General features: G+C 65.7%; 52 protein-coding genes, 1 tRNA gene and 1 pseudogene (1 of these 54 running past the window's edge). 43 read left to right on the top strand and 11 right to left on the bottom strand.

Features of this window, described 5'->3' with window-relative positions; genetic code table 11:
- Nucleotides 1–275, top strand: partial view of an XrtA/PEP-CTERM system TPR-repeat protein PrsT gene (prsT, locus tag LNV23_RS08180; RefSeq protein ID WP_263562525.1) — the 3' end only. Its footprint begins 2578 nt before the window's first position; 275 of the gene's 2853 nt are visible here — the last part of the coding sequence; the start codon falls outside the window, past its left edge; it ends in the stop codon at nt 273–275.
- Between the two features lie 6 nt (nt 276–281).
- On the opposite strand, the gene LNV23_RS08185 is transcribed toward prsT, so the two are convergent.
- Entirely contained in the window at nt 282–1526 is a 1245-nt protein-coding gene (locus LNV23_RS08185; protein ID WP_263562526.1) for an esterase/lipase family protein, read from the bottom strand.
- A 75-nt stretch (nt 1527–1601) separates the two neighbouring features.
- Entirely contained in the window at nt 1602–2627 is a 1026-nt protein-coding gene (locus LNV23_RS08190; protein ID WP_263562527.1) for a DUF3667 domain-containing protein, read from the bottom strand.
- A gap of 243 nt (nt 2628–2870) precedes the next feature.
- Here LNV23_RS08190 and LNV23_RS08195 point away from each other — a divergent pair, with 243 nt between their 5' ends.
- The 5 genes from LNV23_RS08195 (at nt 2871) to LNV23_RS08215 (ending at nt 8812) form a co-directional block, all read left to right on the top strand.
- On the top strand, nt 2871–4967 hold the full coding sequence (locus LNV23_RS08195) for a 3-hydroxyacyl-CoA dehydrogenase NAD-binding domain-containing protein (RefSeq protein ID WP_263562528.1): 2097 nt from the start codon (nt 2871–2873) through the stop codon (nt 4965–4967).
- 65 nt (nt 4968–5032) lie between these two features.
- Nucleotides 5033–6208 (top strand): acetyl-CoA C-acyltransferase, encoded by a 1176-nt coding sequence (locus tag LNV23_RS08200; protein ID WP_263562529.1) that lies wholly within the window; start codon nt 5033–5035, stop codon nt 6206–6208.
- Nucleotides 6208–8019 (top strand): acyl-CoA dehydrogenase, encoded by a 1812-nt coding sequence (locus tag LNV23_RS08205; RefSeq protein ID WP_263562530.1) that lies wholly within the window; start codon nt 6208–6210, stop codon nt 8017–8019. The genes LNV23_RS08200 and LNV23_RS08205 overlap by 1 nt, the downstream gene beginning before the upstream one ends.
- A 20-nt stretch (nt 8020–8039) precedes the next feature.
- Nucleotides 8040–8279 (top strand): hypothetical protein, encoded by a 240-nt coding sequence (locus LNV23_RS08210; RefSeq protein WP_263562531.1) that lies wholly within the window; start codon nt 8040–8042, stop codon nt 8277–8279.
- A gap of 83 nt (nt 8280–8362) precedes the next feature.
- Nucleotides 8363–8812 carry a PaaI family thioesterase gene (locus LNV23_RS08215; protein WP_263562532.1) on the top strand — a complete coding sequence of 150 codons (450 nt, stop codon included), beginning with the start codon at nt 8363–8365 and terminating at the stop codon, nt 8810–8812.
- Here LNV23_RS08215 and LNV23_RS08220 read toward each other — a convergent pair whose 3' ends face one another.
- Both LNV23_RS08220 and LNV23_RS23965 read right to left on the bottom strand, forming a co-directional pair.
- Nucleotides 8813–9706: a transporter substrate-binding domain-containing protein gene (locus LNV23_RS08220; protein ID WP_263562533.1), complete on the bottom strand. Its 894-nt coding sequence runs from the start codon at nt 9704–9706 to the stop codon at nt 8813–8815. It lies immediately after the preceding gene.
- Nucleotides 9703–11256: a methyl-accepting chemotaxis protein gene (locus LNV23_RS23965; RefSeq protein ID WP_318023214.1), complete on the bottom strand. Its 1554-nt coding sequence runs from the start codon at nt 11254–11256 to the stop codon at nt 9703–9705. Before LNV23_RS23965 ends, LNV23_RS08220 begins: the two co-directional genes overlap by 4 nt.
- A gap of 255 nt (nt 11257–11511) precedes the next feature.
- Here LNV23_RS23965 and LNV23_RS08235 point away from each other — a divergent pair, with 255 nt between their 5' ends.
- The 5 genes from LNV23_RS08235 (at nt 11512) to LNV23_RS08255 (ending at nt 17857) form a co-directional block, all read left to right on the top strand.
- Entirely contained in the window at nt 11512–12528 is a 1017-nt protein-coding gene (locus LNV23_RS08235; protein WP_263562534.1) for an NADP-dependent oxidoreductase, read from the top strand.
- Nucleotides 12528–13013: a GNAT family N-acetyltransferase gene (locus tag LNV23_RS08240; protein ID WP_263562535.1), complete on the top strand. Its 486-nt coding sequence runs from the start codon at nt 12528–12530 to the stop codon at nt 13011–13013. The genes LNV23_RS08235 and LNV23_RS08240 overlap by 1 nt, the downstream gene beginning before the upstream one ends.
- Nucleotides 13014–13079: 66 nt before the next feature.
- Entirely contained in the window at nt 13080–14378 is a 1299-nt protein-coding gene (locus LNV23_RS08245) for a BaiN/RdsA family NAD(P)/FAD-dependent oxidoreductase (RefSeq protein ID WP_263562536.1), read from the top strand.
- A 141-nt stretch (nt 14379–14519) separates the two neighbouring features.
- Complete coding sequence (locus LNV23_RS08250) at nt 14520–17171, top strand: phosphocholine-specific phospholipase C (RefSeq protein ID WP_263562537.1); 2652 nt, start codon at nt 14520–14522, stop codon at nt 17169–17171.
- Between the two features lie 23 nt (nt 17172–17194).
- Nucleotides 17195–17857, top strand: coding sequence for a cohesin domain-containing protein (locus LNV23_RS08255; protein WP_263562538.1), 663 nt, complete (start codon nt 17195–17197; stop codon nt 17855–17857).
- Here LNV23_RS08255 and LNV23_RS08260 read toward each other — a convergent pair.
- Nucleotides 17845–18654 (bottom strand): MipA/OmpV family protein, encoded by an 810-nt coding sequence (locus tag LNV23_RS08260; protein WP_263562539.1) that lies wholly within the window; start codon nt 18652–18654, stop codon nt 17845–17847. The genes LNV23_RS08255 and LNV23_RS08260 overlap by 13 nt on opposite strands.
- A 219-nt stretch (nt 18655–18873) precedes the next feature.
- Here LNV23_RS08260 and LNV23_RS08265 point away from each other — a divergent pair, with 219 nt between their 5' ends.
- The 13 genes and pseudogenes from LNV23_RS08265 to LNV23_RS08325 all read left to right on the top strand — a co-directional run bounded on the left by LNV23_RS08265 (nt 18874) and on the right by LNV23_RS08325 (nt 33557).
- Nucleotides 18874–21231 (top strand): Tex family protein, encoded by a 2358-nt coding sequence (locus tag LNV23_RS08265; protein WP_263562540.1) that lies wholly within the window; start codon nt 18874–18876, stop codon nt 21229–21231.
- A 182-nt stretch (nt 21232–21413) separates the two neighbouring features.
- Nucleotides 21414–23606, top strand: coding sequence for a TonB-dependent receptor plug domain-containing protein (locus tag LNV23_RS08270; protein WP_263562541.1), 2193 nt, complete (start codon nt 21414–21416; stop codon nt 23604–23606).
- A 19-nt stretch (nt 23607–23625) separates the two neighbouring features.
- On the top strand, nt 23626–24717 hold the full coding sequence (locus tag LNV23_RS08275) for a patatin-like phospholipase family protein (protein WP_263562542.1): 1092 nt from the start codon (nt 23626–23628) through the stop codon (nt 24715–24717).
- A gap of 108 nt (nt 24718–24825) precedes the next feature.
- A complete protein-coding gene (locus LNV23_RS08280) occupies nt 24826–25131 on the top strand; it encodes a glycine zipper 2TM domain-containing protein (RefSeq protein WP_263562543.1) in 306 nt (101 codons plus the stop codon).
- A 234-nt stretch (nt 25132–25365) separates the two neighbouring features.
- Complete coding sequence (thrS, locus tag LNV23_RS08285) at nt 25366–27285, top strand: threonine--tRNA ligase (RefSeq protein WP_263562544.1); 1920 nt, start codon at nt 25366–25368, stop codon at nt 27283–27285.
- Nucleotides 27286–27356: 71 nt separating this feature from the next.
- Nucleotides 27357–27902: a translation initiation factor IF-3 gene (infC, locus tag LNV23_RS08290; protein WP_263518783.1), complete on the top strand. Its 546-nt coding sequence runs from the start codon at nt 27357–27359 to the stop codon at nt 27900–27902.
- 244 nt (nt 27903–28146) lie between these two features.
- Nucleotides 28147–28350, top strand: a complete 204-nt coding sequence (gene rpmI / locus LNV23_RS08295) for a 50S ribosomal protein L35 (RefSeq protein WP_263518291.1) — start codon at nt 28147–28149, stop codon at nt 28348–28350.
- 23 nt (nt 28351–28373) lie between these two features.
- Nucleotides 28374–28730, top strand: coding sequence for a 50S ribosomal protein L20 (gene rplT / locus LNV23_RS08300; RefSeq protein WP_102766472.1), 357 nt, complete (start codon nt 28374–28376; stop codon nt 28728–28730).
- A 158-nt stretch (nt 28731–28888) separates the two neighbouring features.
- Entirely contained in the window at nt 28889–29926 is a 1038-nt protein-coding gene (locus LNV23_RS08305) for a phenylalanine--tRNA ligase subunit alpha (RefSeq protein ID WP_263562545.1), read from the top strand.
- 60 nt (nt 29927–29986) lie between these two features.
- The gene (gene pheT / locus LNV23_RS08310) at nt 29987–32413 is read left to right on the top strand and encodes a phenylalanine--tRNA ligase subunit beta (protein WP_263562546.1); all 2427 of its coding nucleotides are present in this window, start codon (nt 29987–29989) and stop codon (nt 32411–32413) included.
- A gap of 34 nt (nt 32414–32447) precedes the next feature.
- Nucleotides 32448–32846, top strand: a complete 399-nt coding sequence (locus LNV23_RS08315) for an integration host factor subunit alpha (protein ID WP_102766625.1) — start codon at nt 32448–32450, stop codon at nt 32844–32846.
- 34 nt (nt 32847–32880) lie between these two features.
- Nucleotides 32881–33261 (top strand): annotated as a pseudogene (locus LNV23_RS08320) (MerR family transcriptional regulator); the annotation flags it as partial.
- Between the two features lie 219 nt (nt 33262–33480).
- Nucleotides 33481–33557, top strand: a tRNA-Pro gene (locus LNV23_RS08325).
- Nucleotides 33558–33735: 178 nt separating this feature from the next.
- Here LNV23_RS08325 and LNV23_RS24080 read toward each other — a convergent pair.
- The gene (locus tag LNV23_RS24080; RefSeq protein WP_411910555.1) at nt 33736–33981 is read right to left on the bottom strand and encodes a helix-turn-helix transcriptional regulator; all 246 of its coding nucleotides are present in this window, start codon (nt 33979–33981) and stop codon (nt 33736–33738) included.
- Here LNV23_RS24080 and LNV23_RS08330 point away from each other — a divergent pair.
- From LNV23_RS08330 to LNV23_RS08405, 16 genes are all read left to right on the top strand, one after another.
- Nucleotides 33869–34318 (top strand): beta-barrel domain-containing protein, encoded by a 450-nt coding sequence (locus LNV23_RS08330; RefSeq protein ID WP_263562547.1) that lies wholly within the window; start codon nt 33869–33871, stop codon nt 34316–34318. The two genes, LNV23_RS24080 and LNV23_RS08330, sit on opposite strands and share 113 nt — an antisense overlap.
- Before the next feature lie 2 nt (nt 34319–34320).
- Nucleotides 34321–35535 carry a glycosyltransferase family 4 protein gene (locus LNV23_RS08335; protein ID WP_263562548.1) on the top strand — a complete coding sequence of 405 codons (1215 nt, stop codon included), beginning with the start codon at nt 34321–34323 and terminating at the stop codon, nt 35533–35535.
- Nucleotides 35536–35735: 200 nt separating this feature from the next.
- A complete protein-coding gene (locus LNV23_RS08340) occupies nt 35736–36626 on the top strand; it encodes a hypothetical protein (RefSeq protein ID WP_263562549.1) in 891 nt (296 codons plus the stop codon).
- Between the two features lie 2 nt (nt 36627–36628).
- A complete protein-coding gene (locus LNV23_RS08345; RefSeq protein ID WP_263562550.1) occupies nt 36629–37078 on the top strand; it encodes a hypothetical protein in 450 nt (149 codons plus the stop codon).
- A 120-nt stretch (nt 37079–37198) separates the two neighbouring features.
- Nucleotides 37199–37744 carry a sigma-70 family RNA polymerase sigma factor gene (locus LNV23_RS08350; RefSeq protein WP_263562551.1) on the top strand — a complete coding sequence of 182 codons (546 nt, stop codon included), beginning with the start codon at nt 37199–37201 and terminating at the stop codon, nt 37742–37744.
- Nucleotides 37745–37761: 17 nt separating this feature from the next.
- Nucleotides 37762–38364 (top strand): zf-HC2 domain-containing protein, encoded by a 603-nt coding sequence (locus LNV23_RS08355; protein WP_263562552.1) that lies wholly within the window; start codon nt 37762–37764, stop codon nt 38362–38364.
- Nucleotides 38361–39614 (top strand): S8 family peptidase, encoded by a 1254-nt coding sequence (locus LNV23_RS08360; protein WP_263562553.1) that lies wholly within the window; start codon nt 38361–38363, stop codon nt 39612–39614. The genes LNV23_RS08355 and LNV23_RS08360 overlap by 4 nt, the downstream gene beginning before the upstream one ends.
- On the top strand, nt 39614–40324 hold the full coding sequence (locus tag LNV23_RS08365; RefSeq protein WP_263562554.1) for a TorF family putative porin: 711 nt from the start codon (nt 39614–39616) through the stop codon (nt 40322–40324). The genes LNV23_RS08360 and LNV23_RS08365 overlap by 1 nt, the downstream gene beginning before the upstream one ends.
- A gap of 123 nt (nt 40325–40447) precedes the next feature.
- Nucleotides 40448–40879, top strand: a complete 432-nt coding sequence (locus LNV23_RS08370; RefSeq protein WP_263562555.1) for a c-type cytochrome domain-containing protein — start codon at nt 40448–40450, stop codon at nt 40877–40879.
- On the top strand, nt 40876–41958 hold the full coding sequence (locus LNV23_RS08375; protein WP_263562556.1) for a hypothetical protein: 1083 nt from the start codon (nt 40876–40878) through the stop codon (nt 41956–41958). Before LNV23_RS08370 ends, LNV23_RS08375 begins: the two co-directional genes overlap by 4 nt.
- A gap of 25 nt (nt 41959–41983) precedes the next feature.
- On the top strand, nt 41984–42949 hold the full coding sequence (locus LNV23_RS08380) for a radical SAM protein (RefSeq protein ID WP_263562557.1): 966 nt from the start codon (nt 41984–41986) through the stop codon (nt 42947–42949).
- Complete coding sequence (locus LNV23_RS08385) at nt 42946–43611, top strand: class I SAM-dependent methyltransferase (protein ID WP_263562558.1); 666 nt, start codon at nt 42946–42948, stop codon at nt 43609–43611. The genes LNV23_RS08380 and LNV23_RS08385 overlap by 4 nt, the downstream gene beginning before the upstream one ends.
- Entirely contained in the window at nt 43608–44717 is a 1110-nt protein-coding gene (locus LNV23_RS08390; RefSeq protein WP_263562559.1) for an amidohydrolase family protein, read from the top strand. Before LNV23_RS08385 ends, LNV23_RS08390 begins: the two co-directional genes overlap by 4 nt.
- Nucleotides 44714–46192, top strand: a complete 1479-nt coding sequence (locus LNV23_RS08395) for a B12-binding domain-containing radical SAM protein (protein ID WP_263562560.1) — start codon at nt 44714–44716, stop codon at nt 46190–46192. The genes LNV23_RS08390 and LNV23_RS08395 overlap by 4 nt, the downstream gene beginning before the upstream one ends.
- Nucleotides 46192–47289, top strand: a complete 1098-nt coding sequence (locus LNV23_RS08400; protein ID WP_263562561.1) for a glycosyltransferase family 4 protein — start codon at nt 46192–46194, stop codon at nt 47287–47289. Before LNV23_RS08395 ends, LNV23_RS08400 begins: the two co-directional genes overlap by 1 nt.
- Complete coding sequence (locus LNV23_RS08405) at nt 47286–48692, top strand: oligosaccharide flippase family protein (protein ID WP_263562562.1); 1407 nt, start codon at nt 47286–47288, stop codon at nt 48690–48692. The genes LNV23_RS08400 and LNV23_RS08405 overlap by 4 nt, the downstream gene beginning before the upstream one ends.
- Here the strand turns inward: LNV23_RS08405 and LNV23_RS08410 are convergent.
- Nucleotides 48656–49468, bottom strand: a complete 813-nt coding sequence (locus LNV23_RS08410) for a class I SAM-dependent methyltransferase (RefSeq protein WP_263562563.1) — start codon at nt 49466–49468, stop codon at nt 48656–48658. The genes LNV23_RS08405 and LNV23_RS08410 overlap by 37 nt on opposite strands.
- Nucleotides 49469–49482: 14 nt before the next feature.
- Between LNV23_RS08410 and LNV23_RS08415 the strand changes: the two genes are divergently transcribed.
- Nucleotides 49483–50583, top strand: a complete 1101-nt coding sequence (locus LNV23_RS08415) for a glycosyltransferase family 4 protein (protein ID WP_263562564.1) — start codon at nt 49483–49485, stop codon at nt 50581–50583.
- Here LNV23_RS08415 and LNV23_RS08420 read toward each other — a convergent pair.
- A complete protein-coding gene (locus LNV23_RS08420; RefSeq protein ID WP_263562565.1) occupies nt 50559–51827 on the bottom strand; it encodes a nucleotidyltransferase family protein in 1269 nt (422 codons plus the stop codon). The two genes, LNV23_RS08415 and LNV23_RS08420, sit on opposite strands and share 25 nt — an antisense overlap.
- 13 nt (nt 51828–51840) lie before the next feature.
- Here LNV23_RS08420 and LNV23_RS08425 point away from each other — a divergent pair, with 13 nt between their 5' ends.
- A complete protein-coding gene (locus LNV23_RS08425) occupies nt 51841–52848 on the top strand; it encodes a phosphoenolpyruvate carboxykinase (ATP) (RefSeq protein ID WP_263562566.1) in 1008 nt (335 codons plus the stop codon).
- Here the strand turns inward: LNV23_RS08425 and LNV23_RS08430 are convergent.
- On the bottom strand, nt 52838–54292 hold the full coding sequence (locus LNV23_RS08430) for a B12-binding domain-containing radical SAM protein (RefSeq protein WP_263562567.1): 1455 nt from the start codon (nt 54290–54292) through the stop codon (nt 52838–52840). The genes LNV23_RS08425 and LNV23_RS08430 overlap by 11 nt on opposite strands.
- Nucleotides 54293–54640: 348 nt before the next feature.
- Between LNV23_RS08430 and LNV23_RS08435 the strand changes: the two genes are divergently transcribed.
- A complete protein-coding gene (locus LNV23_RS08435; protein WP_263562568.1) occupies nt 54641–55138 on the top strand; it encodes an SRPBCC family protein in 498 nt (165 codons plus the stop codon).
- A gap of 33 nt (nt 55139–55171) precedes the next feature.
- Here LNV23_RS08435 and LNV23_RS08440 read toward each other — a convergent pair whose 3' ends face one another.
- Together LNV23_RS08440 and LNV23_RS08445 are read right to left on the bottom strand one after the other, a co-directional pair.
- Nucleotides 55172–56104, bottom strand: coding sequence for a cupin domain-containing protein (locus LNV23_RS08440; RefSeq protein WP_263562569.1), 933 nt, complete (start codon nt 56102–56104; stop codon nt 55172–55174).
- Between the two features lie 18 nt (nt 56105–56122).
- Complete coding sequence (locus LNV23_RS08445) at nt 56123–56821, bottom strand: sigma-70 family RNA polymerase sigma factor (protein ID WP_263562570.1); 699 nt, start codon at nt 56819–56821, stop codon at nt 56123–56125.
- Between the last annotated feature and the right edge of the window lie 178 nt (nt 56822–56999).

A 56999-nucleotide genomic window follows, 5' to 3' on the forward strand; every position in this document is an offset into this window, starting at 1 on the left:
AGAAAGCGGTGCAGATCGCGCCCAAGCAGCCGGCCTTCCTGGACACCTTGTCCTCGGTGCTGGAGGCCGACAACAAGCTGCCGCGCGCGATCGAGGTGCAGGTGCAGGCTTTGGAGCTGCAGCCGCAGAACCACGATCTGCGCATGCGCCTGGCCAAGCTCTACCTCAAGGCCGGCGACAAGCGCCTGGCCGCGGTCGAGTTGAACCGCCTGGCCACCAGCGGCAAGCAGTACGGCAACCAGGCCGAAGTGCAGCAGCTGCTGCGCGGCCTCTGACGCGCTTTACTTCGCTTTCGCGGGCGAAGGCGCCAGCCAGGCCAGCAGCTGCTGGCTGACTGCCGGGTTGCTGAGCAGCTGCAGATGACCGCAGCGGTATTGGATGTTGCGGGCCTCGGGCGCAAAGTCCAAGCGCAAGGCCGGATCTTCGTGCTCGCCGAGAGCGCTGCGCAGCGGCACCAAGCCGTCGCCCAGCAGCCGGTCGGCCATGGGGCTGCGCTTGGCAGCCGTGGTGCCCGCCACCGTGTAGCAGGCGATGCCGGCCGGCAGGGGCAGGGGTTGATGCGGCAGATGGCCGGCGGCAAAGCGGTCGCGGCCCTGCCAGTCGGCGTCTTGGACCAGGCCGTGGCGCAGGTCGGTGATGCCGGCGCTGCGCAGCTGGCCCAGGCGGGCCAGTGGCGCACTGTGCCGGTTGCTGCCCAGCAGCAGGTCCACCCAATGCCCGGCCCGCTCCAGCGGCGCGCCCTGGTGCGGGGAGCCCAGAAAAACCAAGCTGTACAAGCGCTTGAGCCAGCCCAGACGTGCCACTTGCGCCAGCTGCACCGCGCTGCGTGCGACCAGACCACCCATGCTGTGGCCGACGATGGTGATGCGTTTCACCGGCACCGGCCAGGCGTCCACCGTTTGCTGCAGCAGTTGCGCCAGGTCCCGGCCGTTCTGCGAGATGTGGCGGCCTGAGTTGTAGCGCAGGTAAAGCCGGCTGGCGCCCAGGGCGCGGGCCAGGATCTCTCCGTGGTCATGGGCTTGGCCGGTTTCAGTGTCTTCGCTTCTCCATTGCAGATCGTTCATGCACAGGCCGTGGATCAGCAGCAAGAGGTGGCCCGTGGCTTGCTGGCTGCTGGCCTCGGGCTGCTGCACGCTCATGGTCAAAGCCAGCGGGTTGCCACTGTCGGCCAGATGGTCGCCCATCACGCCGTTGAGCACAGCCAGCAGCGCCAGGCGCTGGGGCGAGGGTTCGGATAGGGCCTTGGATTCATCCGCTGGCCAGGCTGCCAGCAACTGGTCGACACCCTGACCCAGCAAGCGGGTGCTGCCGCGGATGCTGCGGTAGACCAGGCCGGTCAGGCCAGCGCTGCGGGTCTTTTCCTCTTCGCGCCGGCCTTGCATCCCCAGCCGTGACCAGACGGCCTGGTGCATGCCCTCGACGATGTCGGTCACGCCCAGCGTGCCCTGGGTGGCCAGTTGGGCCAGGCCGCGCAGCTCGCTGGCGCTCAAGAGATGGGTGGCCTTGCGGCGGGGGCGTGTGGACATGGCTGGGCGGGCGGATGACAAGAGATCACGCCGCGCCCGCGCATTGTGAGCGGCCCGCAGAGGCCGTGCCTAGGCTCAGCTCACCAGAGTGGCCAGGAAAAGCAGGGCCACGGTCAAGGTCGTCACGAAGAGGTTGAGCAGGGCCAGCAGCGCGGCACGCAGCAGGGTGCTCCACCAGCGGGTGCGGTAAACCCGCTGGATGGCGACCAAGGGGTAGACCATGGTGGCGAGCCAAGCGCTGCCTTGTAGGCCGCTGAGCGGCACCAGCATCAGCATCAGCATGGCAAACCAGAAGGCGTGCAAATGCAGGGCGAAGACCAGGTGCTCGGTGTAGCGCAGACGCTTGTCCATGAAGATCAGCTTCAGCCACAAGGCGAAGGCGGGCAGCAGCGCAAACATCGTGGCGCCCAGATTGTTCAGGCTGCGCAGGATGACACCGAGGATTTCCTGCTTCAGGTGCTCTCGACCATGGGCCAGGCGTTTTTCCAGGCGCTTGCACATGGATTCGGGCAAGCGCTCGCAGAAGAATTTCTTGTTCTTGATGCCAAAGCGCATGCCAGCCAGGCCGCCGACCTGGAAGTTCTGCTCTTCGTCGGGTTCCAGTTCCACCACCGAGGGGCGTGCTTTGGCGGTCGGCGCAGGCGGCCGTGCAGACCCAGACGCTGGCGCCGAAGCAGCGGCTGCCGTCTCCGCGGCTTCGCGTGCGTCGCTTTCGGCCTGGGCCTCCAATTGCGGCGCGGTCACGAGGCGCAGGACCAGCAGGGCCAACACGCTGATGGTCAGGTACAGGCGCAGCGGCAGCACATAGCGGCGGCGCCGGCCGGCGAAGTACTCCAGCGTCAGCTGTCCGGGCAGCAGGAAGAGGCGCCAGAGCGTGCGCCAGAGCGCGCCTTCCATGGAGATGTAGGCGCCTCCCAGTTGCTGACCGAACTCACCCAGCGTCGGCGCGCGCAGGCGCGATTCCTGCCCGCATTCCCCACAGTAGTTCGGCCGCGGCTCGGCAAAGCGGCTGCCGCAGTTGGGGCAGAGCGCCGGATCGCTGGGGATGTCGGGGTGCAGTGCTGCGGCAAGAAACCGAGGAGTACGCAGTGAAAGACGCATAAGTTTGGATTCTGGAAGGCCGCGCATATTAGGCGCAAGCCAGACGACTCGGGCTAACCCTGATCCGGATGCGACAACCCGCCCGGGTGCATCTGCCTAGAATCGAACGATCGTTCTTTTTTGGGGTGAACAGGTGAACAGGTGAATCGCTAATCGTGAATCGTGAAACACAGACCCTGTCCACGAATCGCCGCCTCTTCACCTGTTCACCCCCAAGCCACCCACCATTCACCACGCACGCCCATGTCCACCCTCTACGAAGTCCGCGGCAGCACCGCTGTCATCACCCTGAACAATCCGCCGGTCAACGGCCTGGGCCTGGCGACACGCCAGGCCATCGTCGCTGCCATCGAGCGGGCCGAGGCGGACCCGGCCGTCACGGCCGTGGTGATGACGGGCGCCGGCGCGGCCTTCTCGGGCGGGGCCGACATCAAGGAGTTCGGCAGCCCCAAGGCCATGAGCGAGCCCAATCTGCCCAGCGTGGTGGCCTTGGTCGAAGCCTGCAGCAAGCCGGTGGTGGCGGCCGTGCACAGCGTTTGCATGGGCGGTGGTCTGGAGCTGGCCCTGAGCTGCCACTACCGCGTGGTGGCCGCCGGCACCAAGGTCGCCTTGCCCGAGGTGAAACTGGGCCTGCTGCCCGGCGCCGGCGGCACGCAGCGCCTGCCGCGTGCCCTCGGTGTCGAGGCGGCGCTGAACCTGATCGTCAGCGGCGAGATCGTGGCGGCCGAACTGCTGGCCCAGGTGCCCGGGCAAAAGCTGTTCGACCGGGTGGTGGCCGGCGAGGTCTTGGAGGCGGCCCTGGCCTTTGCCGGCGAGATCGCCGCGCAGCGCCCGCTGCCGCGCGTGCGCGATCTGCCGGCCACACATGCCAACCCTGAGGCCTTCTTCCAGTTCGCTCGAAACATGGTGGCCGCGCAGAGCCGCAACTTCCCGGCGCCGCTGCGCTGCCTGGAGGCGGTGGCTGCGGCCGTGAACCTGCCTTTCGAGCAAGGCCTGCGCGCCGAGCGCGAGGGCTTTGCGGCCCTGATGATCACGCCCGAGTCCAAGGCGCTGCGCCATGCTTTTGTGGCCGAGCGGGCGGCGTCCAAGATCGCCGATCTGCCGCCCGGCACGCCGCTGCGCGAGATCCGCCAGGTGGCGGTGATCGGCGCCGGCACCATGGGCAGCGGCATCGCCATGAATTTCCTCAACGCCGGCCTGCCCGTCGTGCTGCTGGAAAGCCAGGCCGAGGCGCTGGAGCGCGGCCTGGCCCGCATCCGCGGTGCTTACGAGGCGCAGCTGAGCAATGGCAAGCTCAAGCAGGACAAGCTGGACGCGCGCCTGGCCCTGCTGCGCGGCAGCCTCAGCTATGCCGACATCGCCGAGGCCGACCTGGTGATCGAGGCGGTGTTCGAGGATCTGGCCGTCAAGCGCCAGGTCTTCGAGCAGATCGACGCCGCGGCCAAGCCCGGTGCCATCCTGGCCTCCAACACCTCGACCCTGGACATCAACACGATTGCCGGATTCACCCGCCGCCCGCAGGATGTGCTGGGCCTGCATTTCTTCAGCCCGGCCCAGGTGATGAAGCTGCTGGAGGTGGTGCGCGGCGCGGCCACCGGCCACGATGTGCTGGCCACCGCCATGGCCCTGGCCAAGAAGATCCGCAAGACGGCGGCGGTGGCCGGTGTCTGCGACGGCTTCATCGGCAACCGCATGATCGAGCAGTACGCGCGCCAAGCCGGCTTTCTGCTGGACGAGGGCTGCTCGCCCGAGCAGGTGGACCGCGCGGCCGAGGCCTTTGGCTTCGCCATGGGCCCCTTCCGCATGAACGATCTGGCCGGCAACGACATCAGCTGGGCCATCCGCAAGCGCCGCGCGATCGAGCGGCCCGAGCAGCGCTATTCGCAAAGCGCCGACCGCCTGTGCGAGCGCGGCCGCTTCGGCCAGAAGACCCAAGCCGGCTGGTACGACTATCGGCCCGGCCGGCGCGAGGCCCTGCCTTCGCCCGAGGTGGCAGCCTTGCTGGCCGAGCACCGCGCCGCCCTGGGCCTGCAGCCGCGCCAGATCCGCGATGAAGAGATCGTCGAGCGCCTGGTGCTGGCCCTGGTCAACGAGGGCGCCCGCCTGCTGGAGGAGGGCATCGCCCAACGCGCTTCGGACATCGACATGGTCTACCTCAGCGGCTATGGCTTCCCGCTCTGGCGCGGCGGCCCCATGTGCTATGCCGACAGCCTGGGCCTCTTCAATGTGCTGCAGACCATGAAGCGCCTGGCACGCAACCCGCAGGACGATGCGGCCTTCTGGGAACCCGCGCCCCTGCTGCAGCGCCTGGTGGCCGAGGGCAAGAGCTTCAACAGCTGACAACCCCTCCAGCCTTGACCACTGCCTAGCCCTCCACACCTCAAGAATTTCGGAGCTGAATCGCCATGAGCCACGCCCTGATTGTGTCCACCGCCCGCACCCCTCTGGCCAAGAGCTGGAAGGGCGCTTTCAACATGACTCACGGTGCCACCCTGGGTGGCCATGTGGTGCAGGCCGCCGTGGCCCGCGCCGGCCTCGCGCCCGAGCGGGTCGAGGATGTGCTGATGGGTTGCGCCTTTCCCGAGGGCACGACCGGCGGCAATATCGCCCGCCAGATCGCCTTGCGCGCCGGCCTGCCGGTCAGCGTCAGCGGCATGACGGTCAACCGCTTTTGCTCCAGCGGCCTGCAAAGCATTGCCCTGGCGGCCCAGCGCATCATGGCCGGCGAGGGCGAGGTGTTTGTCGCCGGCGGGGTCGAGAGCATCTCCTGCGTGCAAAACGAGATGAACCGCCACATGGCGCAGGAGCCCTGGCTGCAACAGCACAAGCCCGAGCTCTACTGGAGCATGTTGCAGACGGCCGAAACCGTGGCTCAGCGCTATGGCATCAGCCGCGAGCGCATGGACCAGTACGGCGCGCAAAGCCAGCAGCGCGCCTGCGCCGCCGAGGCGGCCGAGCGCTTTGCCGAGGAAATCGCCCCCATCACCGTGCAGATGGGCGTGGCCGACAAGCTGCGCGGCCTGAGCACGCGTGAAGTGACGGTCAGCCATGACGAAGGCCTGCGCGAAGGCACGACGTTTGAGGGCATCAAGGACCTGCGCAGCGCGCTGCCTGGCGGCTTGGTTTCGGCCGGCAATGCCAGCCAGTTCTCGGACGGCGCGGGCGCCTGCGTGCTGGTCAGCGAGGCCCTGGCCGCGCGCGAAGGCCTGCAGCCCCTGGGCCGCTTCCTCGGCTTTGCGGTGGCCGGCTGTGAGCCCGACGAAATGGGCATCGGCCCGGTCTTCGCCGTGCCCAAGGTCTTGCAGCGCCTGGGCCTGACGGTGGACGACATCGACCTCTGGGAGCTGAACGAGGCCTTTGCCGTGCAGGTGCTGTACTGCGCCGATCGGCTGGGCATTCCGCAGGAGCGGCTCAATGTCAACGGCGGCGCGATTGCCCTGGGCCATCCCTACGGTGTCTCAGGCCAGCGCATGACGGGCCACGCTCTGCTGGAAGGCCGGCGCCGTGGCGCCAAGCGCATCTGCGTGACCATGTGCATCGGCGGCGGCATGGGTGCGGCCGGCGTCTTCGAGGTGCTGTGATGGCTTTGCGCGCCACCCTGGACTTTCTGCTGCGCGACTGGCTGCAGGTCCAGTCGCTGAGCGAGCGGCCGCGCTTTGCCGAGCATTCGCTGGAGGGCTATGCCGCCGTGCTGGACAGCTGCGAGCGCATCGCCGCCGAGCAGTTCGCGCCGGCCAACCGCGCCTGCGATGCCGAGGAGCCGCGCTTCGACGGCGAGCGCGTGATCCTGCCGGCCTCCACCAAGCAGGCGCTGGACGCCTACATCGCCTCCGGCATGCTGGCCGCCTCGCAGGACGAGGCCCAGGGCGGCCTGCAGCTGCCCTGCGTGATCGAGACCGCTGCCCATGCTTTTTTCCAGAAGGCCAGCGTGGGCATCAGCGGCTATGCCTTGCTGACCGTGGGCAATGCCAACCTGCTGCTGGCCCATGGCAGCGAGCGCCAGCGCGCCGTGTTCGCCCAGCCGCAGCTTCAGGGCCGCTGGTTCGGCACCATGTGCTTGAGCGAGCCGCAGGCGGGCTCCTCCCTGTCCGACATTCAGACCCGGGCTGTGCCCGATGGCGAGGGCTTTGAACTGGACCCTCTGGGCCCGCGCTACCGCCTGCGCGGCCACAAGATGTGGATCTCGGCCGGCGAGCATGAGCTGAGCGAGAATATTGTCCACCTGGTGCTGGCCAAGATCCCCGATGCGCAAGGCCGTCTGGTGCCGGGCGCGCGCGGCATCTCGCTCTTCATCGTGCCCAAGCATGGCGTCGATGCCGAAGGCCGCCTGAACGGCCAGCGTAACGCGGTGGCCCTGGCCGGCCTCAACCACAAGCTGGGTTTCCGCGGCACCAGCAACTGCCTGCTGAATTTTGGCGAAGGCGGGGCAGGGGCCATCGGCTATCTGGTCGGCCAGCCCGGCGAGGGCCTGCGCTGCATGTTCCACATGATGAACGAGGCGCGCATCGGCGTGGGCCTGGCCGCCACCATGCTGGGCTATGCCGGTTTTGAAGCCAGCCTGGCCTATGCCCGCCAGCGGCCGCAGGGTCGCAGCCTGGGAATGGGCGTCAAGGACGCGGCCCAGCCGCAGCAGCTGATCATCGAGCATGCCGACGTCAAGCGCATGCTGCTGGCGCAGAAGAGCTATGTCGAGGGCGCGCTGGCGCTGGAGCTGTTCTGCGCGCGCCTGGTCGATGAGCAAAAGACCGGGGCGCCGGAAGCGGCGGCCGAGGCGGCGCAGCTGCTGGAGGTCTTGATCCCCATCGCCAAGAGCTGGCCCAGCGAATGGTGTTTGGAGGCCAACAGCCTGGCCATCCAGGTGCTGGGCGGTGCTGGCTATACGCGCGATTTTCCGGTCGAGCAGTACTGGCGTGACAACCGCCTGAACATGATCCACGAGGGCACGCACGGCATCCACGGCCTGGACCTGCTGGGCCGCAAGGTGGTGCTGAACGGCGGCCAGGCCTTGCGCGTGCTGGCCGCGCGCATCAACCGCACGGTCGAGGCGGCCCTGCAGCGGCCGGCCCTGGCGGCCCAGGGCAATCAGCTGGCGGCCGCACTGGCTCAGCTGGGCCGGGCCAGCAAGGCCGCCTGGGCCACGGGCGAGCCCGAGGTCGCTCTGGCCAATGCCACACCGTATTTGCAGGCTTTTGGCCACGGGGTGCTGGCCTGGTTGTGGCTGGATGTCACACTGGCGCTGGACGATGCAGCGGTGAACTCGGACTTCGCGCAAGGCAAGCGCGCCGCCACCGCGTATTTCTATCGTTATGAGCTGCCCAAGATCGGCGCCTGGCTGGCCGTGGTTGAGAGCCGCGAGCCGCTGTGCCGCGAGATGCAGGATGGGTGGTTCTGAGCCGGGGAGGGCTCGCCCAGATGGAGGAGCAAGAAGACCATTCGGAGCGCCCGCCGCCGCGCTGGCTGGGCCATGTCGAGGCGCTGATCTGGGTCTTGATCTACGGCGGCCTGCTGGCCGTCATCCTGGGGGTGTTTTTGATGAAGCAGGGCCTGAGCGATGCCGAGCTGCTGGGCTGGATCCTGGCGATCAAAGGCGGTGTGGCCGTGCTGATCGGGGTGGTGATGATTTGGCTGCGGTCGAGGTGGGGTAAGTGGTGAGGGGGTGAACGGGTGAACGGGTGAGAATGCCGGGGTGAATTCACCGGTTCACCTGTTCACCCGTTCACTCATCTTCCACAGCCATGCCTCTTCAATTCCCCGTCCACATCCCTTTCGTCGAACAGCTGGGCCTGGAACTGCACAGCATGGGAGACGGCCAGGCCGAGCTGCGGGTGGATCTCTCCGAGGGGCACCTGAACAGCTGGGAGGTGGCCCATGGCGGCGTGCTCATGACCATGCTGGACGTGGCCATGGCCCATGCGGCGCGCAGCATCCACATGAAGGCCGAGGGCATGGGCCCGGGCGTGGTGACGGTGGAGATGAAGACCTCCTTCATGCGCCCTGGCGAAGGCGAGCTGCGTGCCCTGGGCAAGCTGCTGCACCGCTCCACCACCATGGCTTTCTGCGAAGGCTCCATCCTCGGCGAGGATGGCCAGCTGGTGGCTCACGCCACCGCCACGTTCAAGTACTTGCGCGCTTTGCCCACCCAGGGGCGAGCTTTGAAAGCCTTGCAGCGCCGCAGTAGCGAGTGATCAGGACTTGCGCCACAGCTGCGTGTCCACGGGCGGCAGGCCCTGAGGCAGGGGCTGCTCGATCTCGATGACGGTGCGTGAATCCAGTCGGGCCCGGCGGGCGATGGTCTGGAAATGCTGGAGGAAGAGCTGGTCGAAGCTGCCGTCGGCCTGGATGCGTTCCAGCCCTTTTTCAAAGCGCTGACGCAGCGCCAGCTTGTCAGCGCGGAACATGTAGTAGACCGGGAAGGGGTAGTGCAGGGCGATGCGCGGCTCGACCATCAATTGCTTGATCTCGGGGTTGGCCTCCAGTTCCGCCCAGGCCTCATGCAAGCCGCGGTGAAAGTAGTGGAAGCGCCCGCTTTGCAACATGGGCAGCAAGGCGCTGCCTTGCGCCACCCCGACCACCGGCAGGCCGTTGCGCTCGAACATGCCGAAGTCAGCCCATTGCCGCCCGAAACCTCCGGTCAACTGGCGCAGATCAGCCAAGCTGTTCACCTGCTCGAACAGGGCGCGGTCTTTCTTGTGAATCAGCAGCAGCCGGTAGCCCAGCATGCCTTTGTGCAAGTCGATCTTGATGCTGCTGAATTCTCGTAGCAGTTCCTCGCTGGGCGGCAGGTAGGCCAGATCGACCTGGCCCTGGCGCAAAAGACCCAAGCAGCGCTCTTGCGTGGGATCGGGGCCGTCAGCGTAGGCGCGCAGCTGCGAGCGTTCACCGGGTCGCTCGGTGCGCTCGAGGATCAGACGTGTCAAGGCCATGCGGTAGGCATAGCGTTGGGGGTCGGCCTGGCAGATGCGCAGCTCGGCCGCCTGGGCGGGGCGGGGCAGCAGCAGAAGGCCGACCCAGCACAGCAGGCCGGCCAGGGCTGTGACGCCACGCAGCCACGGCCCTGCGCGAAAGTTCAGGGCTCTCAACGAAGTTTGAACACCGCCACGGCCTGGACCAGCTGCGAGGCCTGCACGCGCAAGCTCTCGGCGGCCGCCGCGCTCTGCTCGACCAGGGCGGCGTTCTGCTGGGTCACCTTGTCCATCTGTGTGACCGCCTCGCCGACCTGGGCGATGCCCGAGCTTTGCTCGCTGCTGGCGGCACTGATCTCGCCGACGATGTCGCTGACGCGTTTGATGGCGCCGACGATCTCGGTCATGGTGGTGCCGGCGCGGTCCACCAGCATCGTGCCCTGCTCGACGCGCTCGACGCTGGCGCTGATCAGTGACTTGATCTCCTTGGCCGCATCGGCGCTGCGCTGGGCGAGGTTGCGCACCTCGCTGGCCACCACGGCAAAGCCGCGGCCTTGCTCTCCGGCCCGGGCGGCTTCCACGGCTGCATTCAGAGCCAGGATATTGGTCTGGAAGGCAATGCCGTCGATGACGCTGATGATGTCGGAGATCTTCTTCGAGCTGTCGTTGATGCCGCGCATGGTCTCGACCACCTCGCCCACCACATCACCGCCACGCGTGGCGATCTGCGAAGCGCCGAGCGCCAGCTGATTGGCCTGCTTGGCGTTGTCGGCGTTGTTGCGCACGGTCGAGCCCAGTTCGTCCATGGTGGCGGCGGTCTCTTCCAGGGCGCTGGCTTGCTCCTCGGTGCGTTGGCTGAGGTCGGCATTGCCCTGGGCAATCTCGCCCGCGCCAGTGGCCACGCTCTCGGAGTTGTCGCGCACATTCGCGACGATCTCCAGCAAGCGACTGCGCATGGCCTCCAGTGCTTGCAGCAGCTGTGAGGTTTCGTCGCGGCCCTCGTTGCGCAGGTCCACGGTCATATCGCCTTCGCTCATGCGCTGAGCGCCATCCATGGCCCGAGCCAGGGGCGCGGTGACATGGCGGCTGATGCCCAAGCCGAGGCCGATGCCGGCCATCACGCCCAGCACGATCAGTGCGATCGTGGTGTTGCGGCTGCTGGCGTAAAGCTCGTCATTGGCTTTGGACAAGGCCTTGGCTTCATCTTCCTTGAGCCGGGTCAGGCCGGTCAGAGTCTGGTCGACCAGCACGCCCTGAGGCGTCATGTCGGACTTGATGAACTTGATCGCATCGGTGGAGCCCGACAGCTCGGTCACGCCAATGCGCTTGATCATTTCCTGGGCCACCTGCTGGTCCTTGGCCCAATGGCTGCGCAGGGAGGCCAGCTCGGCCTTGCCCTTGTCTGTGACATAGAGCTTGCCGGCTTGATCGAGCAAATCGTTGCATTGCTTGCGCGATTCGTTCATCAGGCCGAGGGCACGCTCGCGTTCGGCCGCGTCGGTGGCCAGGATGGCGTCGCGCACGGCCACCACGGCCTGCAGGCGCCGCACATTGGCTTCCTTGGTCAGCGACAGACCGAGCAGCTCTTGCTCATAGAGCTTGGTGTCGGCATCGTTGATGCGCTTCATATTCATGATCGCGACCGTGCCAATGACGGCGCCGATCAGGGCGACCGCGGTGAATGCGCCCACCAATTTGGTGGAAATCTTGTAGTCAGACAGCTGCATAGAGTCTCCAACGTGAATGTGTCGAAATTCGGCCCTCTGGGTGGCCTGCTTCACTCCCACGGGTCTGTCTCTTGCCCCGTGGCCAGTGCAGGCGTGGCGGGGCCGGGTCCGAGCAAACGGTGACCTACCGGGTATCGGCTGCAGCACGACCGGCTTGAGGAGAGTTTGTGTCCGGCCCTTTTTGTCGCCTGTTTTGCACCGGGTGACCGCGGCCCATGGTGGAATCCGGAGCCAGTCAGTACAAGGAGTCCTTTCATGAGTTTCAACCGTCAAATCGTTTTGGCTTCGCGCCCCCAGGGTGAGGCGAGCTTGGACAACTTCCGCCTGGTCGAGCAGGCCCTGCCTGAGCTGGCCGAAGGCCAGGTGCTGGTGCGCAACCATTTCCTGAGCTTGGACCCCTATATGCGCGGCCGCATGAACGACAGCAAGAGCTACGCCGCACCTCAAGCCCTGGATGCCGTCATGTTGGGTGGCACCGCCGGCGAGGTGATCGCCTCGCGCAACCCCGCCTTCCAGGTCGGTGATTCGGTGGTGGGCATGGGTGGCTGGCAAGAGCATTTCGTGGTCGATGCCAACCAGCGCGGCGTGCTCAACAAGGTGGACACCCGCCACATTCCGCTGTCGGCCTATCTGGGCGCGGTCGGCATGCCCGGCGTGACCGCCTGGTACGGCCTGACCCAGATCATCCGTCCCAAGGCCGGCGAGACCGTGGTGGTCAGTGCGGCCAGCGGCGCCGTCGGTTCGGTGGTGGGCCAATTGGCCAAGGCGCGCGGTGCGCGGGCGGTTGGCCTGGCCGGCGGGGCGGAGAAATGCCGTTACGTGGTCGAGGAGTTGGGCTTCGATGCCTGCATCGACTACAAGCAGCACCCCGATTTGGCCTCGCTCTCGCAAGCGCTCAAGGCCGCCTGCCCGGACGGCATCGACGGCCACTTTGAGAACGTCGGCGGGCTCATCCTCGACGCCGTGCTGCTGCGCGCCAATGCCTTCAGCCGCGTCGCCATGTGCGGCATGATTTCTGGCTACAACGGCGAGCCCATCCCTCTGCAGTACCCGCAGCTCATCCTGACCAACCGCATGAAGGTCGAGGGTTTCATCGTCAGCGAGCACATGGAGCTCTGGCCTGAGGCGCTCAAGGAACTGGGTGGCCTGGTCGCCAGCGGCCGGCTCAAGTTCCGCGAGTCGGTGGCACAAGGCCTGGATGCGGCGCCCGAGGCCTTCCTCGGCCTGCTCAAGGGCCGCAATTTCGGCAAGCAGCTGGTGAAGCTGGTCTGATGGCGGCCGACTCCACCTTGCGCTGGCGCTGCCTGCCTTTCGAGGGCTTGAGCGTGCACGACTTGTATGCCGCCCTGGCCTTGCGCGCCCAGGTTTTTGTACTGGAGCAGGACTGCGTCTACCTGGATCTAGACGGCCATGACCCGGCGGTCTTGCACCTGCTGGGCCAGGACGAGGACAGCGGCGAGTTGCTGGCCTACGCCCGCCTGGTGCCGCCCGGCACCAAGGGCTCGGACCAGACTCAGCCCATGATTGGCCGGGTGGTCACCTCGCCGGCCGCACGCGGTCGGGGCGCGGGCCGGGCTCTGATGGAGCAGGCCTTGCACGGCTGTGCTGAGTACTGGCCGGGCCAAGCGGTGGAGATCCAGGCGCAGAGCTATTTGCGCGAGTTCTATGTCAGTCTGGGTTTTGTCGCCACGTCGGAGCCCTATCTGGACGATGACATTGAACATATCGACATGCGGCGGGAAGTCACACCGCCCTGAGGCCTAAAGCCGGTCCTGGCGGCGCGATCTGGCACACTCCCGGCCCAACTCCGAACTCGCCATTTCATGTCTGTATCCCCACTAGCCATCGATTCCCGCCATGCCGTCGTCATCGGCGGTGGACCCGCCGGGCTGATGGCCGCCGAGCGCCTGCGCGCGGCCGGCATGGTGGTCGATGTTTACGACGCCATGGCCTCGGTGGGGCGCAAGTTCCTGCTGGCCGGCAAGGGTGGCCTCAACCTCACCCATTCCGAGGACAGCCTGAGTTTTCGCAGCCGCTTTGCCGAACGCTGCGAGGAAGTCGGCACTTGGCTGGCTCACTTCGACGGCCCGGCCCTGCGCACTTGGGCGGCCGAGCTGGGCGTGGACACCTTCGTCGGGAGTTCCGGTCGGGTGTTCCCGGTGGACATGAAATCCGCGCCCTTGCTGCGCGCCTGGCTGGCCCGTTTGCGCAACAGCGGAGTGCGTTTTCACATGCGCCACCGCTGGCTGGGCTGGGACGAAGAGGGCTGTCTGCGCTTCGCTCACGGGGATGAGCAGCTGACCCTGCCGCACACCGGCGCCGTGGTGCTGGCCCTGGGCGGCGCGTCCTGGCCACAACTGGGCTCCAACGCTGGCTGGGTGCCGCTGCTGACCGCGCATGGGGTGGACATCGCCGGCCTGCGCGCCGCCAACTGCGGCTTCAATCTGGGCCTGGCCCGCGAGGGCCGGCCGCAGCCGGGCTGGTCGCCGCTGTTTGCCGATCGCTTTGCCGGCCAGCCGGTCAAGCCGGTGGCCCTGCATTTCCAGGGTCGCAGCGGCCGCCGCTTTGCCCGCCAGGGCGAGTTCGTCATCACCTCCAGCGGCGTCGAGGGCTCGCTGATTTACGCCGCCTCCAGCCTGCTGCGCGAAGAGATCGCCGAGTTCGGCGAGGCGGTGATGCATTTGGACCTGCTGCCCGATCGCAGCGACAGCTTTGTCATGGACGAAGTGGCCCGCCCGCGCGGCTCGCGTTCCATGTCCACGCACCTGAAAAGCCGCCTCGGTCTGGAAGGGCTGAAGGCCGGCTTGTTGTTCGAAGTCCTGAGCAAGGACGAGTATGCCGACCTAGCCACTCTGGCCCGCACCATCAAGCGCCTGCCGCTGCGCCTGGCCTCTACCCGGCCGATGGCCGAGGCCATCAGCACGGCCGGCGGCGTGCGCCTGGAAGAGCTGGACGAGCAGCTGATGATCAAGCGCCTGCAGGGCCTGTTCTGCGCTGGCGAGATGCTGGACTGGGAAGCGCCCACCGGCGGCTACCTGCTCACAGCCAGCATGGCCAGTGGCTGGGTGGCAGGTGAGGGCGCGGCGCGCCATCTGCAGCGCGGCGCGGGCATCGCGGTCTGACATTCGCACAGGGTTGCATGCGCATGGTCTGAATAGCTCATGCCACGCTGGATCGCCTGACATCGCGGGTTCTCAGAATCGGCGGTTTTCACCCCCGGCCGTGCGCGCTTTTTGGCTTGTGCGGTCGGCCTGGAGACCGCCATGAGCAGAACAATTCAAAACCCCTCCCGCCGCGGCTTTCTGGCCGCCGCTGCCGGTACTGCCGGCCTGGCCAGCACGCCCAGCTTTGCCCAGACCATCGCCCGCGCCCTGGCCACACCGGCCAGCCACGTCAGCGGCGGCCTCGGCGACATCGAGCATGTGGTCTTCCTGATGCAGGAAAACCGCTCCTTCGACCATTACTTCGGCTGCCTGGCCGGCGTGCGCGGCTTCAGCGATCCACGCGCCATCACCTTGCCCTCGGGCAAGCCGGTCTGGTTCCAGCCCAGCGGCAGCAGCCATGTGCTGCCCTACCACTACGACGTCAAGAACACCAACGCCTTGCACGTCGGCCTGGACCACCACTGGAAGGGCACCGAAGCCGCCTGGAAGGACTGGAACGCCTGGGTGCCCAAGAAGACATCCATGTCTCTCGGCTACTTCGACCGCGGCGATCTGCCCTTCTACTACGCCCTAGCCGATGCCTTCACCACCTGTGATGCCTACCACTGCTCGGTCTTCGGCCCCACCGACCCGAACCGTTTCTATGCCCTGAGCGGCCACACGGCCGGCTACGTCACCGGCATCCCCGACAGCCGGCTCTACAACGTCACCAACGGCACCTACAACGCCGACATCGCCAACGACAACCCCGCTGCCCAGGGCATCAGCTGGCAAAGCTATGCCGAGGTGCTGGAGGCGCAAGGCGTCAGCTGGAAGGTCTACCAGGAGTGGGACAACTACGGCGACAACTACCTGCAGTACTTCAAGAACTTCCGCGTCGACGCGGCCGGCCGCAAGCTGACGCCCGAATCGCCGCTGTACCAGAAGTGCCGCGCCATGGCCCCGGGCTCGAACGCCTCGAATGCCGCGCAAACCACCGGCCAGTGGTTGATCGATGACTTTGCCGCCGATGTGCGCGCCGGCCGCCTGCCGGCCGTGTCCTGGATCTGTGCGCCGACCGAGTACTGCGAGCATCCCTCGCCCACGCCCAATGCCGGCGAGAACTTCAGCGCCCGCCTGCTGGCCGCCCTGGTCGACAACCCTGAGGTCTGGGCCAAGACCGTGCTCATCATCACCTACGACGAGAACGATGGCTTCTTCGACCACATGCCCTCAAACGTGCCGCCCATGGACGCCGGCCGCGGCCGCAGCACGGTGGCCAACAGCCTGCAGGGCGAGGTCTACAACGGCAGCGAACCGATCGGCCTGGGCCCGCGCGTGCCGACCCTGGTGATCTCGCCCTGGAGCAAGGGCGGTCGCGTCAACTCCCAGCTCTTCGACCACACCTCGCAGATCCGTTTCCTTGAAGAATGGCTGGTGCAGGGCAAGGGCCTGCAGCGTGCGGCCGTGCAGTGCGCCAATATCTCGCCCTGGCGCCGTGCGGTGTGCGGTGACTTGCTCAGCGTCTTCAACTTCGACGAGCCGAACCAGACCTGGCCGGCCGGCGTGCCGCGCACGGCTGAGTACCCCAAGTACGAGGCCACTGCGCCGGCCTGGCCGCCGGCCACCCAGGTGCTGCCGCGCCAGGAGCAGGTGAGCACCGGCCAGCCGCGTCCGGCCTGCCCCATGCCCTACCGTGCCGAGGTGGATGGCGCCGTGCAGGGCACGGCCCGCCAGTTCGCTTTGAGCTTCGGCAATGGCGGCACGGTGGCTGAGCCCTTCATCGTCTACTCCGCCCTGCGCAGCGACGGCCCCTGGCACTACACCCTGGCCGCCGGCTCGCGCGTCGAGCGCGAGGTCTGGAACTGGAGCGGCGACCGCTACCAGCTCAAGGTCCATGGCCAGAACGGTTTTGTGCGCGAGTTCAGCGGTGCGCTGGGCAGCGCAGCGCGCCAGTTGGAGGTGAGCCTGCGCGAAGAGCCGGCCAGCCGCAGCGTGCGCCTGCAGTTCAGCAACACCAGCAGCCAGGTCTTGCGCCTCCAGTTGGTGGATCTGGCCTATGGCCAAGGCAAGCTGCTGGAGCTGACGCTGCAGCCGCAGCAAAGCCACAGCGAGACGCGCAGCGTGGATGCCAGCCGCGGCTGGTACGACCTGGGCGTGACACTGGAAGGCGAGAGTCTGTACTGGCGCCGCCTGGCCGGCCATGTCGAAGGCGCAGGCCTGGACTACACCGACCCCGTGCTCAACGGCCTGGCCCTGGCCCAGGACTCGCCGCCGGTGCTGGTGCCGACGCCGCCGCCGGTCAACCCGGTGCGCTTCAACGCCTCGGCCAGCGTCTCCCGCATCGGCGACAGCATCAATCTGAGCTGGCAGGGCCTGCCGGCCGGCAACAAGCATTGGCTGGGCTTCTACCGCAAGGGCATGGTGCCCGGTGGTCCGGGCTCGCTGAAGTGGAACTATGTGGCCGCGCCGGCCGGCGGCCAGAGCTTCAGCCTTGCTGGCTTCCCTGAGGGCGAGTACTTCTTCGGCCTGTTCCTGAACGATGGCTACGAAGAAGCGGCCCCGCGCCTGAACCTGCACTTGCTCAAACGCGGCGACATCAACGGCGACGGCCGCATCGACGCCGCCGACCGCGAGGCCCAGCGCGCTGCCATGGGCGCTTGCGTCGGCGACAGCCGCTACCAGCCCCTGGCGAATTTCGACGCGGACAACTGCATCACCCAGGCCGACTACCGCGCCTGGTTCGACATCTTCCGCCAGCAGAAGCCCTGATCACCCAACGCAGGAACATGACCATGACACGCACACCGAGCACCTTCTTGAAATTCGGCGCCCCGAGCCTGGCGACCGCCCTGCTGGGCGCCGCCGGCCTCCTGGCTTCGTCTCTGGCTTCAGCCCAGACTTTCGCTGCCGGCGCGATCACGCCCACCGGCCTGCCGCTGGAGCCGCTTGTTCGGCTGGAATTGCCTGTTGAGGCGCAGCAGGGCCAGACCCTGAACGTGGCGATCCGCCTGGATCAACCCTTCGCCGGCCGTGCCGCCGACGATGTGTTTTTGTTCTACGGTTTCAAGCTTGACTTCGACCCCAGCCAGTTGCGCTTCAAGGGCTTTTCCGCAGCCGAAGGTTGGAGCGATGACAGCGGCTTTCTGCGCCCCGGCGAGATCGGTGCGTCGAACTTCCCGGGTGTCGCGGCAGCCGGTCAATCCTGGCTGAACCTGGGGGCGCTGCAGTTCGAGCTGCTGAGCGCGGGCGAGGCCTGGCTGCAGATCAGCGGCCCTGAGGGCAATCTCAATCTGGGCCTGGGCTATGCCCAAGCGGCGAACAATCTGCCCATCGACTGGCGCGGCAGCTTGCAGGTCAGCGCCGTGCCCGAGCCCGGCGCGCTGGTGATGACGCTGGCGGGCTTGCTGGGCCTGGGGCTGGTGCAGCGCCGCCGCGCGCAGGGTCAGAACAAGTAGCCGAAGGCCAGCAGCCCGTTGACGCTGGTTTTTTGGTGCGTCAGCGGGCTGTTCTTGGCATCGCCCTGCAGGGCGCTGACCGAGAGGCCGGCCGTCACGCTGCTGCGTGGGCTGAGGATGTGGGTCACTGAAGCATTGGCCCGCACATCGCGCAGGCCGGCGCCGACGGAGTAGGGCGCATAGCCGCTGCTCGCCGCCTGGGCCGCGCTGACGCCGAAGTAGGACTGCAGCGCCTCGCGGTTGGCCAGGGTCAGGGCGGCGCCCAGACCGAGGCGCCAACTCGCATCCAGCGGGATCTGGTGGGCCACGCCCAGGTCGATCAGCAGGCCCTTGCGATCCTGGCCGGAGCCATAGCGCAAGGAGCTGGTCAGGGCAAGGCTCTGGCTGGGGCTGTAATTGAAGAAGCCACCGATCTCGGGGCGGAACTCGATGTCGCCCATGCCGCGCAGGGCCGGCGAGCGGTCTTCATCGCGGCCGAAATCGGCCGTCAGGCGCAGGCCGTAGCTGAACTGGGCTTGCTTGGAGAAATTCAGGCCCAGGCCATTGCTGGTGCCGGCGAACCAGCCATTGCTCCATTGGTAGTCGAGGCTGGGCACCAGCATGGCCCGGCTTTTCTTCGAGCCCTGGTAGGCATGGCCGGCCAGCGCGACCAGGCCGATGCGGCCGCCGTCGCGCTCGGGGGCTGCGCCGTAAATGCGGGCGGTGTCAAAGGCCTGGGCCATGGCAGGGGTGGCGCTGAACAGGCCCAGACCAGCGATCAGGCAGGCGCTGGGCAGGTGACGGAGGGTGTGCATCATGGTGGCGGGTGGGCTGAGGTGGACAAGTGCGGCTTGCGCGCAGGCGGCCGCGTGGCGTGAAGCGCCTCGCAATATGGCGCAAATGTGTGACGCTTGCTGGAGCCGGCTGTTTGGGCCTAGGCCGGGCCAGTGAATCCCTGGGCGGTCCGGCCGCGCGGCTACCGCCGGGTCCCTGTGGCACACTCCGCCGCTTCCTGTTTTGACTGCCTCGCCGACGTTTTGGACAAGATCCTGCTTCAAATTGCCGCCGAACTGAGCGTTCGCCCGGCCCAGATCAACGCCGCTGTGGAGCTGCTCGATGGCGGCGCCACCGTGCCCTTCATCGCCCGCTACCGCAAGGAAGTGACCGACGGGCTGGACGACAGCCAGCTGCGTGATATCGAGGCCCGCCTGGCCTATCTGCGCGAGCTGGAAGACCGCCGCGCCGCCGTGCTCAAGAGCATCGAGGAGCAAGGCAAGCTCACGCCCGAGCTGCAGGCTGCCATCTTGGCCGCGCCGACCAAGCAGGAGCTGGAAGACCTCTACCTGCCTTACAAGCAAAAGCGCCGCACCAAGGGCATGATCGCCCGCGAAGCCGGCCTGGAGCCCCTGGCCGACAAGCTGTTTGCCGACCCCGGCCTGGACCCGATGACGGAGGCCGCCACCTTCGTCAACGCCGACGCCGGTTTTGCCGACGCGTTTGCAGTGTTGGACGGCGTGCGCGACCTGCTCTCCGAGCGTTGGGCCGAGGATGCCGTGCTGATCGGCAAGCTGCGCGAGTGGCTGTGGGCCGAGGGCTTGTTCAAGTCCAAGCTGATGGACGGCAAGGACGAGCAGAACCCCGATGTCGCCAAGTTCCGCGACTACTTCGACTACGACGAGCCGATCCGCACCGTTCCCTCGCACCGTGCGCTGGCCGTCTTCCGTGGCCGCACGCAGGAGATCCTGGACGCCAAGCTGGCGCTGGACGAAGAGGTGGTGGCCGGCCAACCGGGTTTGGCAGAGGGGCGTATCGCTCGCCACCTGGGCTGGACCATGGGCACACGCCCGGGCGACGCCCTGATTCGCAAGACCATCTCCTGGACCTGGAAGGTCAAGCTGTCCATGAGCTTGGAGCGTGATCTGTTCTCGCGCCTGCGCGAGGAAGCCGAGGCTGTGGCCATCAAGGTGTTTGCCGAAAACCTGCGCGACCTGCTGCTGGCCGCGCCAGCCGGCAAGCGTGTGGTCATGGGCCTGGACCCGGGCATCCGCACCGGCGTCAAGGTGGCCGTGGTCAGCGACACCGGCCGGGTGCTGGACACCTGCGCCGTGTTCCCGCACGAGCCGCGCAAGGACTGGGAAGGCTCGCTGCACACCCTGGGCCGCCTCTGCGCCACCCACGGCGTCAACCTGATCGCCATCGGCAATGGCACGGCCAGCCGCGAGACCGACAAGCTGGCCGGCGACTTGATCAAACGCATCCAGCAGCTGGCCCCGGGCACGCCCATCGACAAGGTGGTGGTCAGCGAGGCCGGCGCCTCGATCTATTCGGCCTCCGAGTTTGCCTCCAAGGAGCTGCCCGATCTGGACGTGACCCTGCGCGGCGCGGTGTCCATCGCCCGCCGCCTGCAGGACCCGCTGGCCGAGCTGGTCAAGATCGACCCCAAGAGCATCGGCGTCGGCCAGTACCAGCACGATGTCAACCAGAGCGCCATGGCCAAGACTCTGGACGCGGTGGTGGAAGACTGCGTGAACTCGGTCGGCGTGGACCTGAACACCGCCTCGGCCCCGCTGCTCTCGCGCGTGTCCGGCCTGTCCGGCACGGTAGCCGCGTCCATCGTGCGCTGGCGCGATGCCAACGGTGCCTTCAAGAGCCGCAAGCAGCTGCTCGATGTCGCCGGCCTTGGCCCCAAGACCTTCGAGCAATCGGCCGGCTTCCTGCGCATCCGCGATGGCGAGAACCCGCTGGATTTCTCGGGCGTGCATCCCGAAACCTACCCGGTGGTGGAGCGCATCCTCAAGGCCGTCAACAAGCCGGCGGCCGAGGTCATGGGCAAGAGCGATGTCATTCGGGCTCTCAAGCCTGAGGCCTTTGCCGATGAGAAATTCGGCGCGATCACGGTCAAGGACATCCTGACCGAGCTGGAAAAGCCAGGCCGTGACCCGCGCCCGGACTTCAAGGTCGCCCGTTTCAACGAAGGCGTGGACGACATCAAGGACCTGGTGGAGGGCATGGTGCTCGAAGGCACGGTGTCCAACGTCGCCCAGTTCGGCGCCTTCGTGGACCTGGGCGTGCATCAGGATGGCCTGGTGCACGTGAGCCAGTTGTCCAATAAATTCGTCACCGACGCCCGCGAGGTGGTCAAGACCGGCGACATCGTCAAGGTGAGGGTGTTGGAGGTGGACCTGGCGCGCAAGCGCGTGTCGCTGACCATGAAGCTCGACGCGCCGACGCCGCGTGCCGGCAGCAAGCCGGACAACAGCTACCGCCCGGCAGGGCGCAACGAGCGCATGGGCTCGGGCGGCGGCCGAGCCGGGCAGGGCGCTGCACGCGCGCCCGAGCCGTCAGCGGGCGGCGCCATGGCGGCGGCTTTCGCCAAATTCAAGAAGCCGAGCTGAGGCCAGCGGGGCGGATGAGCGGTCGGCCCGGCCGCCGTTGGCGCATCTGGGCCGCAAATCAGCCCCAACAAGTCGCGCTTGGTCGGCTGCAGGCAGACTGCGACACGCGGGCTCGTTAAGCTGCCGCCCTGTTGTCATGCTTGTCCCTGGAGTCCTCTTTGAATTCTCTGTCTCGCACTTCCGTGAATCGGGCCTGTCGCCTGCTGTTGGCGACCAGCGCCTTGTCCTTGAGCGCATCGATGGTGGCGGCGCAGGAAGGTTTGCCTGGCCTGGGTGACAACCGACCGGCGGCCGGCAACAAGCTGGAGCGGGTGGAGCTGACGTCCCGCCCGCAGAGCGACACCGATCTGCGTCGCAAGGCGCCGGTGGCCAAGCAGGTCTACGGCCGCGAGGAAATGGACAAGTTCGGCGACACCAATGTGGCCGACGTGCTCAAGCGCTTGCCTGGCGTCAATATGCAGGGCGGCGCCCCGCGCATGCGTGGCCTGGGCTCGGGCTACACCCTGATCCTGATCAACGGCGACCCGGCGCCCCCGGGCTTCGACATGAGCCAGCTCAGCCCCTCGCAGGTCGAGCGCATCGAAGTGACCAAGGCGCCCACGGCCGACCAGAGCGCGCAGGCTGTGGCTGGCGCCATCAACATCATCCTGAAGGACGCACCGCGCATCTCGCAGCGCGATTTGCGACTGGGCATCGGCTACAGCGCCGTGCACCCCACGCCCTCGGCCACCTTCACCTTGGGCGAGAAGATCGGTTCGGCAGCGGTGTCCGTGCCACTGTCCTTCTTCCAGTGGCGCGGTCAAAACGATGTGCAGAGCAGCCGCCACATGCCTGGCCGCGATGGTCTGGTGTCGGACAGCGTGCAGCAAGGTGAGCAGGCCAACTGGGGCCATGGGTTCAACTCAGCGCCACGCCTGAACTGGAAGATCAGCGACGAGGAAACGCTGACCCTGCAAGCCTTTTTGCAAAAAGGCTTCTGGAACAACCGCAGCAGCTACGAGCTCGTGTCGAGCAGTCCCAATGCGGTGCTCGATGACGACAGCCTGAGCCACGGCACCTGGCAGAACCTGCGCGGCAACGCGGTCTGGTCCAAGCGCTTCAATGACGAGCAGAAGCTGGAACTCAAGGGTGGCGTGCAGCATTCGCGCGGCACTTTCGACAACCAGACCTTTCTGCCAGCCAGCCAACTGCGCCGTGCGGTCGGTGACAACACCGACCGCGGTTTCACCCAGGCGGGCAAGTTCGGCCAGCTGCTGGGCGAGGACCACAGCCTGACTGTGGGCTGGGACCTGGAATGGCGCCGCCGCGAGGAAGACCGCACGGTCAGCGAAGCCGGCAAGCCCCAGCTGCCCGATTTCGACGGCCAGCCTTTTGGCGCCCGCATCACCCGCCAGGCCTTGTTTGTGCAGGACGAATGGGAGCTGTCGCCGCAATGGTCCACCTACCTGGGCCTGCGCAGCGAGCGCATCATCACCGAGAGCCGCGGCCTGGCCGAGCCGGTGCGCAATACCAGCACGGTGCTGACCCCGCTCTGGCACTTGAACTACAAGTTCGACCCCAAGGGCAAGGACTTGATTCGCGCCAGCCTGACTCGCAGCTACAAGGCGCCGGACCTGAATGCCTTGCTGGCCCGCCCCAGTTTGAGCAGCTTGTTCACCGACACCAGCAAGCCCAACACCGAGATCTCGCCAGACCGCGAAGGCAACCCGCTGCTCAAGCCCGAGTTGGCCACCGGCCTGGACGTGGCCTACGAGAAATACTTGACCGGCGGCGGCATGCTCAGCGTCGGCGTGTTCCACCGCAAGGTCAACGACCTGGTCCGCAACGTCACCAGCCTGTCGTCCGTCTCATGGGCCAGCGTGCCGCGTTATGTCTCGCGCCCGACCAATTTCTCCAAGGCCCAGACCACCGGCCTGGAGCTGGAAATCAAGGGTCGCGCCGGTGAGCTGATGCCCGATTGGTTTGACGCCAAGACCGCCCTCAATCTGCGTGCGTCGTTGAGCTACTACAAGTCCAAGGTCGACGCCTTGCCAGGCCCGGACAACCGCCTGGATGGCCAGCAGCCCTGGTCCGGCAACCTGGGTTTCGACTATCGCTTCAGCGATCTGCCCCTGGTCACCGGCGCCAGCCTGGCCTACACCCCGGGCTATGCGACCCAGCAGACCCTGAGTCAGACGGTTGAACAGTCCCGCTCGCGCGCGCTGGACATGTTTGCCCAGTGGACCTTCAGCAAGACCTTGTCCATGCGCGTGTCGGCCAACAATCTGGCGCCGCTCGATGCTGAATCGCAAACCTTGCTCAGCAGCGGCTATGGCAGCGGCAATGTGCGCAAGGGTCGTAGCTTCTTCGGTATCAATCTGGAGATGAAGCTCTGATGCAGGAACTGCGCCGCCGATGAGCACCCCAGCGCTGCAGATCTTCGCCGGCCCGAGGGTCCGCGCTCGCTTGGCCGAGCGTGGCCTGCGGCCTGAGGATGTGCGCGTGGTGCCGGCCGCGGCTGGTGGTCCCAAAGGCTTGATCCTCGGCCCACTGGACCAGTTTCTGTTCGGTGACTGGTTGCTGCGCGGCGAGCAAGAAGTGCACTTGATCGGGGCCTCGATCGGCGCATGGCGCATCGCCACAGCCTGCCTCAGCGCCGACGCGGCCGAGACGCAAGCCGAATTTGCCCGCCTGTCCCATGAATATGTGCACCAGCACTACGACAGCGAGCCGGGCAAGCCGCCCAGCGCCGCCTCGGTGTCGGCCTCTTTCGCGGCCAAGCTCGACGAGGTCTTTGGCGGGCGCGAGGCGGCCGTGCTCAGCCATCCGCGCTGGCGCCTGCACATACTGACCTCACGTGGCCGTGGCTTGCTGCTGAGCCGGGAAGGGCGGCTGCGCACGCCTTTGGGCTATGCCGGCGCCTTCGCGGCCAATGCCCTGGCTCGACCGGTGATGGGACGGTGGCTGGAGCGGGTGCTGTTCTCGGATGCGCGCACGCCGCTGCCCCTGCCTTTGGCGGACTACCCGAGTCAGCAGGTGGCTTTGGATGCGGCCAACTTCCAGCCCAGCCTGCTGGCGAGTTGTTCCATTCCCTTTTGGTTGAAGGCGGTGCAAGACATACCTGGCGCACCGCGCGGCGCCTACTGGGACGGTGGCATCACCGACTACCACTTGCATCTGAACTACGCCGCCATGGCGGGCGAGGGCCTGGTGCTCTACCCACATTTCCAGCGCCAGGTGGTGCCGGGCTGGCTGGACAAGGCCTGGAAGCGCCGCCACGGCGCGACGCCGTTTCTCGACAATGTGGTCCTGCTGGCGCCGCATCCCGACTGGGTGCGCAGCCTGCCGCGCGCCAAGCTGCCCGACCGCTCGGACTTCCAGCACTTTGGCGACGATGCCCCTGGTCGGGCCCGGGTCTGGCTGCAGGCGATTGCCGAAAGCCAGCGCCTGCGCGACGAATTTGCCCAGGCTTGCGCTGCGTCCAGCGTGCAGGCTCTGCCGCTGTGAAGCGGGCCGCACTGAACTCCCGGCACTTGTAAGCATTCGCAAGCGCGGCCAACCGCGGAGCAGGCACCGGCGTTGCAGATGAACTCAATCCATCTGGAGTGATTTCATATGTCGCCTCGCTCTGTCTTCCGTCTGGTGCTGCGTGCTGCGCTCATGCTCGGTCTGGCGTTCAGCCTCAGTGCCTGTATCGTCCTGCCGCCGCGTCATGGCGGCGGATATCACCATCACCATGGCTACGAAGGGCGCGGCTACGGCCCGGCGCGTGGAGTCGGCCTGGTGACTGGGGGTGTGGTCGGGGCTGTGGTCGGCCACGAACTGGCGCGCGGGGAGGATCCTGCCTTGGGCATGGCCGTGGGTGCCGTCGCCGGCGCGGTCATTGGCCACGAGATCGAACGCTCGCAGCGTCGGCGCTGATTCCTTGGCTACAATCGAGATCTCTTCAACGAACAAGGGCGAGAAAGGCACGATGGTTATGACACCGCGAACTACGACCACACCTCCACAGGTTTAGTCGGCCGCGGCTTCCACACGTCCCTACTCAGCTGCCTGCGGGCAGCAACCCAAGAAAAAGCGCGGCTCTGACAGCCGCGCTTTTTTGTTTTTCGGCCTTGCACTTGCAGGGCTTCAGATTCTTTCGGAGCAGCTCAGATGATCTCGATTCAATTGCCGGACGGTTCCAAGCGTGAGTTTCCTCAGGCGGTGACCGTGGCCGAAGTGGCCGCTTCCATTGGTGCGGGTTTGGCCAAGGCCGCCTTGGCGGGGCGTGTGGGGCAGGGCGAGGCCGCACGCATGGTGGACACCAGCCACCTGATCGAGGCCGACACGCAGCTGGCCATCATCACCGACAAGGACGCCGACGGCCTGGAAGTCATCCGTCACTCGACGGCCCACTTGTTGGCCTATGCCGTCAAGGAGCTGTTCCCCGAGGCGCAGGTGACCATCGGCCCGGTGATCGAGAACGGCTTCTACTACGACTTCAGCTACAAGCGCCCCTTCACGCCCGAAGACTTGGCGGCGATCGAGTCGAAGATGGGCGAGTTGGCCAAGAAGGACGAGAAGGTCACCCGTTCCGTCTTGCCGCGCGACGAGGCCGTGGCCTACTTCAAGAGCATCGGCGAAGCCTACAAAGCCGAGATCATCGAGAGCATCCCGGCCGACCAGGATGTGTCGCTCTACGCCGAAGGGGCTTTCACCGATCTGTGCCGTGGTCCGCACGTGCCGTCCACCGGCAAGCTCAAGCATTTCAAGCTGATGAAGGTGGCCGGCGCCTACTGGCGCGGCGACCATCGCAATGAGCAGCTGCAGCGCATCTACGGCACAGCCTGGGCCAGCAAGGACGATCTGCAGAAGTACCTGCTACGCCTGGAAGAAGCCGAGAAGCGCGACCACCGCAAGCTGGGCCGCGAACTGGATCTGTTTCACATCGACGAGCATTCGCCCGGCACCGTGTTCTGGCATCCCAAGGGCTGGACTGTCTGGCAGGAAGTCGAGCAGTACATGCGCCGCGTCTACCGTGACAACGGCTACCAAGAGGTCAAGGGTCCGCAAATTCTGGACAAGGGCCTTTGGGAGAAGTCCGGTCACTGGGACAAGTACCGGGACAATATGTTCATCACCGAGTCGGAGAAGCGGGACTACGCTTTGAAGCCGATGAACTGCCCGGGTCACATCCTGATCTTCAAGCATGGCATCAAGAGCTACCGCGACCTGCCTCTGCGCTTCGGTGAGTTCGGGCAATGCCATCGCAATGAGCCGACGGGCGGCCTGCACGGCATCATGCGCGTGCGCGGTTTCACGCAGGACGATGGTCACATCTTCTGTACCGAAGACCAGATCCTCGACGAGTGCGCCAATTTCACGGCACTGCTGAAGAAGGTCTATGCCGACTTCGGCTTCACCGACATCGTCTACAAGGTGGCCACTCGCCCCGAGGCGCGCATTGGCACGGACGAGTACTGGGATCGCACCGAGCAGGTGCTGATGGAGTCGCTGCGCCGCTCGGGCTGCGAGTTCGAGATCGCCCATGGCGAGGGTGCCTTCTACGCACCCAAGATCGAATACGCGCTCAAGGATGCCCTGGGTCGCCAGTGGCAGTGCGGCACCATCCAGATCGATTCCAATATGCCTTCGCGTCTGGATGCTGAGTTTGTCGATGAGGACAGCCAGCGCAAGACCCCGGTCATGCTGCACCGAGCTATCGTCGGCAGCCTGGAGCGTTTCATCGGCATCCTGATCGAACAGCATGCCGGCGCATTGCCGGTTTGGCTGGCGCCGGTGCAGGTGGTGGTGGCGAATATCACGGATGCGCAGGCCGATTACGTCGCTGAAATCGTGAAATCGCTGCAAAAACAAGGGCTTAGAGTCCAGGCTGATTTGCGGAACGAGAAAATCACGTATAAAATCCGCGAGCATTCTTTGCAAAAGGTTCCGTACATCCTCGTCGTCGGCGACAAGGAAAAGGCAAACGGAGCCGTTGCGGTGCGCGCCCGCGGCAACCAAGACCTCGGTGTGATGCCTCTGGAAGACTTCATTGCGAAGGCCTCCCAAGACATCGCCGACAAGGTCTGATGGCTGTCAGTCAGGCGCGCTTTTGCTTTGTTTGGGCCTCCTGCCTTGAGGCTCGTTGAAGGGTATGCACCATCGCTACATTTGCTGACCGTCGAGCCATTCCTGAGCGTAAGCATCGGCTGAATCGCGAAATCATGGCTCCTGAAGTCCGTCTGAACGGGCCTGAGAACGAGCCGCTCGGAATTGTGAGCATCCACGAAGCCTTGCGCATGGCGGGCGAACTGGATGTGGACGTTGTCGAAATTTCCGCCACCGCGACGCCTCCTGTGTGTCGCCTGATGGACTACGGCAAGTTCAAGTACATCGAGCAAAAGCGCGCTGCCGAGGCGAAGTCCAAGCAGAAGGTCATCGAAATCAAGGAAGTCAAGTTCCGCCCGGGTACGGACGAGGGCGACTACCTGATCAAGATGCGCAATCTGCGCCGATTCATTGCCGAGGATGGTGACAAGGGCAAGGTCACGCTGCGTTATCGCGGTCGTGAAATCACCCATCAGGACATCGGTATGCGCTTGCTGGAACGCATTCGCGACGAGCTGTCCGACGTGGCTGTGGTGGAAAACATGCCCAAGCTGGAAGGCCGGCAGATGATCATGGTGTTGGCGCCGAAGAAGCGCTGATCACCTGGCCCGCCTTGAGCGGGCATGGCGCCTCGCGAGGGGCGCAATTGAAAGCGGGCCGTGGCCCGTTTTCAATTGCAGCAAGGCCGCCCTCGGGTGGTTCGGCGAACATCCTGCAAAGGCAGTTCGCGCAAGTTCAGGCCTGCCGATTTGGTCGTCGGCAGGCTTATTAGTCTCCAGAGGCTGGTCAAAGTATTGCGAGGCCCGCAATCGCCCCTGGGACGTACTTAAAAGGAGCACTCACATGCCCAAAATGAAGACCAAGAGCAGCGCCAAGAAGCGCTTCCGCGTCCGCCCGGGCGGTACCGTCAAGCGCGGTCAGGCGTTCAAGCGCCACATCCTCACGAAGAAGTCCACGAAGAACAAGCGCCACCTGCGTGGCACGACGGCCGTGCACGAAACCAACATGGGCCACATGGCTCAAATGTTGCCCTTCGCTGGCCTCTGATCGACTTCTGAAGGAGAAATACTATGCCTCGCGTTAAACGTGGTGTTACCGCCCGAGCCCGTCACAAGAAGGTCTTGGCTCTGGCCAAGGGTTTCCGTGGTCGTCGTAAGAATGTTTTCCGCATCGCCAAACAGGCGGTGATGAAGGCAGGCCAATACGCCTACCGTGACCGTCGCGCCAAGAAGCGTGTGTTCCGTGCCCTGTGGATTGCTCGTATCAACGCAGCAAGCCGCGGTCTGGGCCTGACATACAGCAAGTTTGTGGCTGGCCTGAAGAAGGCTCAGATCGACATCGACCGCAAGGTCCTGGCTGATCTGGCCGTCAACGATCCTGCTGGTTTTGCCAGCATCTTCGCCAAGGTGAAGGCCGCTCTCGCTTAATTGCCCCTCAGCTGCAAGCTTTGCTTGTGGTGGCGGCAGCCCCGGCCCCTGGGTTTCCAGGATGGCCGGGGTGAGCACCCTCTAGGCCGACACCAGGGTGTCGGCCTTTTTTATTTGTTGCCCGAATTTTTCTGACAGTCCGCCCGACTGGCACCGCGATGAACGAGCTTGATCAACTGCTGCAGACGGCCCAAGGCGAATTCGCCGCCGCCGCCACTCCCGCCGACCTCGAGAACGCCAAGGCGCGTTTTCTGGGCAAGTCCGGTCGTGTGACCGAGTTGCTCAAGAGCCTGGCCGCTTTGCCTGTCGAGGAAAAGAAGGCCCGCGGTGCCGAGATCAATGTGCTGAAGTCCGGCATCGAGGCCGCGCTGACGGCCCGACGTCAGGCCCTGGCCGATGCCGAGCTGGAGTTGCAACTGAAGGCCGAGGCGCTCGATGTGAGCCTGCCCGGCCGTGCCCGAGGCACCGGCGGCCTGCACCCCATCACCCGCGCGATGGAGCGCATCGAGTCCATCTTCGGCTCTATGGGCTTCGATGTGGCCGATGGCCCCGAGATCGAGAACGACTGGTTCAACTTCACCGCGCTGAACACGCCGGAAGACCATCCGGCCCGGTCCATGCACGACACCTTCTACATCGAAGGCGGTCACGTGCTGCGCACCCACACCAGCCCCATGCAAATCCGCTATGCGGTCCAGCATGTCAAGAAACACAAGGCCCTGATTGACGCCGGCCTGCCCATGCCTGAGATCCGCGTGATCGCGCCGGGCCGCACCTACCGTGTCGACAGCGATGCCACCCATTCGCCGATGTTCCATCAGGTCGAAGGCCTGTGGGTGGGCGAGAACATCAGCTTCAAGGACCTGAAGTCGGTCTACCTGAACTTCATCACCTCCTTCTTCGAAACCGATCAGCTGGAGCTGCGCTTCCGCCCCAGCTATTTCCCCTTCACCGAGCCCAGCGCCGAGATCGACATCATGTTCGGCTCGGGTCCGCTGAAAGGACGATGGCTCGAGGTCTCGGGCTCCGGCCAAGTGCATCCGCAGGTGATCCGCAATATGGGCCTGGACCCCGAACGCTACATCGGTTTTGCCTTCGGCTCGGGCATCGACCGTCTGGCCATGTTGCGCTACGGCGTGAATGATCTGCGCCTGTTCTTTGATGGCGATCTGCGCTTCTTGAGCCAATTCAAGTAAGCCCCGCGCGCCGCCATCCACCAGAACACGCTCGAGAGAGCAGAGAAGAAGAGATTTCACATGCAATTCCCTGAATCCTGGCTGCGGTCCTTCTGCAACCCGCCGCTGAACACGCAAGAGTTGGCCGACCTGCTGACCATGTCTGGCCTGGAAGTCGAAGAGCTGCGCCCGGTGGCGCCGCCTTTCCACGGCATCGTGGTCGCCGAAATCCTGGAGGCGGAGCAGCACCCCAACGCCGACAAGCTGCGCGTCTGCAAGGTCAATGCCGGTGCGGCGTTCAATAACGGCGAGCCTCTGCAGATCGTCTGTGGTGCACCCAATGCACGCGTCGGCATCAAGGTGCCGCTGGCTACCGTGGGCGCTGAGCTGCCGCCGGGCGAAGACGGCAAGGCTTTCAAGATCGGCGTGGGCAAGCTGCGCGGCGTGGAGAGCTTCGGCATGCTGTGCTCGGCGCGTGAGCTCAAGCTCAGCGAGGAGCATGGCGGCCTGCTCGAGTTGGACGCGAGCGCACCCGTCGGCCAGAACATCCGCGAGCATCTGAACCTGGACGACACCTTGTTCACCCTCAAGCTGACGCCCAATCTGGCGCATTGCCTGAGCGTCTACGGTGTGGCCCGCGAGGTCTCTGCGCTGACTGGCACGCCGCTGCAGGCGCCGGCCATCAGCCCGGTGCAGCCGCAGCACGACGCCAAGCTGCCGGTGCGCATCGAGGCGACCGATCTGTGCGGCCGCTTCTCCGGCCGCATCGTGCGCGGTGTCAACACGCAGGCCAAGACCCCTGCCTGGATGGTGGACCGCTTGGCTCGCTGTGGCCAGCGCAGCGTCGCGCCGCTGGTGGACATCTCCAACTACGTGATGTTCGAACTGGGCCGCCCCTCGCACATCTTCGATCTCGACAAGATCGACCGCGAGCTGGTGATCCGCTGGGCCAAGAAGGGCGAGAGCCTCAAGCTGCTCAACGGCAACACCGTCGAGTTGGACGAGACCGTGGGCGTGGTGGCCGATGCCTCTGCGCCCGAGTCCTTGGCCGGCATCATGGGCGGCGACGCCACCGCTGTGTCGGACGACACCCGCAACGTCTACGTCGAAGCCGCCTTCTGGTGGCCCAAGGCCGTAGCCGGCCGTTCGCGCCGCTACAACTTCTCGACCGACGCCGGCCACCGCTTCGAACGCGGCGTGGACCCGGCCGACACGGCCCTGCACATCGAGCGCATCACCCAGCTGATTCTCGAGATCTGCGGCGGCGAAGCCGGCCCCCTGGACGACCAGATCAGCGCCTTGCCCGAGCGCAAGCCGGTGGCCCTACGTGTCGCTCGCGCCGCCAAGGTGATTGGCATGCCGGTGACGCAAGAAGACTGCGCCCGCGTTTTCAGCCGTCTGGGCCTGCAGTTCAGCGAAGCGCCGGGCGTGCTGACCGTGACGCCGCCGAGCTGGCGCTTCGATTTGCAGATCGAGGAAGACCTGATCGAGGAAATCATCCGCGTGATGGGCTACCCCAGCCTGCCCAACACCCCGCCGTTGGCGCCGGTGGTGGCCAAGGTGGCCTCGGAATCGCGCCGTGCCATCCATGCGCTGCGCCATGCCGTGGCGGCTCGGGACTATTTCGAGACCATCAACTTCAGCTTTGTCGAAGCCCGCTGGGAGGCCGAACTGGCCGGCAACAGCCACCCGATCCAGCTGCTCAACCCCATCGCCGCGCCCCTGGCCGTGATGCGCAGCAGCCTGATCGGCAGCTTGGTCCAGGCCCTGCGCCACAACCTCAGCCGCCGCGCCAGCCGCGTGCGCCTGTTCGAGATCGGCCGCGTGTTCCTGCGCGACGCCTCGGTGCAGGAGAGCGACAGCAGCATCGCCGGCGTGGCCCAGCCCATGCGTCTGGCGGGTCTCGCATTCGGCCCGGCGGACCAGCCGCAGTGGAGCCAGCGCGATCGCCAGGTCGACTTCTTCGATGTGAAGGGCGATTTGGAGGCCTTGTTCGCGCCGCGCCAGCTGCAATTCAAGCCGGCCCAACATCCGGCCCTGCACCCGGGCCGCAGCGCCCGCGTCGAGCTGGATGGCCGCGACATCGGCGTGATCGGTGAGCTGCACCCCAAGTGGCGCCAGGGCTACGAGCTGCCCAGCGCGCCGGTGCTGTTCGAGCTGGACCTGCCGGCCGTGCTGGAGCGCCAGTTGCCGGCTGCACAGGCGATCCCGCGCCAGCAGTCGGTGCTGCGCGACCTGGCCGTCATCGTCGTTGAAAGCGTCAGCCATGACGCGCTGATGCAGACCATCGCCAGTGCCCACACCGGCCTGATCCGCTCGGCCCGCTTGTTCGACGTCTTCAAGCCCACGCAAGCCAATGCCGAGCTGAAGGAAGGCGAGCGCAGCATGGCTGTGCGCCTGGAGCTGCTGGACGACGAGGCCACCTTGACCGACGAGCGCATCGAGCAGACGGTGGCGGCCGTGGTGGCTGCATTGGCTGAACAACTGGGCGCGCGCCTGCGCGGCTGATGGCAGCAACGACTGCAAGCAAGGCAAGACGCTGATGACTGCACACGACACCCGGGACGATGACGCGCTCGACGATCAGGCTCTGATCGCCGCGGCCCGCGTTCTGCTGCCCACGCTTGAAACCCCGACCTTGACCAAGGCCGAGCTGGCCGAACTGCTGTTCGACAAGCTGGGTCTGAACAAGCGCGAGTCCAAGGACATGGTCGAGGCCTTTTTCGACATCATCCACAGCACCTTGGTGCGCGGACAGGATGTAAAGCTGTCCGGTTTTGGCAATTTCAACATCCGCCGCAAGGCGCCGCGCCCGGGTCGCAACCCGCGTACCGGTGAAGCCATCCCTATCAAGGCCCGCGATGTGGTCACTTTCCATGCCAGCCACAAGCTCAAGGACGTGGTCCAGGGCGAGGTAGGCGGGGAAGATGACTTCGAGTAGAGTCTGACCTCCCCACCGAAAGCCCTTGATTTGCATGGAAAACGCGCTGCCCGCCATCCCTGCCAAACGTTACTTCACCATCGGTGAGGTCAGCGATTTGTGCGGCGTGAAGCCCTATGTGCTGCGCTATTGGGAGCAGGAGTTCATTCAGCTCAAGCCCATGAAGCGGCGCGGCAACCGGCGCTATTACCAGCACCACGAGGTGCTGCTGATCCGCCGCATCCGCGGCCTGCTCTACGACCAGGGCTTCACCATCAGCGGTGCTCGCAACCAGTTGATGGAAGGCGGCGCTGCCCGTAGCGATGCCGCGGCCATGGTGTTCAAGCAAGAGGCCGATGAAGCGCAACGCCTCGATGACGAAGCCAGCTTCGACGATGGCGACATCGTCGTGCGAACTGCTGCCTTGCCCGGCGGCGCGGGTGCCAGCACGGGTGTGGCAGCTCTGGTGGCCCAGCCTTTGGCCGCCCGCAGCACGGCAGGTCTGGACGAACTGGCCGGTATGTCGCTGCACATCGGTGGCGCGATGAGCGGCGTCGAACCCCTGACTCTGGCCCAGGTCAAAGAAGAATTATTGGCGATTCGACAAACACTCTTGCCATGAACGTAAAAACCCTCCTATAATGCAAAGCTCAGTCGGGGCGTAGCGCAGCCTGGTAGCGCACTTGCATGGGGTGCAAGGGGTCGTGAGTTCGAATCCCACCGTTCCGACCATTTTTATTGAAGTAGATCAACGGGTTAGCAGCGAAAGCAGCTAACCCGTTTTTCGTTTTCGCTCCGAACTTCGAAAAAGGGGTAAACAAAGGGGTAAACATTTTTGGGGCTGGGAGCGGATGCGGCCGGACTTGTACGGACGGAGAGTTGCGTTGAAAGCAGGCGTGCCCCGGAGCCCTTACTCGTTGGCATCGCGAGCCATCTGTAACACTTCGATCCAGGTCGAGATATCTGAGTCGACCCACAGACTGGCACTTCCAACTTTGATTGGTCGTGGAAACAACTTGGCTTTGATGAGTTCGTAGACGACGGTGACCGCACCGGTGGCTGGCACGGTGCAGCAACTGGCGGTGCACACACCGGGCGGCGTCGTCACGCCGGCCCAGGTCTTGCTCGTTTTGGTGCCCGACGACGCTGAAGTCACCGCCGAGGTGGTCCTCGAAAACAAGGACATGGGCATTGTTCACCCTGGCCAAATGGCAGAGGTGAAGCTCGAGACCTTTGCTTTCACGCGCTACGGCACCATCCCTGCTCAAGTGAAGAGCATCAGCGCTGATGCCGTCAGCGACGAAAAGCGCGGTGCCATTTTCCCGGCCACTTTGGTTCTCCACCAGACCCACCTGCAGGTTGACGGAAGGCCGGTCAAGTTGGTGCCGGGCATGAACCTTTCTGCCGAAATCAAGACCGGCAAGCGGCGGATCATTGAATACCTGCTCAACCCCGTGCAGCGTCACGTCCAAGAGAGTCTGAAGGAGCGCTGAGCATGCGGGTCTTGATCATTCACCAGAACTTTCCGGGGCAGTTTCGTCACGTGGCTCAGGAATGGGCCCAGCGCCCGGGCTGGCAGGTGGTGGCCATTGGCCGCGACACCGCGCCCGGTTTGCCCCAGCTTCCCGGCCTCCAGCTTATCCGCTACAAGCCCCATCGAGGCGTCAAGCCTGACCAGCACCCCTACCTGCGAAAGATGGAAGAGGCGGTGCTGCACGGCCAGGCCGTGGCGCGTGTTTTGCTCGATTTGAAGCGGCAGGGTTTCACACCCGATGTGATCTTGGCGCACCCAGGCTGGGGAGAGACCCTGTACGCCAAGGACGTGTTTCCCGACACGCGCTTGGTTCACTTCGCCGAATGGTTCTACAACGCGTCGGGGGCCGATATCGGATTCGATCCAGAGTTTCCGGCCAGCTTCGATGACCGAGCCCGCATCCGAAGCTGGAACGCCTTGCACCTGCTGAACCTCGAAAACTGCGACGCGGCCGTGAGCCCCACGCAGTGGCAGAAGGCCCAGCACCCCAAGGCCTACCTTGACAAGATCACTGTCGCACATGAGGGCATCGACACCGAGAACCTGGGGCCGGACCCTTCCGCCTGGATCAAGCTGCCCAGCGGCCAAGTGCTCAAGGCGGGGGACCCGGTGATCACCTACGTCGCCCGGAACCTGGAGCCCTATCGGGGCTTTCACAGCTTCATGCGTGCGCTGCCGCAGATCCAGGCCGAGCACAAGCACTGCCACACGGTGATCGTCGGCGGCGACGAGGTCAGCTATGGCAGCCGGCCCAAGGGTGGCCCGCACAAGACCTGGCGCGAAGCCTTGCTGGCCGAAGTGGGCGGCCGCCTGGACCCCGCGCGAACTCACTTCGTGGGCAAGCTGCCCTATGCCGACTACAAGAAGGTCTTGCAAGTCTCGGCGGCGCATGTCTACCTGACTTACCCCTTTGTGCTGAGCTGGTCGATGCTGGAGGCGATGGCCTCGGGGTGCCTGGTGATTGGTTCCGATACGGCGCCGGTGAGAGAGGTGCTGAGGGACGGCGAGGACGGATTGCTGGTCGATTTCACGGGCAACCATGAAATCGCTGAGAAGACCGTGCAGGCGATCAGTGAGCCACTGCGCTTTGCGTCCATTCGTGGCAACGCCACTGCTGGTGTTCAAGCGAAGTTCAGCAGAAATCAGGGTCTGCGCTGCTTTGAGGCGTCTTTGTAGTTGAAGTCCCCGACAGTTTTGGCGGCGAGCCGGACTCGGCCCTCTACCCAATAGGCGCGAAGTCTGTCCGGTGCGGCTGCATCAGTTAGGCAGCTGTTGTGGCCAACAGGGGGCGTGGCGGCTGGGTGAACGGGGCAGTCAAGTTGCTGATGAGGCACGATGAAGAAGAACGAAGTCAACGACCATCAGGATGAAGATTGATGAAGAATTTAGACAACTGCAATATTCAGCGCGCCACAAATGCGATTCGAAAGTGGCAAAGCCTCGTGCGCAATTCTCTAACGCTCGTTGTCGTCGTGGGGGCGCTGGCGGCCTGCGCTAACTCCAACGACCGGCGTGCCGCTGAACTTCGGCTTCAGCAGCAACGGCGTGCCATAGCCATGTGGCAGGAGCGTTGCAAGAAGTCCGGGGAGTTCATTCACAAGACCGTCGAGGGGGTCGAGGGTGTGTATCTGGTCAATGTGCGGATGCGTACCAATAGGGGCGAGTCTGAACGGGATCAGTTTGAATTGGATGACCCGTATGGCCATGACTCAATAAAGGATAACTACATCCTGAACTTCCTTCACGGTTTCTATTACCGCACGCCGGAAACTACACCAAAGATTGCTGGCGGGCCGCCACGCATCGGCTACAGCTACGTGGAAGCCATTGATCCGAACGACGGCCAGCTGACGCGATATACGGGCAGAGTAGATGAGCCATGGCAGCAGGACAAGAGCTACCTCAAGGGATACACCCGGTTCATGCTAGATCGAGCACCCATTGAAAAGCGCACGGCCCGCTACGGCGTAAGGTTTGAAGACATCTCAACACGCGTGGATCGCGAGCATTGGATCGCGGGCAGCTCGCTCAAGGTTATCGACCTGAAAACCCAGGAAGTGATCGCCGAGCGTGTGGGCTACATGGTGGACTGGGCGCAAGGCAGTAGGGCGGGCTCCCGACAACCTTGGACATTTGCTGCCGACAACGCTTGTCCAGACTTCTATCGCCACTACCCGCGACGCGGCGGCAATGCGTCTGGCGAGCAGCCCGGCCAAACACTTGATTTTGTTGAACAAGTTCTGAGACCTACCCGCAGGAAGCCATAAACATGACTACACCGACTTTACCTACTACTCCTACTACTGCTGAGCTTCTCAAATACGTGGACCTTCAGATGGCGGCCGAGGCATTCCTTGTGAATGCCTCCGGTTCAGTCCGCTCGGATCTCCAGGAAGCCCTGACCGAGGGCAACAAGCACGCCAGCGTCTTCACTGCCGTCGCCTATGGAGGCGCCGACAACGACATTCTTCGCGCCGGTGGCTCGCTCAAGCTGGCGACGGGCGTGGCGGAGGGCAGCGGACAAGACCTGCTGTACTGGACGGAGACCTTCTCGTTGCGACGCTTGGAGTGTTCATTCATCACCGAAGATGGGTCGGCGGGGCGTCTTCCCAGGTCCGAAGACAGTCGCGCGCCAAATCCTCCGTCAGGCGTCTGCGGTACAAACCTGGGTGCCATATCGCTTTCGTCTTTGTCTTGGCTCCTGCTGTATCGCAATTGAACCTTTAGCTGCTGGGCTGGAACTCAGGGTCTTTCGAGGATGAGCATGTTGAAGTGGCCCAGCACCCAAAGAATGCGCGAGGACGCCCCGGCTGAGGAGCGAAAACCACCGGCCGAGTCCATGGAACTGGCGCTGCTGGACGCCATCAAGGGTGGCCGGCGGGCTGAATTTGATGTGCTTTACCGCATCTATCACCCGCGGCTGTGGCGGTTTTTGCTGCAAATGTTGCGCCGCCCGGAAGCGATTGAGGAGGTGTTGAACGACACGATGTTGGTCGTTTGGCAACGTGCTGACAGCTTCGACGGGCGCAGCAAGCTGTCCACCTGGATTTTCGGCATCGCCTATCGCAAGGCGCTGAAGGCATTGACTCGGCAGGACCTGCCGGTGGACGGCGACAACGTCGATGAGCCGATGGACCCGGGGCCGGGGCCGGAGCAACGCTTGGATCTTGAGCAAATGCGAGAGCGGCTGCGAGCAGCCATGGCGGAGCTGTCCTTGGAGCATCGGACAGTGGTGGAGTTGTGCTATTTCCACGATATGGCTTATGCCGAAATTGCGGATGTGGTTCGTTGTCCGCCCGAGACCGTGAAGACACGAATGTTTTACGCTCGGCGTCGGCTACGTTTGCTTTTGGACGACTTGGCCGGGCGGCAAGGTGAACTGTGATGAGTGTGGTCGTACCCATGGAACAAGATGAACATGTGGCGGTGCAGTCCCTGCTGCCCTGGTATGCGAGCGGCAAACTTGGTGATGACGAAGTTCGACAGGTGCAGGAGCACTTGTTGCACTGCCAGGCCTGCCGCAACGAATTGGCCGCCGAACAACCCATGCAGACCTTACTGACCGTGGCAGGCGCCCTGCCCGAGTGCGGGGATGTCGAGCTGAGCCTCGCCAAGATGCACGCATTGATGCAGCCGACCAAGTCGATGGCGCCGCCGGCGCCTGTGGCGCCTCGGTGGATGGCCTGGGTGCTGGGGCTACAGGGGGCGGCGATTGCCATGCTGCTGGGGCTGTGGCTGCAGGCTCGCCCGCCTGAGCCGGCCTATGAGGGCTTGTCAGCTTCAGGCAGCGCGCCCGTCCTTGCGGACGCCTTGATCATGTTCAAGCCCGACACCAGCGAGCGGGCTGTGCGCGAACTGCTGCTGTCTGAGGGGGCCGGTGTCGTCGCCGGACCCACTGAAACAGGCGCCTGGTTGTTGCGCGTGGATGCGCGAGGCCTCGCGGCACTGCGCAAGGCACCCATCGTGGCGCTGGCAGAGTCTCTGCAAGCGAGACCGCCACGATGAGGACTTGCTTGCATGCGTTTTTGCTGCTGTGCTGCTGGCTGGCGGGTGCTGGCACATGGTCCCAAGCGCGAGCGCAGGAGTCGGCGCAGGCGCAGGTTCAGGCGGACGAGGCGCGACGCCAGGTGCTCGTCATGTTGCAACTTCCCAAGGCGCATTACCGGCCGGATGGCAGCTACGCGGGCACGTATGGCGAAGGTGTGGGCCGGCAGTCGCGCCGGCATGTGGCTCAAGCCTTGGCCCGAGCGCACGGGCTGGAGATGCTCAGCGAATGGGCGATGCCACTGGCCGGTGTGGACTGCTTTGTCATGCGTCTGCCCGAAGGCGATCCGCGTTCGGCGAGTGAATTGGCTCAAAAGGTGGGGGAAGACCACCGAGTCGCCTGGGCTCAGGCGGTGGGTCTCTATGAAGCGCAGGGCAGCACGTCCGTGAGCCAAGGGGAGCCGCTCTACAAAGCACAGCCCTCTGCCCAACAGTGGCAACTGGCCGAGTTGCACAAACATGCCACTGGCCGTGGCGTGCGCGTGGCGGTTGTGGACAGTGGCGTCGAAACGCGCCACCCGGATCTTGCCGGACAGGTCGCCTTCAGTGAGAACTTTGTCGATGACCGGCCGCTGCAGGCCGAAGCCCATGGCACGGCAGTGGCCTCCATCATTGCGGCGCGAGCCGACAACGGTGCCGGTATCGTCGGTGTGGCGCCCCAAGCTCGGCTGCTGGCATTGCGCGCCTGCTGGCAGGCCCCGCGTGACCAGACCCTGTGCACCAGCCTTGGCCTGGCCAAGGCCTTGCATGCAGCCATCCAGCATGGTGCCCACATCATCAATATGAGCCTGGGCGGCCCTGATGATCGCTTGCTGGCCTTGCTGCTCGACCAGGCGCAGGCGCGCGGCGCCACCATCGTCGCGGCGCAGCCCCTACGGGGCGGGCCATTTCCGGCCAGCCATCGTGGTGTGCTGGTCGTTGGCAGTGCGCCGCCCGCCCCGGAAGGCACTTTGTTCGCGCCGGGGCGTGATGTGCCTAGCGCCGCACCGGGCGGTGGCTGGACTGTGGTGACGGGCTCCTCGTTTGCTGCCGCGCATGCCTCGGGCTTGCTGGCGCTGGTGCGTGAGTTGGATGCAAAAGTCCCGCCCATGGATGGGGTGAAGGCGACGTTGATCACCGACAAAGGTCGCATCGATGGCTGCGCGACATTGGCGCACCATGCCGCTGGCCGCGGGCCCGTGTGTCTCGCGCTGGGGCAAACTTCCGACTGATGGTCCGCGCGCGCCTGCTTCGATTCACGCTCCTGATCGTTTCGCTGCTCGGTGCCACCGGGCCGGCGCGGTCCGATCTGGGTGGGACTTTGTCCGTGCAGACCGATGCGCGGAATCGAGGCATGTCCTACAGCAGCAACAGGCCCAGCGTTCAATTGGGTCTGGCATGGGACGGCCAGGCGGGCTGGTACGGCGGCCTGCAGCTGGCGCAAGCGCGTTTCACTGCCGACCGACAGGGCGCCTGGCTGCAGGCTTACGGTGGTCGCGTCTTCGCGATCCTACCGGGGATCGACGCCGAAGTAGGTACCTTGGCTCACACCTTTCAGCACTCAGGACCTTACGACTTCTACGAGGTCTACGTAGGTCTTTTGGGTGAGCGCTGGAACCTGCGGCTCTACCACTCGCCTGACTACTATGGCAGCGGCGATCGCAGTGCCTATGCTGAGCTCAATCTGCGTTGGCCACTGGCGACAGGTGTGGCGGCAATCGGCCACATCGGTGTGCTGCATGGCCGCGGAGGGCGGGCCTTGTCCTATGTCGTGCCGCTTGGCCCGACCCGCGTGGACCTGCGCCTTGGCGCGTCCTGGCAGCTTGGCACGAGCAGCGAGCTGCAACTGGCCTGGGTGTCGGCCAGCCGTGGCGGACCCTATATCTGGACGGATTCGAGCCGTCGCCAAACTGCGGTGCTCGGGCTCACGACTGCCTTCTGACTCTTGGCAGATTCTGCCGCCTCTCGCTCATTTCACCTTGGCTTGAACCCGCGCACAGCGGGCGGGTACTCACGGCGCAATGAGTGCCAAGAAAGGGCGGACATGAGGAAAGCTTCCAAGGTAATGTTGTACGCGCTATGCGCTGCGCTGGCGGCCATCGCCGGCTGTGGTGGCGGCAGCGGCGAAGGTCTTGATGCCAACGGCAGGCCGATTGGCGAGGGCGACGACCCGGCTGGACCGATGACGGCCAAGTTCAGCTCCATCCAGTCCCATGTGTTCACGCCCGCCTGCACGGCTTGCCATTCCGGCGCTGCGGCGCCGCGCGGTTTGCGCCTGGACGCGAGCAACAGCTTCGCAATGCTCGTGGGCGTGTCCAGCGGAGGCGTGCCAGCGCTCAAGCGCGTGGCGCCGGGCGATGCGGACAACAGCTACTTGATTCACAAGCTCGAAGGCCATCAGGCCGTCGGCGCACGCATGCCCCTGGGCGGCCCCTACCTGGACGCCCAGACCATCGGGCTCATTCGTCAGTGGATCAACAACGGAGCACAAAAATGAAGGCCTTTCGCTGGCTCATCGGCATGGCGTTCGCACTGCTGTTCTCAAGTGTCAGTGCCGAGCCCTATCTCGCCATTCGCAGCGGCCTCAAATGCGCCGCCTGCCATGTGAACCCCACGGGCGGTGGGCTGCGCAATGCGGTCGGCAACGCCTTCGTTCAAGGCGTCATCCCGGCCACGGCTTTGCCCGAGGCACTTCAGGGTTGGACGGGCTCGCTCTTCGATGAGCGCCTGCGCCTGGGCGGCGATTCGCGTAGCGCTAGCACGCGCACCTCTGTCTCTGGTCAGCCCGTGCGCAGCGTTGGCGGTACCGAGCAAGTGCGGCTTTATGCCGACGTGCAGCTGGTCAAAGACTATCTCGGCGTGTACCTCGATCAGCAGCTCGCACCTGGCAAGGCCGAGCGGCAGGAGGCCTACGTGCGGCTGCAGACGCCAGGTCTGGGCTGGTACGCCAAAGCCGGCCAGTTCTACTTGCCCTTTGGCTGGCGCCTTCAGGACAGCCTGTCCTTTGTGCGCCAGCTGAGCGGCGTGAGCATGACCGTGCCCGACAAGGGGCTGGAGTTGGGTCATGAGAGCGATGAGTGGTCGGTCCAGTTGGTGCGAAGCAATGGCCCCGGAAACACGGGTGCTTCCAAGGGGAACCAGACCACGGTCCAAGCCATCTGGATGCAGCCCTGGGGTCGTTTGGGTGCCGCTGCGGCTCAGGTCAAGTCTGCGGCAGGGGGGCGCCAGGCCTACGGTCTGTTCGCGGGCACGACAACGGGGCCGGTGGCCTGGCTGGCCGAAATCGACCTGGTCAGCGACGCCGGCTATCCGGAGGGCAAGCGGCGCCAAGTTGCCGCGCTGCTGGAAGCCAACTGGTTGGTGCAGCAGGGCCATAACTTGAAGTTCACGAGCGAGCTCCTCGACCCCGACCGCCGCGTGGCGCATGACGACAAAGTGCGCTACAGCCTCGTGTATGAGTACACGCCCATCGCCTTCTTGCAGCTGCGCATGGGCTATCGGAAGTTCGGCGGCATCCCGCAGAACGCAATCGACAACCGGCGACAGAGCTTCGTCGAGCTCCATGGCATGTTCTGAAGTCTTCATGGAGCGTCGGACTGAAATGGCCGAGCCGCTCACCAAGCTGTCTTTGGCGACGATCTACCTCACCGAGCGCTGCAACTCGCGCTGTGTGAGCTGCGACTATTGGCGGCACGGTCGACGAGACATCGAGCTTGCGACCGTGCGGCAGTTGCTACCGGGGCTTCGCGAGCTGGGTACGCAGACCGTGTTGATCTCCGGTGGCGAACCGCTGCTGCATCCGCAATGGGCTGAGATCGCTGCACTGCTGAAGGCAAGCGGCCTCAGCTTGTGGCTGTTGACGGCAGGCTTGAGTCTGGCCAAGAACGCAGCCGAAGTCGCGGCGCAGTTCGAGCAGGTGACCGTGTCCTTGGATGGCAGCACGGCCGCGAGCTACGCAGCCATCCGCGGGCTGGACGCCTTCGAGGCGGTCTGCGCCGGCATCCGTGCTCTGGTGCGCGAAGGTGTGCCTGTGGGGCTGCGCGTGACGGTGCAGCGGCGCAATGCCGGCGAGCTGGGCGAACTGGTCCGGCTCGCGCACAGGCTGGGCGTGAACGGGATTTCATTCCTGGCTGCCGACGTCAGCCATGGCGAGGCCTTTGGTCGCCATGGCGAAGTCGCCGAGGGTGTCGCCTTGCGGCCGGAGGACCTACCCGTGCTGGCCGCGGCGCTTGATGCGCTGGAGCGCGACCATGGCGACGACTTCGCCAGCGGTTTCATTGTCGAGACGCCGGCCAAGCTGCGCCGGATCGATGCCCACTATCGGGCCCTGCTCGGTCTGGGCGCAGCGCCTCCGGTACGTTGCAATGCACCCGAGCACTCAGTCGTCGTTGAAGCTGACGGTGGCCTGCGGCCCTGTTTCTTCATCGCCGGCCCTGCCCAGCTTGGCGAAGCCGGACTGAGCGAGGGACTGAACGCAGCCTCCATGCGCCACTTGCGCGCGGGCATCCGCGCTGGCCTGCGGCCCGAGTGTCGGCATTGCGTGTGCTCCAAGTGGTTTGCGACATGAGCCGCTTTGCCAATGAAGCGGCCTACGACCTGTGGGCCGAGAGCTACCCGCCGCTGCCGCACAACCCGCTGATGCGCGCCGAGCAGAGCGCTGTGCTGAGCCTGCTGCCGGAGGTGAATGGCCGGCGCGTGCTGGACCTGGCTTGCGGCAGTGGGCGCTATGGCCTTTGGCTTCAGCCTCGCGGCGCAAGCCTGATTGTCGGTACCGACCTCTCCTCCGGCATGCTGGCGCGTGCGCCACTGGCCCACCGTGTGCGGGCCGATATGGGGAGGCTGCCGTTCTCGGCGGCAAGCTTTGATGTCATTGTGAGCGGACTCGCCGTCGGCCATGCGCCCAGCCTCAGTGCCTGGATGGCCGAGGCTGCTCGCGTGCTCGCTCCTGGTGGCCATCTCGTGTATTCCGATTTTCACCCGGCGGCCGCGCGCGCCGGCATGACACGCAGCTTCACCGACGCTGCTGGCGAGCGCCACGAGCTGCTGCATGCCGTCTATGAGCTCGATGCCCACCAGGCGGCAGCCGAGCAGGCCGGCTTGGTGTTGGAGGCCAGCCGCGAAGTTTGTGTCGGGCGTGAGCTGTGTGAGCCCTTCACGGGTTCTGCTGTTTTCTATTCACGCTGGTCGGGGTTGCCTGTCGTCTTGGCCTTGAGGCTGAGGAAGCCGTGAGCTTTCACTTCTTCAATGCGGCCGATGGCATGAGCCTCAGCACGGAAGGTGGCTTGATTGCTGCCGGAGAGGGGGGCTTGCGTGTGGACCTCGGCGGTGCGCGCTTGCTGCCCGGCCTGATCAACGCCCACGACCATTTGCAGCTCAACGGCGCACTGCCGCGCCTGAAGTTTCGCGAGGGCTATCGCAATGCGAGCGAGTGGATTGCCGACATCACCCCTCGCTTGTCGACCGACCCGTGCCTGCTTGAGCACCGATCCAGGCCGCGTGTCGAACGCTTGCGTGCAGGCGGACTGAAGAACTTGCTGAGTGGCGTGACGACGGTCTTGCATCACGACCCGCGGGATCCCGTGCTGGACGAGCCCGGCTTTGCGGTCGACGCGCCGGCGCCTGGCGGATGGGCGCATTCTCTGGCGCTGGACGGCGATGAGGCCGTGCGCGCTTCGCATCAAGCGACGCCGCTCGGTCAATCCTGGATCATCCATGCGGCCGAGGGGGTCGACAGCGCTGCGGCGCTGGAGTTTGATCGGCTCGAAGCCCTGGGCTGCATCATGCCGGGCACGCTGCTGGTCCATGGCCTGAGCCTGAGTGCCGCGCAGCAAGACCGTCTTGTTCAGGCGGGCTCTGCTGTTGTCTGGTGTCCAGGCTCCAACTTGCATCTGTTCGGCCGGACGCTGGACCCCGACGCCTTGTTTCAACAGGGCCGGCTGCTGTTGGGCAGCGACTCGCGCATCAGCGGCGGGCGCGATCTTCTGGCGGAGCTGGCCCTGGTGCAAGACCTGACGGGCTGGCATGACGAACGCTTGGAGACCTGGCTGACCGAAGGCGCCGCCCGCCTGCTGGGCTTGAGCGATCGCGGTCGACTGGAGCCCGGCTTGCGGGCTGATCTGATTGCCTTGCCGCCTGGCCTGCCGCTGGCGCAAGCGACCCGGGCCGACCTGCGCCTCGTCGTCGTGGCCGGGCAGGCGCTGTATGCCGATGCCGATCTGGGCGAGGCGCTCCAGCTGGTGCCGGTGCGGGTGGACGGCCGCGCCAAGGCCCTGGCTCGGCATCTCCTCGCCCCTGAGCCCGGGTTGGAATTGTTGAACCCTGGGACCTCTGTATGAAGCGCGTGCTGCTGATCAACCCTCGCATCACCTCGAATGCGCGCTTCCCTCTCGCTGTCATGCATCTCGCTGCGGCGCTGAGGGGCCGTTATGCCACGCGCATCCTCGACGGCAACCTTGACCCCAATGTGCCTGAGGCGGCTGCTGCCGCGGTGCGCGAGGGTGGCTATGCCGCCGTGGGCCTGTCGGTGATGGGCGGGCCGCAGCTGCCGGCGGCGCTGGCCGTCTCACGCGCCATCCGCGCCGTGGCACCCGAACTGCCCATTGTCTGGGGCGGCTATTTCCCGACCCTGTGCACGGACGCCACCTTGAACAGCGACTGCGTGGACTACGCCTTACGCGGCCAGGGCGAACAAGGCTTTGTCGAACTGCTGGATGCGCTGACCCAGGGCCAGCCGCCGGGCGAGGTGGCCGGCCTGTCTTGGTGCCGCGAGGGGGAGATCGTGCACAACGCCGACCGCGCCTTCTCGACCGCTCCGCTGCAGCTCGAGCTCAGTTACGACGAGGTGGACGAGCCGCAGCGCTATCTGGGCCCGACCTATCTCGGCCACCGCACCACCGGCTATCAGGCCGCCCTGGGCTGTCGCTATCGCTGCACTTTCTGTGGCGTGGCCGCCATGTTCCGTGGCAAGACGGCCTTGCCCGAAGCTGAGCGCCTGGAGCGGGATCTGCGTCGGCTGCAGAGCCGCTTCGGTGCTGACTCGGTGCAGTTCTACGACCACAACTTCTTTGACCGAGAGGTGGAGATGGCGCCGCTGCTGGAGGTCCTGGCTCGCGTGCAGATGCCGTGGTGGTGCTATGCCCGCGCAGATGCGCTGCAGGGCCTGTCCGCTGCCTCTTGGGCCCAGGTGCGGCGCAGCCGGCTGCGCATGGCCTATATCGGGGCCGAGTCGCCCAGCGACAGCATGCTGCGCGATATGCGCAAGGGAACGCGCTCTGACCAGACTCTGGCCGTCGTCGAGACCTGCCGCGCCAACGGCGTGGTGCCCGAGCTGTCCTTCATGCTGGCGCCGCCGCACGACCCCGAGGGCGAGACGGAGAGAACCTTTGACTTCATCCGTCAGGTCAAGCGCCTGCACCCGCAGGCCGAGATCATGTTGCACATCCACACGCCGCTGCCGCCGCGGCGGCTGGGTGAGGGGCGCTGGACGCCGCGTGACCCGGCATTGCCCAAGGGCTTTGTGTTCCCCGACAGTGCCGATGCCTGGGCGCAAAAGGAATGGGTGGACTACTGGTGCCACAAGGACGCAGCCTGGCTCAGTCCTGCCTTGCGCGAGCGCATCCGCGACTTCCGAACGGTGCTGGGCTGCCGCTTCCCGACGCTGACCGATATCCGTGCGCCCGCTTGGCAGAAGACCGCCCTGCGCGCCGCTTCGGCCTGGCGCTACCGGACGGCGCGCTACGACCGGCCGCGCGAGCTTCGCTGGCTGGAGCGCGCCGTCAAGTTGTGGGATCCCCAACTGAATGCACTGTGATGGCACGGGTCGTTCAGATCAGTTTCCATCGTGACCCGCAGGGGCGGGCGCCAGCGCAGCTTTTGCAGGTCTGGCCGACTGTCCCTCAACTCGCTCAGGCCGCGGCCGCTGCAGGCGCTGATGTGGCGGTCGTACAGGCCTGTGCCTCTGAGGAGCAGCTGCGGCAAGGCGGCATCGGCTACCACTTTTTGCCCTGCGACAGCGAACCGGAGCGACTGGCCAAGCTGCTTGATCGTCTGCGACCCGAGCTGGTGCATGTCCAGGGCCTGGGCTTTGTCCAGCAAGTGAGGGCGCTCGCTTCCCTGGTCCCAGGTCGCCCCATGGTGCTGCAGGACCGCGCCGATGCACCGCCGCGTCCCTGGCACTGGCCGGCCTGGCGGCGCGCGCTGAAGACGGCCCGCGGCCTGATGTTCTGCGCGCGCGAACAGGCCTTGCCCTTTCGCCGCCGAGGCCTGATCGCTGCGCAGACGCGCATCTATGAAGTCCCTGGTTCGAGCTGCGCCTTCGAAACCCGCGACCCGGCAGCTGCGCGCGCCGACGCCCAGCTGGTTGGTGAACCCTGCCTGCTGTGGGTGGCACACCTGGATCGCAACAAGGACCCACTGACTGTGCTCGACGGCGTGGCCTTGGCCGTGCCGCGCCTGCCAGGCCTGCAGCTGTGGCTTTGCTATGGCCGATCGCCGCTGCATGACGCCGTTCGCGAACGCATGCGTGATCCCCTGCTCGCCGGGCGCGTGCATCTCCTGGGTGCCCAGCCGCATGCGCGCATCGAGACCTTGATGGCCGCGGCCGACATCCTGGTCCAGGGGAGCCACCGCGAGGCCACGGGCTACAGCGTCATCGAGGCCCTGGCCTGCGGCCTGGGCGTGGCGGTGACCGACATCCCGTCCTTCCGGGCACTCACCGGCGGCTGTGGAGCCGCTCGCCTGTGGCCGGCCGGTGACGCGTCAAGGCTGGCCGATGCACTCGTGGAGCTGGACACTTTGCCGGCGTCGCAGCGTCGCGCTATGGCCCGTGCGCGTTTTGACTCGCACTGCTCGGTGGAGGCCCTAGGCCGCCGCTTGATGGCGGCCTATGAGGACCTGCTTGCCGTATGAGCGACTTGGCCCTCGCTCCCGCAGTCGTCGATTTCCGGCGCGCCTTCCTTGTCAACCTCGCTTCATCGATCGGCGGCGTTGCGACACGTTTTTTGCTGGGAATGCTGTTGGCGCGCCTGCTGCAGCCGGCCGAATTGGGCTTGTATGCGGTGGCAGCGACTTTGTTCGGTATTGCTCAGTTGCTGCGTGACGTCGGCTTGTCGGCCTATCTGCAGCGGGAACCCGAGCTGACGGCGCAGCGCTTCTCGGCATGTCTGGGGCTGATGGCGGGCACGACCGTGGTGGCGACGCTGGCCCTGCTTGTTCTGGCAGAGCCACTGGCTCGGCAATTTGCGCAACCCGGTCTGGCGGCGCTGCTGCAGGTGATGGCGCTGGGCTTGCTGCCGTCGGCATTCGGCAGTGTCATGGCCGCACTGCAGTTGCGCGAGCTGGCTGCGGCGCGCATTGCCTTTGTCTCACGCATCGGCACGCTGGGCCATGCGGTCGTGGCTCTGTCGCTGTCGGCACAGGGCTGTGGCGCCCTGGGCCTGGCCTGGGCCCAGGTCGCCAACGCCTGCATTTGCGGACTGGCCTATGCCTGCCTGCCGTCAGGACGCAGTTGGCGGCCATCATGGCGTGGCTGGGGCGAGGTGCTGCGCTTTGGCCTCCGCGCCTTGCTTGTCAGCCTGCTAAGCGGGCTGAACGGCGCGCTCCCTGATCTGTGGCTGGGGCGCTTCGGCTCAGCCCATCTCGTGGGCTTGTTGGGCCGCGCTCAGGCCCTGGTCGGCCTGCTGCAGGCCTTGTCCGGCCATGCCCTGAGTTTCGGCGCATTGCCGGTGCTGGCCAGCCGGCATGCAAGTTGCCAAAGCTTGGAGCCCGCGCTGCGCCATGCCACGGCGCTCTTGACGGGCCTGGGCTGGCCGCTGCTGGCCCTCACCGTGGCCCACCGTGAGGCTCTGCTTGGGCTGCTCTATGGTCCCGCCTGGGTCGACTGCTCGCCGGCCGTGCTTCCCTTGGCGCTGATGACGGCGCTGGGGCTGGTGTTCGCGCAGCTCCATGCCGCGCTGGCCGCCATCGGCCGACCGGAGCTGGCTGCGCTGCCGACCGGCGTGACGCTGGCTGCTCGCCTGGTCTTGGGCGCCGCACTCTTCGACGGCAGCCTGCTGTCCTTTGCCTGGGCCTTGTGCGCGGCGGCGGCCGTGGCGCTGCCGGTGCAGCTCTGGCTGGCCGCCCGGCATCTTGGCCAGTCGCCACGTGCGCTGGGCGCTGCGCTGGGCGGCAGTCTGCTTGCGACCTTGGCGGTCTGGGCCGTGCCGCTGGTCTTCGCGCCGATCGCCTGGCTGGCGGCCATGTGCTGGGGCCGCCATCCGCTGCTGGACGAGGCGCTTCAGTTCATGCGCCGGCGCATGACGAGCAGGAAATGATCACCCAGTCGATTGATGCCCGGCCAGCCGGCCAGGCGCCTGTCCAGTGCCCACAGCCTCTTGTGCCAGCGTGGGTGGCGTTCGGCCAAAAAGGTCAAGTAAGGCGGAGGCACAAAGACACAGAGGCCGCGCTGCACTTCCAGCTCGAAGTGAGATGCGAAGGCCGCATGGAACTCGGCTGGCGTGTAATAGCGCGTCCAGATCGTGCGGCCGTTCATGCCCACGGCCACGGTGTCGCGCGCAAAGCGGATGCCCGCGCGTGCCCAGCGGCGCTGCCGCGCATAGTGGAGGATCTCCCAGGGGCAGTAGCGGCCGATGACGGTGAAGACCAAACGTCCACCGGGCCTGATGAGCCGCGCGCATTGGGCGGCGACGGCGTTCAGGTCAGGAACGCAGTTCAGCGGGCCGAGGTTGGAATAAGCGCCGTCGAAGCTGGCATCACCATCCAGACCCTGCAGCTCGTGAGCACCGATGGCGCGCGCGTCGATGTCCAGACCCGCTTCTCGGGCGCGGTCCCGCGTGCGCTCCACCATGCGCTCGGACCAATCCGTCGCCGTCACATGGTGGCCTTGGCCGGCCAGATGCACCGCATCCAGTCCGGTGCCGCAGCCAAGGTCGATGAGCCGGCTGCCCGGTTCGAAGCTGCGCGCCAGCCAGCGCCACATCTCGGCGCGCATGTCCTGGATGGCGGTGTTGTTGCCGCGTGGGCCGTCGTAGTCAGCGGCGACGCTGTCGAAGGCTTCTTGAGTGTCAAGCAATCGGGACTGAGTGTTCATACGGAGGGCTTGTTTTGAAGATCGCGATCGTGGTGCCAGGCGGTGTGGATCGCTCCGGCGAGGTGAGGGTGGTACCGGCTTTGTTGTCTTTGCTCAAGCGCCTGGCCGTGCTGCACGAGGTGCATGTGTTCGCGCTGCGGCAGGAAGCCGCTCCGGGCCAGTGGTGGTTGTGCGGCGCGCGCGTGCTCAACATCGGTGGGCCCAGCATGGCGCTGGGTCAGGCCCGTGCCCTGTGGGCCATTGCCAAGGAGCACCGGCGCGGCCGCTTCGAACTCATTCAGTCGATCTGGTCGGGCCCCGCCGGACTCGTGGCTGTGCTTGCAGCAAAATTGCTCGGGCTGCCGAGTGCGGTGCATGTGGCCGGTGGCGAACTGGTGGCCTTGCACGACATCGGCTATGGCGGCCGCCTGGCGTGGCGCGGTCGCCTGCGCGAGGCCCTGGTGCTGCGCGGCGCTGATGTGCTGACGGCGGCCAGCCGGCCGGTGCTTGATCAATTGGCTGCGCTGGGTCATGCGGGTCAACGCCTGCCGCTGGGCGTGGACCTCGCCGAATTCCCGCTCAGCGAACCACGACCGCGCGTGGCCGGTGCCGCGCTGCGCCTCGTGCAGGTGGCCAGCCTCAACCGTGTGAAGGACCAGAGCTCCCTGCTGCGTGCTTTGGCGCAAGTGCCGAGGGCTGAGCTCGACGTGATAGGCGAGGACACCTTGAACGGCGAGATGCAGGCGCTCGCTGCGCAACTGGGGGTCAGCGGTCGTGTGCGCTTTCATGGCTTTTTGACCCAGGCTGAAATGCGGCCCATGCTTGCGCGTGCCGATCTGTATGTCGTCAGTTCCCGCCATGAAGCCGGTCCGCTGGCCATGCTCGAGGCCGCCGTTCTTGGCGTGCCCAGCGTCGGCACCGCCGTGGGCCATTTGACCGAGTGGGCGCCGCAGGCGGCGCTGGTCGTGGCACCGGGTGATGTGCAGGGGCTGGCGGCGCTGATCGCCCGTGTGGACGGTGATGAGGCCTTGCGGCTGCGCCTGGCGCGCGAAGCTCAGCGCTTGGCGCGCGCCGAGGATGCCGACTTCAGCCATGAGCAGTTCGGGCAGCTTCATGCCGAGTTGGCCGGTCGGTAGCTGAGGGCGCGGTGCATGGAATACAGCGTCTGCGCCCGAGGCTGCGCGCCGAGCACAAAGCTCAGCGCCTTGCGCCAGTGCGGCCGGCGCGTCCATTCCGAGCTGGCCAGGGAATGCTGGCCTTGCAGCATCATCGCGGTGGCGGCCTGCTCCGGTGGATGCAGCCGCCGCCACGCCAGGCCCAGCGCATCGGCAGGCCCGCGCGACCATTCGACACCCGGCAGCAGCGGAATGTCCAGCCGCGACAGCGACACGTCGGCCAACTGCCAGCGGCCGCTGGCCCGGCGCAGCCAGGGCGGGCATGCTGCAGACGCTGCAGCGATGCTGGGCGTCAGGCGGGCGCTCATGGGCTCAGGGAACTGCAAGGGGAACAGTCGCTGCGTCAGTGTCAACACGGGCACGGCCCACCAAGCGGCGCGGCCGTCTTTGGCCGGAGCCAGCGCTTCGTTCCAATCGGCGCTGTTCATGCGCTCGGCGAGCTGCGCGATGTCGTGCAATTGGATCAGTCTGACGCTGCGAACACACAGATTGCCTGCTGCATGCAGGAGCAGATGGCGCATCAGCGCTGCGGGGCTGGCGTATGCGTTCAAGCCCGGCTTGGCGCCGGGGGCGAGCAGCCCCGCTGTGATGTCGACCTCGCGCAGCGGCAGTGGCTCGCGCACGGCTTCATGAAGCTCGATCTTGATCGGGTTGTGCTCGTGCTCGCCAAAGGCGCGCTCGGCCGTTTGCTGCAGCGGCTCGTAGGCGATGTGGCGCCGCTTGGTGATGCCGACTGCGTAGCCGGCGGCGAGGATCAAGCGGCCGCTGGCAGCAAGGTGGACCGGCAGAGCCAGCAGGTCCACGTCGCTCATGGGTCGTTCGCCCTCGCAGTAGATGCCCAGATGCAGCAGGGCCGAGCCCTTCATGGCCAGCAGCGGCAGACCGGCGTCCCGCGCCGCCAGGTGCAGGCGCTCCAGCAAGGCGCGCACCCGGCGCTCGCGGCGGCGCCCCTGCTCGACCTGTTCGGCCAAAAAGGCCTGCCAGGCCGGCGGCCCCGCCCACTGAAGCCGATTGGCCAGCAGCGCGCTCACGCCATGCATGACGGACACGGCCATCGCAGCCCGCCATTCGAAATCACTCCAGGCTGGCGCTTGGTGCGTGGCCTGGGCCAGCTCAGCGGACAGACGCTCCGTCGTGGCTTTCAGCGCGGCCCGCAGCACAGCTGCCGGCATCGCCGTATCTTTCTCCATCTCAACTTCCTTCACGGACGACTCCTTCATGAGCACCTGGCGCCCCGATCCCCGGCAGATTGCCGACCCGTTTGCCGAACAAGCTTTCTTGCCTCTGCGCCGCCGTTTCACTCTGCTCGGCGCTGAGCTCGAGTTCTGCAGCGACAGTGCCGAACTGCTGGCCCTGGCGGATGAGGCCTACGCCGGTTTGCCGGCGCATGCGATGGGCGGGCCGGCGCTGCAGGTCGAGCTTCGATTGGTGCAAGAAGGCGCAGAGTTCAGCCCTGAGCCGCCCTCTGCACGCATGTTGGGCGGAGCCGGTTTGTTGGGCGCAGCTATGGATGCGAACAACCTGGCGCTGGTGAATACAGCCGCCGGCCGCGCCGTCGTGCAGGTGTCGCGCGCGCTCCTGGCGTGGCCCTATCACGTGCGCTATGAACTCATCGAGTTCGCCGTCTTCACACTGGCCTGCCGGACACAAGGGCAGTTGGCTTTGCATGCGGGCTGCGTGGGTCTGGGCGGCATTGGCGCGCTGTTGATCGGTGAGAGCGGCGCCGGTAAATCGACTTTGACCCTGCACGCGCTGGGCGAGGGACTGGACTTCCTGACCGAGGATGCCAGCTTCGTCGACCCGCTGACGCTGCGCGCGACGGGCATCGCGAATTTCCTGCACCTGCGCCAGGACGCGTTGCGCTGGGTGGACGATGCAGCGCAGCGCCAACGCATCCAAGCCGCACCGGTCATCCGCCGACGCAGCGGCGTCGAGAAATACGAACTGAATCTGCGCGGTGGCTGGGCGTCGCTGGCCGCAGAGCCGCTGCGCTTGGCGCATCTGGTGTTCGCGGCGCCGGAGCCGGCGGGCGACGGTGAACTGCTGCGGCGCCTCGACGCCGATGAACTTTTGCATCGCCTGCAGCTGAGCCAGCCCTATGCGGCCGGCCAGCCCGGCTGGGCTGTGTTTGCCCAACGCTGCGCGCGGCTTCATGGCTGGGAGCTGCGCCGCGGCAGCCATCCTCGTGCCGGGGCGCTGGCCGTGAAGGGATTGCTCATGGCATGAGCGCCGCAGCCGGTTGCAGGGTGTCGATCAGCTGGGACCAGCGGCGCCTGATTTCGTCGCCCGCGTGCTGGCGAACTGAGGCGTCCAATCGGCCCAGGTCCACCTGTTCATGCAAGAGATCGCGCACGGCGCGGTAGACCTCGGTGCTGAAACTGCCGCGGAACATCATGGCCAGCTCGGCGCTGTCGTCCCAATGGGTCTTGCTGCCCAACTGGGCCTTGACCTGCTCGTGAAAGCTTGTTCCTGGCAGCGGGTAGGAGACGCTGACGCCGATGTGATCGGGCCGAGCTTCCTCGATCAACTGGCGAGTCTGCAGCAGCTCAGGCAGGCCTTCGCCGAGATAGCCGAGCTGGATGAAGAAGCCCACGCCCACGCCTGCCGCCTGCAAGTCCCGTCGGGCTTGCAGGATCTCTTCCACCGTGGTGCCTTTGTTCATGGCATCCAACACCTTCTGACTGCCGCTCTCGGCGCCAATCCAGACCTCGCGGCAACCGGCGTCGGCGAGAGCCCGGGCCATGGCCTCGGTGCTCAGGTCGGCCCGGGTCTGGATGGAGAAGGGAATGCCGCCGCCGAGTCGTGCCAGTTCGGCCGCGAACTGTTCTACCCAGTCAACGCGGAAACCGAAGATGTCGTCGGCGAACCAGATGTGATCCGGTGCGAAGCGTTCTTTCAGCTCCACCATTTCCGCCGCCACAGCCGCTGGGCTGCGCTGTTGGTAGCGCTGGCCCCAGATGGGCTTGGCGCACCAGGCGCAGCGGAAAGAACAGCCTTTGGATGCGGCCATATTGAGGCTGAAGTGTCCGTGGGCCGCCACCCAGGTGGCGCGGTAGCGATCGATGTCTACGAGCTCCCATGCGACCGGTGCTTCAAGTTCGGTGGTCTCTTTGCGTTTGAAGCTGATCGGCTGCTCAAACCCGGCGACCAGGTCCGCGTCGTCCAGTCTTGGTCCGTGTTCCAGGCGGTGCAGCAGCGCCGGAAGCACGTCAAGCCCTTCGCCGCGGAGGACCACGTCCGCACCTGCGTTTCGGTACACCTCGGGAGCGTCGCTGGCGTCGGAGCCAGCCACGACGATGCGCGCTCCGGACTGGCGGCCGCTGGCGATCATCTGGCAAGCGGCCTCGCGCATCTTGGCCAGGCACATCTTGCTGAGGTAGTTGTAGTTGTCCTCGTACAGCAGCACGACGTCGGGCCGTGTGGCAGCGAGCTTGTCGTTGAAGTCCTGCGTGCCGGCCGCCAGCATCGCGTCGAACAGGTCGACCTCGTGGCCGAGGCGCCCCAGCATGGCGGCAACTTGCAAAGTCGCAAGCGGAGGGTAGGGTTTGGCGCGTTCGAACTGTTTCGCGTCGAAGCGCAGGAAAAAACTGTGGGCGACCAGGATGGAAAGCACGCCGTCACCTTTCGTGAAGTCGGCCTGTATGTCCCAGCAGGCGAGCGGCAGGTTCAATGCACGAGCTGTTTCGTCGTGAGTTGATCTCGTGGCTGCCGCATCGGGCTCGATGGGCTGAAGGACTTGGCCTGCGCCAATCCCAGGGTTCATCGCCGTGCCGACGCGGTGGGTGTCATCTGCGCGCCCTCAACAAGCTTGCGAGCCAGGGCAAGAGCCTGTTGCTCTCGCCTTTGCTCGAGTTTGACCTTGACTCTGCACGGCCTCGCTCGCACCAGGATATGGAATTTCTAGAGTGCCTGACCTGATCCAAACAGCCGGCTGCGACGTATGCAGAGCATGCTCTCTCAACATCGACGGTATTCCCCCAGCGCAGCGGCCCGGTTTGTCCTGATTAGCCGCTGGCGCATGACCTGTTCCAGCCAGCCGGTCTGGGAGCTGCTGACGGATCTGCAGCGCTGGCCCCAATGGTGGCCGCATGTATCTCAGGTGCGTCTGCTGCAGCGTGCGCCGGTTGGCGAAGCGGGTACGCGTGCGGCCTTCATCTGGCGCAGCCCGATCGGCTATCGCTTCACCATCGATGTACTCAACACCCGTCGTGAACGAGCGGCAGACGGCCACTGCGAGATCGAAGGCCGGTCCAGCGGTGACTTGCTGGGCCAGGGTTTGTGGGTCTTGGATCCCGTGCCTTGCTCCCCTCTGGCGCCTGCTGTGCAAGAGGTCGACGTGACTTACCGTTATGAAGTTGAGTTAGGCCGGCGCTGGATGCGAGTGGCCGCGCCGCTGCTGCGTCTCGTGTTCAAGTGGAGCCATTTCAGGGTGATGGAGGCGGGCGCGCGCGGCATGGCCGCGCAACTCCATTGCCGCAGCAGCGAACCCAAGCATTGGACCGTGGTGCAGAGCTGAACTGACCGGCCTTGGATTCAGTGCGCGGTCAGTTCAATAGCCGGCCCGCATCGCCGGGTCGGCCGCGGCGGGGTCGATCGCACCGCAGAAGTACAGCAAGCAGCCGACATCAGAAAGAAGCCCCTCATGGCCGGTGCCAGCCGGGGCGAACTGGAACTCGCCGGCGCGCAGCAGCACATCACCGAGGAACAAATCACCTTCCAGCATCAGGCATTCCTCGCCCAGGCCATGCGGATGCGCGGGCACGGTGGCGCCGGGCTGGAAACGCACCAGCATCGAAATCCTCTCGCCCACCACATGCAGCGGCTTGATCTCCACGCCTTGGCGCAGAGGCTGCCAGCCTTGTTCACCTGCGGCGACGCGGTGTGAGGCAGCGGTTTGGCCAAATTCATGGGCGGCCGCCACGGCTTTCTTGCTGCTGCGCCAGTAAAGCAGAGCGCCCGATGTCGAGCTCAGGCCCGCGTCGGCCGGCCAGGGTTCGGCCAAGCCGATCAATTGATAGTCCTGAGCGCTTAAAGTCGGCGTGCCCAGCACTGCTACATCGAGCCGCAACTCGCCGCTGAGAAGCAGCAATTCATGCACGGCCAGGTCCGGGCCATGCAGGGCGGCTGCGCCTGCACCCGGAGTCCAAAGAGTGCCGGGAGCCAATTGAATCAAGCTGCTCTGGCCGAGTTCGTCCTGGTGCTGGCCGTAAACCCGCACGCCCGGGGCCAGGTCTTGCCAGACGGCATCGGCGAGGCGACGAGTTGTCATGCCCCGGCTGGCGGCAGCGCTTTGCGCCGCGCGCGCCTGCAGCCGCCGGCGCAGGGCTCCGGCCATCTCCGAGGGTGGTTCGATCGGCGTCAGCTCGACGGCCAGCGCGGGCAGCAGGCCGAGGCCCGCGGCGGGCGCCACCCCGGGCAAGGTGCTGGGCTCCAGGGCCAAGTCTGCGGCCAGATCGGAGGTCGTTCGTGAATGAGTGTTCATGTCAATTTCTGCTGAGGATCAAGCCGTGGACGTTTGCGGTCCCAGGCATTTGCGCAGAGCCAACAAACCGCGGCGCAGATGGGACTTCACCGTGCCCAGAGGCAGGCCGATCTGGCCGGCGATCTCTTCATGAGTCAGACCCTTGAAGAAGGCCAGCGCCACCAACTGCCTTGGCACGGCTTCCAGTTGCGCCAAGGCTTGGTGCAACTGTTGATGGCTTTGCACCGCTTCCAGCAAATCATGCGGATCGCCTGGGCCGCCACCGCAGCCTGCATCGCTCTGCTCTGCCAAGGCATCCATCGCTTCGCCCAGCGCATCGGCCGACACGGTGTTGGCCAAGGCCCGGCGGCGCGCGCGCAAGGCGTCGAGGGCACGGCTGCGCGCGATCGTCAGCAGCCAGGCCAAAGCGCTGCCGCGCTGCGGCTCGAAGCGAGGGGCCTGCCGCCAGACCTGCCAAAAGCAGTCTTCGGTCACTTCTTCGGCAATGGCCGGGTTGCGTACGATGCGAAGGGCCAAGCCATAGACGCGACCCACGCAGGCGCGGTACAGCGCGTCCAAGGCCGCTTCATCCTGGTGCACGATGCGCGCCAGCCAGGCTTGCAATTGGTGCTCGTCCGCACTGGGCTGGGCGCGTATCGGCGCCAAGTCCGTGTCGGCGCGCCCATCCTCCAGCAAGGCCTCGCAGTCTTGCGCTTCGGCCAGATCATCGAATTCCACGGGCTCGACGCCGACGGAGTCCGGAGCTTCAGCTGGACCAGCGAAGTGAGCCATTGCAGTTACCAAGCAAGGTGTTTGCCGAGGCGCAGCGGGCACCTTCCGGAGCAAGGAGAAAAAGCACTTGCCGCCGCATTGTGCCGCCAAGTGGCGAGGGCCTGGCGGGCAATCGCTCGGGCGC

Source organism: Kinneretia sp. DJ1R-11 (genome assembly GCF_025717595.1).
In the GTDB taxonomy this organism is placed as follows: domain Bacteria; phylum Pseudomonadota; class Gammaproteobacteria; order Burkholderiales; family Burkholderiaceae_C; genus Paucibacter_A.

Coding starts and splice junctions, on each gene's coding strand:
- pheT (WP_263562546.1), top strand. CDS start 29,987: ATGCAATTCCCTGAATCCTGGCTGCGGTCCTTCTGCAACCCGCCGCTG.
- LNV23_RS08440 (WP_263562569.1), bottom strand. CDS start 56,104: ATGAACACTCATTCACGAACGACCTCCGATCTGGCCGCAGACTTGGCC.
- LNV23_RS08385 (WP_263562558.1), top strand. CDS start 42,946: ATGAGCCGCTTTGCCAATGAAGCGGCCTACGACCTGTGGGCCGAGAGC.
- LNV23_RS08400 (WP_263562561.1), top strand. CDS start 46,192: ATGGCACGGGTCGTTCAGATCAGTTTCCATCGTGACCCGCAGGGGCGG.
- LNV23_RS08215 (WP_263562532.1), top strand. CDS start 8,363: ATGCCTCTTCAATTCCCCGTCCACATCCCTTTCGTCGAACAGCTGGGC.
- rpmI (WP_263518291.1), top strand. CDS start 28,147: ATGCCCAAAATGAAGACCAAGAGCAGCGCCAAGAAGCGCTTCCGCGTC.
- LNV23_RS08255 (WP_263562538.1), top strand. CDS start 17,195: ATGACACGCACACCGAGCACCTTCTTGAAATTCGGCGCCCCGAGCCTG.
- LNV23_RS08315 (WP_102766625.1), top strand. CDS start 32,448: ATGACTGCACACGACACCCGGGACGATGACGCGCTCGACGATCAGGCT.
- LNV23_RS08350 (WP_263562551.1), top strand. CDS start 37,199: ATGGAACTGGCGCTGCTGGACGCCATCAAGGGTGGCCGGCGGGCTGAA.
- LNV23_RS08340 (WP_263562549.1), top strand. CDS start 35,736: ATGAAGAATTTAGACAACTGCAATATTCAGCGCGCCACAAATGCGATT.
- LNV23_RS08250 (WP_263562537.1), top strand. CDS start 14,520: ATGAGCAGAACAATTCAAAACCCCTCCCGCCGCGGCTTTCTGGCCGCC.
- LNV23_RS08260 (WP_263562539.1), bottom strand. CDS start 18,654: ATGATGCACACCCTCCGTCACCTGCCCAGCGCCTGCCTGATCGCTGGT.
- LNV23_RS08355 (WP_263562552.1), top strand. CDS start 37,762: ATGGAACAAGATGAACATGTGGCGGTGCAGTCCCTGCTGCCCTGGTAT.
- LNV23_RS23965 (WP_318023214.1), bottom strand. CDS start 11,256: ATGCAGCTGTCTGACTACAAGATTTCCACCAAATTGGTGGGCGCATTC.
- LNV23_RS08395 (WP_263562560.1), top strand. CDS start 44,714: ATGAAGCGCGTGCTGCTGATCAACCCTCGCATCACCTCGAATGCGCGC.
- LNV23_RS08405 (WP_263562562.1), top strand. CDS start 47,286: ATGAGCGACTTGGCCCTCGCTCCCGCAGTCGTCGATTTCCGGCGCGCC.
- LNV23_RS08335 (WP_263562548.1), top strand. CDS start 34,321: ATGCGGGTCTTGATCATTCACCAGAACTTTCCGGGGCAGTTTCGTCAC.
- LNV23_RS08365 (WP_263562554.1), top strand. CDS start 39,614: ATGGTCCGCGCGCGCCTGCTTCGATTCACGCTCCTGATCGTTTCGCTG.
- LNV23_RS08200 (WP_263562529.1), top strand. CDS start 5,033: ATGAGCCACGCCCTGATTGTGTCCACCGCCCGCACCCCTCTGGCCAAG.
- LNV23_RS08425 (WP_263562566.1), top strand. CDS start 51,841: ATGAGCACCTGGCGCCCCGATCCCCGGCAGATTGCCGACCCGTTTGCC.
- LNV23_RS08195 (WP_263562528.1), top strand. CDS start 2,871: ATGTCCACCCTCTACGAAGTCCGCGGCAGCACCGCTGTCATCACCCTG.
- LNV23_RS08275 (WP_263562542.1), top strand. CDS start 23,626: ATGAGCACCCCAGCGCTGCAGATCTTCGCCGGCCCGAGGGTCCGCGCT.
- LNV23_RS08235 (WP_263562534.1), top strand. CDS start 11,512: ATGAGTTTCAACCGTCAAATCGTTTTGGCTTCGCGCCCCCAGGGTGAG.
- LNV23_RS08410 (WP_263562563.1), bottom strand. CDS start 49,468: ATGAACACTCAGTCCCGATTGCTTGACACTCAAGAAGCCTTCGACAGC.
- LNV23_RS08375 (WP_263562556.1), top strand. CDS start 40,876: ATGAAGGCCTTTCGCTGGCTCATCGGCATGGCGTTCGCACTGCTGTTC.
- LNV23_RS08280 (WP_263562543.1), top strand. CDS start 24,826: ATGTCGCCTCGCTCTGTCTTCCGTCTGGTGCTGCGTGCTGCGCTCATG.
- LNV23_RS08380 (WP_263562557.1), top strand. CDS start 41,984: ATGGCCGAGCCGCTCACCAAGCTGTCTTTGGCGACGATCTACCTCACC.
- LNV23_RS08245 (WP_263562536.1), top strand. CDS start 13,080: ATGTCTGTATCCCCACTAGCCATCGATTCCCGCCATGCCGTCGTCATC.
- LNV23_RS08370 (WP_263562555.1), top strand. CDS start 40,448: ATGTTGTACGCGCTATGCGCTGCGCTGGCGGCCATCGCCGGCTGTGGT.
- rplT (WP_102766472.1), top strand. CDS start 28,374: ATGCCTCGCGTTAAACGTGGTGTTACCGCCCGAGCCCGTCACAAGAAG.
- LNV23_RS08205 (WP_263562530.1), top strand. CDS start 6,208: ATGGCTTTGCGCGCCACCCTGGACTTTCTGCTGCGCGACTGGCTGCAG.
- LNV23_RS08305 (WP_263562545.1), top strand. CDS start 28,889: ATGAACGAGCTTGATCAACTGCTGCAGACGGCCCAAGGCGAATTCGCC.
- LNV23_RS08190 (WP_263562527.1), bottom strand. CDS start 2,627: ATGCGTCTTTCACTGCGTACTCCTCGGTTTCTTGCCGCAGCACTGCAC.
- LNV23_RS08345 (WP_263562550.1), top strand. CDS start 36,629: ATGACTACACCGACTTTACCTACTACTCCTACTACTGCTGAGCTTCTC.
- thrS (WP_263562544.1), top strand. CDS start 25,366: ATGATCTCGATTCAATTGCCGGACGGTTCCAAGCGTGAGTTTCCTCAG.
- LNV23_RS08360 (WP_263562553.1), top strand. CDS start 38,361: ATGAGGACTTGCTTGCATGCGTTTTTGCTGCTGTGCTGCTGGCTGGCG.
- LNV23_RS08240 (WP_263562535.1), top strand. CDS start 12,528: ATGGCGGCCGACTCCACCTTGCGCTGGCGCTGCCTGCCTTTCGAGGGC.
- LNV23_RS08435 (WP_263562568.1), top strand. CDS start 54,641: ATGACCTGTTCCAGCCAGCCGGTCTGGGAGCTGCTGACGGATCTGCAG.
- LNV23_RS08185 (WP_263562526.1), bottom strand. CDS start 1,526: ATGTCCACACGCCCCCGCCGCAAGGCCACCCATCTCTTGAGCGCCAGC.
- LNV23_RS08210 (WP_263562531.1), top strand. CDS start 8,040: ATGGAGGAGCAAGAAGACCATTCGGAGCGCCCGCCGCCGCGCTGGCTG.